We start from the raw sequence: 57386 nt of genomic DNA, 5'->3' as shown, positions 1-57386 counted from the left end.
CGGGGTGGGGAAGCGGTGCGGACAGCGGGTGGTGGAAATGCTGTACGGCGTGTGCCGGCGGCGCGGGTGTGGGGAGCAAAGGCGTGGGGGCGCGGGTGGTGAGGGTCCCGTGCGGCTGGTGCCGGTGGAGCGAGCGGCTCGTGCCAGTGGAGCGAGCGGGGGGAGTCGTGAGAGGGAGCGGGTGGCGGAAGCGGCGTACGGCGTGTGCCGGTGGAGCGAGCGGGCGGTGGGGAAGGTGTGCGGGGAGCGCCGAGGAGCTGGGCCTGACGGGGCTGATCGCGACGGATCGCCGTACTGGTGGTGGTCCGATTGGTGGTGGCGCGGGTGGCGGGAGGGGGCGGGGTTATGCCGTTAGGGCGAGGGTTAGGAGGGTGACCGGGAGGGTTAGTTCGATGGTGGCGCCGAGGACGTCGCCGGTGGTTCCGCCGAGGGCAGTTCGGGCGCGGCGGGTGGTGGCGAAGCTGGTGGCTACGGCTAGCAAGACGGCGGCCGCGGTGCCGGCGAGCAGGAGCACGTCGGGGGAGTGGCGGCTGACGACCTGGTCTGCCGTGAGCGGGGCACCTGAGGGCGTGGCGAGTGGTGCGCTGAGCCAGGCTAGGAGCAGGGCGGCGCCTAGTGCGGCGGCTGTGGTGAGGGTGGCTGTGAGGGGGCGGACTGTGCCGGCGACCAGGGCGCCGAGACCGTCTGGGCGGGCTCCAGGGATGGCCGTGCGGCAGGACCAGGGGAGGGTCAGACGGCTCGCGGTCGTGGCGATCAGGACGGCCTGCCAACCGAAGCCGGCCTGGATGCAGGCGGTCAGGGCGGCGACGTCCACGAGCAGTACGCCGACGATGGCCACGACGCCGAACGGGCCGATGTCGCTCTGCTTCATGATCCGGAGCATGGTCTCGCGGTCCCGCCGGCTGCCGAGGGCGTCCGCGAAGTCGGCGAGCCCGTCGAGGTGCAGCGCCCCGGACAGCCCTGCCACGACCAGTACGCCGAGCACCGCGGCCAGCAACTCCGCGTCCGGTTGCACGACCTGAGCCAACGCCAGAACCCCAGCCGCGATCCCGCCAAGCAGCACCCCGACAGCCGGCGCCAGCACCATCGCCCGCCCACCAACCACCCGATCAACCCGCGACGGCATCCCCGCCGGCAGCACGCTCAGCATCCCCACCGCCAGCCGCAACCCATCCGCCCACGCACCGCGACGGCTCTCAGGAGGCGTCATGTGAGGGGGAGGGTTCGGCCGGCGATGGTCCAGAGGACTTGGTCGGAGGTGAGGGAGATGGTGGTGTTGAGGCGGCCCATCAGGTCGCGGAAGAGGCGGGTGCCGGCGTCGGCGGGGACGACGCCGGAGCCGATGTCGTTGCTCACGGCAATCACCATCCGCGGCGTCCGGGACCACGCGTCGGCGAGGTCCTCGATGCGCTGCTCGATCAGCCCGGCCCGGCTCAGATCGGACCAGATCTCCAAGGTGTCCATGGTGCGCGACAGCCACAGCGTCAAGCAGTCGATCAGCAGCGGCGGACCGGCGGACTCGAGCAACGGGACCAGGTCGATCGTCTCCACCAGACCCCAGCTGGCCGGGCGACGAGCTTGGTGCTTGGCGACCCGCTCGGCCCACTCCGCGTCACCGGAGTCGTCTCCGCCGGTTGCGACGTACAGGACGTCCGGTTCCGCGGCAAGGCGGCGCTCGGCAGCGATCGACTTACCCGATCGCGCACCGCCGAGGATGAGGATTCGTTCAGACATCTGAGCTCCTGTTTTCGAAGCGCACCGGTGCGTCGAAGGCAGCCTTGCGGGCCGTCCGGCGGAAGGCGTTGAGGATCGGGCGACCGAGCGTCAGCACGAGTACGGCGCACAGCACCCCGCGCGGGATGTCCCACCCCAGCGACGTCGCGACCACGAACAGCAAGTACCGGTGCAGGTTGGCGGCCAGCTCGTCACCCGGGATGAAGGAGAAGTCGCTGCCGAAGGTCGCGTACGGCCAGAACCACAGGTTCATCACCACGCCGTACATCACCCCGGCCACCAGCGAGTACGCCGCCAGCACCATCAACTCCAACCGCCCGCCCACCCGAGGCAGCAGCCCGGCCAGGCACCCCACCCACGCGCAGGCGAACATCTGGAACGGCATCCACGGTCCGACCCCACCGGTGATCAGCGCACCACCCAGCAACGACACCGCCCCCAGCACGAACCCGAACCCGGCTCCGAACGCCCGCCCCGCCAGCACGAGCAGGAAGAACCCGGGCTCCAGCCCAGCCGTACCAGGGCCGAGCGCCCGGAGCGCAGTCCCCACGGCCGCGAGCATGCCGAGCAGCGAGATCACCTTCGCGTCGATGCCCGACTCGGACAGCTCCGCGAGTACGACGGCCACCAGCAGCGGCAGCAGCAACACGAACAGCCAGGGCGCATCCGTGGTGTGCCCGATCGCGGACGCACCCACCTGGTCGGTGTGGAGGAACAGCGGCCACCCGAACGCCAGCAGCCCGACCAACGACGCAACCACGAGGGTGGCTGTGCTGCGAGGCTTGAGCCGGACCAGCCGAAGCGAAGGGACGCGGAGCACACTCATGACGCACGCTCGAGTGCGGTCGCGACCTCGCCGACGGTCAGGAACGGTAGTGGGGCAAGGATCTTGGCCACTTGCGGAGCGAACGCCGGAGACCCCGCGATCACGGCGGCCGTCTCGCCGTCGCTCACCAGCTCACCTTCGGCCAGAACCATCACGCGGGTGGCGACCTCAGCCACCAGCTCCACGTCGTGCGTCGACAGCACGACCGCATGCCCGGCCGCAGCCAGCTCGCGCAAGATCGCCACCAGCCGCCGCTTGGCGCCGTAGTCCAGCCCGCGCGTGGGCTCGTCCAGCAGCACCAGCGGCGGAGCGCCACACAGTACGACGGCCAGCGCCAGACACAACCGTTGTCCCTCGGAGAGGTCCCGTGGGTGCATCGCGAAGTCGATCTCGGGCGACAGCCGATTCAGCAGGGCACGGCAACTGCCCGCCTGCACGCCGAAATCGGAGTCGGCGGCCGCACACTCCTCGGCGACCGTGGGGGCGTACAGCAGGTCAGCGGGCTCCTGCGGCACCAGTCCGACCGCCTTGACCAGCTCCGCAGGCTTGGTACGACGTGGGTCGGCTCCGGCGGCGACCGCCGTACCGGAGCGGACCGGCGCGAGGCCCACCAGAGCGTTGAGCAGTGTGGACTTGCCGGCGCCGTTGCGGCCCATGAGTGCGACGATTTCACCGGCCTTGATGCTGACCGACACTCCACGCAACGCCATCACGTCGCCGTAGGCAACGACCAGATCAGTGGACCGCGCGAGCTCCGGACCGTGCACAGCAACCGACCTCTGGGGCGCAGTGGAGTCGAGCCGGCTCCGCAACGCCACAGCAGCCCGCCGGGCGTCGCGCACCGACAGCGGCAGGGGAGACCAACCGGCCAGCCGTCCCAGCTCCACCACAGGCGGTGCGACCGGTGCCGTGATCATCCGATCCGCCGGAAGTCCAGTGGACACGGCAGCCGCTCCGCCCGGTACCTCGATCACGCGATCGGCGTACTGGATCACTCGCTCGAGACGGTGCTCCGCCATGACCACCGTGACGCTCAGGTCGTGCACGAGCCGCTGTAGTGCGGCCAGCACCTCCTCAGCCGCCTGTGGGTCCAAGGCAGACGTCGGCTCGTCCAGCACGAGCACGGCAGGATGCGAGGTGAGCGCGGCACCGATAGCGGTCCGCTGCCGCTGTCCGCCGGACAGCGAGGTCAACGCCCGATCCCGTACGTCGGCCAACCCGAGCAGATCCAGAGTCTCCTCGACCCGTCGCCGCATCACATCCGGCGCGACACCGAGCGACTCCATGCTGTACGCGAGCTCGTCCTCGACCGTGTCGGTGACGAACCCCGCCATCGGGTCCTGCCCGACCAGACCGACCACATCGGCCAGGTCGCGCGGCCGGTACTCGCGGGTGTCCCGCCCGTTCACCAGCACCCGGCCGGACAGCGTGCCGCCGGTGAAGTGCGGCACCAGTCCGTTGATTGCCCGCAGCAACGTGGACTTGCCGGAACCGGTCCGGCCGATCACGAGCGCCAGCTCGCCCTCGGGCACGGAGAAGCTCACGTCCCGCAGCGCCGGCTCCGCGGCACCGTCGTACGTGACTGTCACCCGGTCGAACTCGATCATGTGACCGCCCGCCTGACCAGCGGCGGTGCGACGAGCGCCGGCGCCAGTCCGATCAGTACGCCGACAACCGGCAGCACCGGAACCGGTGGCACCACCAACGGGCCAGCCAGCAGCAGACCGTAAACACCGCGCGCCGCCGCAGTGACCATGGCTCCGGCTGCGACTGCTCCGGAGGCGACGACCAACCACTCGGGCAGCGCCCATGGGTCAGGCCGGTACCGCGTCCGCGTGACCCGCTGCCGCCCGATCGCCATGGCTCCCACGGAAAGCAGCAGTCCCACGACCAGTGTGGCCGCGGCGATCGGGAACGACATGGCGTCGGTCAGCAACGCATAGACCCCGAGCAGAATGCCCAGCAACCCCAGCAGGACGGAGACCGCAGTCGTACGGCGCTGCGCCCGGGGGACCTGCGCCGTACGCCCGTAGCCGCGAGAGTCCATCGCGGCGGCGAGCTCCACCGACCTGTCCAAGGCACCCTCCAGCACCGGCATGGCTGTCGTACGGAAGGAGCCGCGAGTGCGGCCGCGGAGGCGACGGGCGGCGCGGATCCGGCGGGCGTCCGTCACCAACTGTGGTGCGAACGTCAGCGCGACCACGCAAGCCACGCCCATCTCGTAGAGGGCCCCGGGCAACGACTTGAGCAGCCGCCGCGGACTGGCCAGTGAGTTGGCCGCACCGATGCAGCAGAGCATGACCGCCAGCTGAAAGCCGTCGTACAGCGCGGTCAGCAGTGCCTCGAGGGTGACCTCGCCGCCGAGCTTGACCCCGTTTGCCCAGTCAGGCAAGGGGATCTGCGGCAGGATGAACAGCACCGTGTTCCCCTGCGAACGGGTGGAGAGCAGTGCCTGCAGCACCACGCGGACGCCGATGACCACCAGACCCAGTTTGAGGAACGCGGTGTAGCTGCTGGCCCAGGCAGCGTCGGAGCGGCGGGCGGCCACCACGAATCCGGTGACTGCGAGGATCAGCACGAGCAGCACCGGGTTCCGCGTACGGCTGGCCGCCACGGCCATGCCGAGCGCCCACAGCCACCAGGCCCCCGGGTGGAGTGCCCGGGGCAGCGTCAGTTGATGGACAGTACGCACTTACTTGGCGGTGCGCCGGCGGTTGAGGGCCAGACCACCGCCGGCCAGGGCGAGCACGACCACAGCGGCGATGATGATCCCGCTCCACGGCGCACCATCACCGCCGTCGTCAGAGGAGGAGGAGGCCGGAGAGGTCACCGCGGTCGAGCCGACCGCGGCACCGATCTGCAGCGTCACGGGGGCGTCGGTGGCCGGGACCTGGATGCTTTTCACCTGATCCCCGCAGCCCTTGGCCGGATAGCCCGCGATGCCGCAGGTCAGGCCCTTCTCGATCCGCACCGGCGCGACCGCCGCGAGGATCTTGGCGCCGTTCGCCTGGGTGTCCGTGACCACGCAGGTGCCGGTGGCCTGTCCCGGAGTCTCACCGCTGACCGCGTCCTCCGGCGTACCGGGGTCGACGACCAGAGCCACGCGCTTCTTGCCGGTCTCCGCCGGTGTCTTGCCACAGATGGCTTCGAAGTCGCCGGCTGCGCGCGGCACGCGGGGCTTCGCACCGCCGACGGCGTACCGCCAGCCCTCCACCGCCCCGTCGGCTGGGACGACGGCGTCAGCGCCCTTCTGGGAGAAGGCCCACTGGCCTGAGCTCCACTGGTAGTAGCCCCAGAAGCGATAGCCGTCCTCGGCCTGGGCGGTGGTGGCGACGGTCCCAGCCAGCAGGAGACCCGCCAGCGTGGCGAGGACCAGTCGTACGGTCCGGTGTGCAGTCATCTCGTGTCCTCTATCGGGCTCATGGCCCGGTGGAGGAGGTCCCGCCTGCTCCGGCAGGGTAGGGGCTCCACCCGCGGACCACGGCGGGTAGTTGAGCCTGTCTCCCTGCGGCACAGTGTTCCGGCTCGCCACCTGAGGTGGCCTACGGTTGCGGGTCAGCGCCGGACTCGGACCGGCTTCCCTGTGCACGCAGGAGTGGTTCGACCGAAGCCTACTCTGCGGAGGACAGACTCATCGGGCCGTAGACTTCCCGGCCGTCCTCCAGCAGGTACACCTGGCCGACGCCACGCTCGGCCAGGTCCCGCCAGCTCTCACCGAGCCAGCTCTCCGCGTCACCCTGAGCGGAGAACTCCGCCCCGCCGACCTCACCCGGGTCGACCAGGGCGCCGCTCGCGGTCTCGAACCGCCAGCTCCAGCTCATGAGCCGGGCCGGGTCTGCGGCGAGTTCTGCGCGGTCTTGGCCGGGTCGCGCTCGACGATCCCGCCGAGGACCTCGTCGATCCGCTTGAGCAGGGCTTCCTCGAGCTTCACACCGGAGGCCTTCACGTTCTCCACGACCTGCTCGGGGCGGGACGCGCCGATGATGGCCGACGAGACGTTCGGGTTCTGCAGCACCCAGGCGATGGCGAGCTGAGACAGCGCCAGGCCGGCCTCGTCCGCGAGCGGCTTCAGCTCCTGCACGCGGCTCAGCACGTCGTCGTTGAGGAACCGCTTGATCATGTTGGCGCCGTTCGCGTCGGTGGCCCGCGAACCTTCCGGTGGCTGCTGACCGGGCAGGTACTTGCCGGTGAGCACGCCCTGCGCGATCGGTGAGAACACCACCTGGCCGATGCCGAGCTCCTCCGAGGCCGGCACCACCTCGGCCTCGATCACCCGCCAGAGCATGCTGTACTGCGGCTGGTTCGAGACGAACGGGATGCGCAGCTCCCGGGCCAGCCGGTGGCCCTCCTGCAGCTGCTCGGCGGTCCACTCGGACACGCCGATGTACAGCGCCTTGCCGGACCGGACGACGTCGGCGAAGGCCTCCATCGTCTCCTCCAGCGGCGTCTCGGTGTCGAACCGGTGCGCCTGGTAGAGGTCGACGTAGTCGGTCTTCAGCCGCTTCAGGGAGGCGTTGATCGACTCGTGGATGTGCTTGCGGGACAGGCCGGTGTCGTTCGGTCCGAACGGACCGGTCGGCCAGTAGACCTTGGTGAAGATCTCCAGCGACTCGCGCCGCTCACCCTCCAGCGCCTCGCCGAGGACCGACTCGGCCTTGGTGTTGGCGTAGGTGTCGGCGATGTCGAACGTGGTGATGCCGGCCTCCAGGGCCGCCCGCACACAGGCCTTGGCCTGTTCGTTCTCCACCTGGGACCCGTGCGTGAGCCAGTTCCCGTACGAGATCTCGCTGACCTTCAAACCACTGTTGCCGAGATAGCGGAAGTCCATACCCCTGACCCTACTGTCCCCGGGCGGTGGGCACCGTCCCGGCGCCCGTCGTACCGAGGATCAGGACGGCTTCTCGCCGCGCTTGACCATGGGCTTGGGCAGTCGCCAGCGGCGCATCTGCATGGTCCGGCGGACCGCGTAGAACCCGAGGCCCTTGGTGGACTCCTTCGGGAACTTCACCGTCACCGCCCGGCGCAGCCCGGCCGAGAGCAGGAACCAGTCCAGCGCGATCAGCAGGATCATCGCCAGGAAGAGCAGGTTGACCACGCCGGCCAGCCAGAGGAACTGCCGGGAGAAGACCACGCCGATCAGGGACACCACCAGCAGGATCGGCAGCGCGAACTCCATCACCGAGTAGCGGGCGTCCACGTAGTCGCGGGCGAACCGCCGGACCGGGCCTTTGTCGGCGGCCGGCAGGTACCGGTCGTCGCCGGTGCGCATGGCGTCCTGCATCTTGGACCGCTCGGTCCGGACCTTCTCCCGCCGGTACGCCGAGGCCTCCCTGCGGTTGCGCGGCTTCTTCAGCGCGGCCTTGCGGGCGGCCTCCGCCTCCTTGCGGGTCGGCGTGGGGCGTCCCTTACCGCCCGGCTTGCCCTGGGGGTCGGCGGGTACGGTGGTAGCTGTCTCAGACTTGGTACGACGGAACACGGGGTCTGAACCTCATTCGGCAGGGCAGGTCGACTCGGGGTGGTCCCCGGACCTGGGTACCACTTTATCGGGGCCGGTCCTGATGGTGTGGTGACCCATAGGGACATAGGGTGGTTGACGCACGCCGGGTCGTCACGCCGGCACAGAAGGGGTACGGATATCGATGAGCATCTTCAGGCGGATGTCGACGATCTTCAAGGCCAAGGCGAACTCCGCCCTGGACAAGGCCGAGGATCCTCGCGAAACCCTTGACTACTCGTATCAGAAGCAGCTGGAGCTGCTGCAGAAGGTACGGCGGGGCGTGGCCGACGTGGCCACCAGCCGCAAGCGGGTGGAGCTGCAAGCCTCCCAACTGCAGTCCCAGTCGTCGAAGCTCCAGGAGCAGGCGCAGAAGGCGCTCTCGATGGGCCGTGAGGACCTGGCCCGGGAGGCCCTGACCCGCAAGTCCGGGCTGCAGGGCCAGATCGACGACCTGCAGACCCAGCACGCCCAGTTGCAGGGCGAGGAGGAGAAGCTGACGCTGGCCTCCCAGCGGTTGCAGGCCAAGGTCGAGTCCTTCCGGACGCGCAAGGAGACCATCAAGGCCACCTACACCGCGGCCGAGGCGCAGACCCGGATCAACGAGGCCTTCTCCGGCATCTCCGAGGAGATGAGCGACGTCGGCCTGGCGGTCCAGCGGGCCGAGGACAAGACCCAGCAGATGCAGGCCCGGGCCGGCGCGATCGACGAGCTGCTCGCCTCCGGCGCGCTCGACGACGCCAGCGGCAGCAGCAAGGACAGCATCACCCTGGAGCTGGACCGGATGTCGTCCAACTCCGACGTGGAGAACGAGCTGGCGGCGATGAAGGCCCAGCTCTCCGGCGGCAGTGCGCCGAAGGAGATCTCCGGTGAGGCACAGCAGCCCGCTCAGTCCGCCCAGCAGCCAGTGCAGCAGCCGGCCGCCGAGCCGGTGCGACCTCAGGACGGAGACGTTCGATGATCGTTCGCATCATGGGTGAAGGCCAGTACCGGCTGGCGGACGAGAAGCTGGACGCGCTCAACGCGGTCGACGGCGACCTGGAGAAGGCCGTCTCGTCGGGCGACGAGTCGGCGTTCCAGACCGCGTTCGCCGCGCTGCTGGAGTTCGTCCGCTCCGGTGCCAAGGTCCCGGACGACGAGCTGCACGACTCCGACGCCATCCTGCCGCCGGGCGACAGCTCGCTGGCCGAGATGCGCGAGCTGATCAGCGGCGACGGCCTGATCGCCGGCTGAGCAGACCCGGCGCCCGGTCGACCCGGCCGGGCGTCACCGATCATCCGTCCCCGACCCGGCGGCTGGTCACCACTGGTAGTCATCTGAAGACCCTCGGGCCCGTTCAGCGGGCCCGAGGGTCTTTGCACACCCGGCGGGTTGCGCAGCGGTAAACACTCGCGATCAGTGCTGTTGTACGCCGCATCCACGTAGTACTCTCTGGATCACGTCGTTGTGGGGGCGACGTTCAACGAGGTCCGTGACGGGGAGTGGGTTGGTCGCGGGCATCGCTTTTCACCTGTGGGGGGTGACTGTGCGTGACTGAATTTGTCATGTCCGAGGGGTTGGCCGATTCGGCTGACCTACGGCCGACGCCGTCGGGGGAACGACGTCGGCCGGTCTGGCTGGTTCCGGACGAGATCCCGGCGATCCTGCCGCGATCGGCCCGCTATACCGAGGCGCGCTGGGTGGCGAAGTACCGCCGGTACTCGCTGGCGGCCGACGTCGGCGCGGCGCTGATCGGCGGCTCGCTGGCGCTGGTGGCGCGGTTCGGGGCCCAGATCAACCTCGGCTATTTCGTGCTGACCGCGTTGCTGCCGATCGCCTGGCTGGCCTGTGTGGCGCTGCAGCGGGGCTATGAGACCCGCTACTTCGGCACCGGGCCGGAGGAGTTCCGGGCGATCATCCGGGCCGCGGTGGCGCTGACCGCGCTGCTCGCCATCACGTCGTACGCGACCAAGAGCGAGGTCGCTCGTGGTTTCGTCGTGCTGGCGGTGCCGATGACGTGCTTGGCGGCGATGGTCGGCCGCTGGCTGCTGCACCGCAGCATCTCCTGGCGGCGGTTCGCCGGGCGGTGCATGCGCCGGGTGCTCGTTGTCGGGCGCACCGACCAGGTGAGCACGCTGCGGAGGCACCTGGAGGAGCGACCGGCCGACGGCTACATCGTGGTGGCGAGCTGCCTGCCGCGCGGTGACGCCCTGGAGGGGCCGGAGCTCGAGCGGCTCGGCCGGACCGAGATGGACATCCTGGCCGCGGTCGACCAGTACGACGTGGAAGTCGTCGCGGTCGCTGCCGACCCGGAGCTGGCCGGCTACACGCTGCGCAAGCTGTCCTGGGCGCTCGAGCAGCGCGGTGTCGAACTGATCGTCTCGCCGGGCATCGTCGAGGTCGCCGGTCCGCGGATCTCGATCCGCCCGGTCGCCGGTCTGTCGCTGCTGCACCTGGAGCGACCGTCGGTCTCCGGCGGGCCGCACCTGCTGAAGAGCATCTTCGACCGGGTCGTCGGCTGCCTGCTGCTGCTCGGCGTCGCGCCGATCCTGCTCGTCACCGCGGCCCTGGTGAAGCTGACCAGCCGCGGGCCGGTGCTGTTCCGGCAGACCCGGGTGGGGCGCAGCGGTGAGCAGTTCTCGATGCTGAAGTTCCGGACGATGGTCGCCGATGCCGAGGCCCGCAAGGCCGAGCTCGTCGCGCTGAACGAGGGCAACGGAGTGCTGTTCAAGATGCGCGACGACCCGCGGATCACCAAGGTCGGCAGGTACCTGCGCCGGTTCTCGATCGACGAGCTGCCGCAGCTGGTGAACGTGCTCCGCGGCGACATGTCGCTGGTCGGTCCTCGGCCGCCGCTGCCGGCCGAGGTCGCGCAGTACGCGATCGACGACGCGCGACGGATGCTCGTGAAGCCGGGCCTGACGGGTCTGTGGCAGGTCAGCGGACGGAGCGACCTGACGTGGGAGGAGTCCATGCGGCTCGACCTGCGCTACGCCGACAACTGGTCGATCGCTCTGGACCTGCTGATCCTCTGGAAGACCGCTCGCGCCGTGCTCGGTAGCGACGGCGCCTACTGAGGAACTCGCCCCGGCCATCTGCCGGCCGGCGCGATGAAGGCACCAAACGTCGGGGGACGTCAATTACGCGGTGCATTCCCGAGGGGGGAATTCATGATGCAACACCTCAGTGCCGAGCCCGGTACTGATCAAAACACGACCGAAGACACCACGGTCCGGTCCGAAGCCGCGACCCTGGTGATCCAGGCCGCGTCGGGGGACCAGGGCGCGTGGAGCCGGCTGGTCGACCACTATGCGCGGCTCGTCTGGGCCGTGACCCGCAGCTTCCGGCTCAGCGACAGCGATGCCGCGGACGTCTCTCAGATGGTCTGGCTGCGGTTGCTCGAGCACATTCACCGGGTCGACCCCGAGCGGGTCGGCGCCTGGCTGGTCGTCACGACCCGCCGGGAATGCCTGCGGGTACTGGCGTTCCGCAAGCGCGTCCTGCTCACCTACGAGTCGGCCGCGTTCGAAGGGGTGGCGGGGGACCAGCCCGAGCTGGACGCGCACCTGCTCGCCGGCGAGCGGGCGGACGACGTACGCCGGGCTCTGGAAAGCCTCCCGGACCGGTGGCAGCGGCTGCTCGGCATGCTGATGGCCGACCCGCCCGCGCCGTACGCCGAAATCTCCGCCACCATCGGTATCCCGATCGGGAGCATCGGCCCGATCCGCGGTCGGTGCCTGGAGAAACTCAGGCTGCTGCTTGCCTCCTGAAGCAGCACTTGTACCGGTCCGGACGGCCTGCGATCAGAGAATGATCCAGGCGGTCCGGACCGGTCGCTGCGTGCTGCCGGGCCAGCGGAGCAGGAAGCTCACCAGCCGCGCCGCGGTCGGGCCCTCGGTGTCGCCGCCGCGGGACTCGACCATGACCGGACCGGACGGCGAGACCCGCAACTCGATGGTCAGGTCGGCCTGTCCGCGGACGTCGACGTCCAGGGTGATGCCGTGGCCGGCGAACCGCAGTCTGCGGATGTCGCCAGTACCGGGTGCGTCGACGATGCTGTCGAAGACCAGATCCAGGACGTCGAGATCCCGCTCGTGCCGCCCGAAGGCGGCATAGCCGACCGAGCGGAGCAGCGCGATCTGCTCACCGGCGGCACGCTCAGGAGGCCCGATCATGCTGCTCAGCGCTCCCCTTGGACCTTGATCACGCTGTCCTGGTCCTGGCCGTACGGCGCGCCCTGCCAGGCTGCCCAGTTCACCCGGTTGCCCTGCTCGTGCACGATGAAGTTCCACGGCCCGGCGTAGGTGTTGTCGTAGAACCGGTTGCCCTGGTGGAGCGTGATCGCGTCCTGCACGGTGGCCTTCTGGTACGGCGACCAGGTCGGGAACGTCCCCCAGTTGGAGAACAACCCGTTGTAGCCGCAGCCGGTCCGGAACGCACAGGTCGCCCCGATCTTGTCCGGCTCGAGGGTGAAGACGTTGTCGTGCACCCGCACGTTCTGCGTCTTCCACCGGCAGTCGCTCAGGTACGGCTGCTTGTTGATGGTGGTCGCGTTGCAGGTCTTGGCGTTGACCACCGAGGGATTGACCAGGGTTCCCGAACCGGTGCTGGTGTTGGCCGCGGACCCGGCGAACCGGTCGGCGTTCTCCCACAGGATCACGCCGGCCCAGTTGTCGGTGAAGACGTTCCCGCTCACCTCGAAGGTCTGGTTGAAGACGCCGGTCACCCGCGGGTCGCTGCCGGACTCGGAGATGTACAGCGCGGGCGTCGGGAAGCCGCTGTTCTCCGGTCCCTTGCCGAGACCGTTGCGGAGGAAGGTGTTGCCCCGGATGCCCGCGTTGTAGCTGGTCTCGTAGAGGATGCCCTCGGCCAGGTTGCCGGAGATGTAGTTCTCCTCGATCACGAACCCGGTGTTGTTGGTGTCCGCCCACAGCCCGACGCTGAGGTTGTCGTGGATCCAGTTGCGGCGCACGATCGCACCGGTGACCTCCCAGAACTTGCCGCCGCCGGTGCAGCCGCAGCCGCCCTTGAGCTTCTCCCAGTCGTCGGTGTTGTTGCCGGTGATCTCGTTGCCCTCGATCGTGATGCCGGCCACCTTGCCCGGGTTGTAGGCGTTGAAGCCGTACTGCCCGTTGTCCTGCAGGCAGTTGCCGCGCAGCACGTTGTGGTCGCCGACCATCACCCCGGCGCCGGCGTTGTCCTTGATGGTGTTGCCCGCGATCGTCCACCGGCCGGCGGCGTCGTGGTTCACCACGCCCTCGTCGTTGTTGCTCCGGACCGGACCGAAGTTCTGGATGGTCAGGTTCTTCACCGTGACCCCGGTCGCGTAGCCGGTGAAGGCGTAGCGGTTCTTCCGGCCGCCGTCGAGGATCGCCCCGGGCGCGCCGATGTAGATGTTGCCGTCCTTGGGGATGACCTGGGCGTACGGCCCGGTGCCGAGTCTGTGCGTTCCGGCGGTCACATAGAAGGTCGTGCCGGCCGGGTTCGACTGGGTGAGCGCGTCGAGCTTCTCGTTCGGGCCGACCACGACCGCGCCGGCCGGGGCATTGGCCGGGCCGAACAGCGCCCTGGCATTGCCGCAGATCTTTGCCGGCGGCTTTGTCGGCGCGGTGACCTGGGACAAGGTGGCCGCGGGCGAGGTGGAGCCGGGACCCGCCTTCTGAGTCGGCGAATCCCCGGTGAACACAGCGATTCCGGTCACCACCAGGGCGGCGACGAGGACCACCGCGGTCGCGACGATCGTGCGCGGGCGCCGGTACCACGCGGGTCCGTCGCCGGACGCCGGCGGTCGCGGGTCACGCTGTTCCATGGGGCTTCCTTCGGGGGGCATCTGGTCCTCGAAACTCAGCGTCGGGCGGTTACCGGGTGCTCGATCGCGTACCGGTAGATATCGAGCAGTTGCTCGATGCTCTGGTGTGGTTGGTGCAACTTCTCGTACGTCGTCCGGGCCTGCCGGCCGAGGTCGTCGTACCGGTCCGGCGAGGCGTCGACGTCGAGCAGGAGCTTGGCGAGCGCGTCCGGACGGCCCGGCTCGAACAGCGCGCCGTCGACGCCGTCGGTGATCAGGTCCGGGAACGACCCGTGCCCCGACGCCAGCGGCGGTACGCCGACCGCCATCGCCTCGACGACCACCAGGCCGAACGTCTCCTCCCACTCCGAGGGCAGGACGACGCCCCGGGAGCGGCCGATCAGCTCGAACACCTGCTGCTTGCTCATCATCCCGCGCAGCTCGACCGACGGCCTGGTGGCCGCCCACGCGGTCACCTCGTCCAGCATCGGGCCGCCGCCGGCGATCACGAGCCGGAGCGCGTCGTCACCCGCGATCGCCCGGTACGCGTCCCAGCCCTTCATCAGCAGGGGTGCGCCCTTGGCCGCGTCGAGCCGCCCGACGTACGTCACCTGCCGCTCCCGCGGTCCGCCGACGGGACCGTCGTACGGAACGACGTTGTGCTTGACGAAGGACCGGTCCGGATCGAAGTCCATCGCGGCCATCAGGCGACGCTGGGACTCGGAGATGAAGATGTACGCCGAGACCAGCCGGCGCCAGGTGCGGCGATGGCTGCGTGCGTTCAGCACCGTGGTCGAGGTCGCCAGCGCCGATCCCCGGTAGCAGCGGTGGATCACCGCGGCGGCCGGGTTGCCGCCGGCACAGTCGTGACACACCTCGCCGTTGCGGAAGAAGTCACCGCTGGCGCACAGCAGTTTGTAGTTGTGCAAGGTGATCACGGCCGGGACGCCGGCCTTGCGGCACGCGTACAGGACGGACGGGCTCAGCAGCGGGAACGTGTTGTGGATGTGGACGACGTCCGGGCGGTCCTGTTCCAGCACCGCGGCGAGATCCCGCCGGCTCGCGGGGTTCCAGACCACGCGGGCGGGCAGCGTCGCCTTCTGCCAGGCGGGCCAGTCCTCGATGTCGTCACTGTGCCGTTCGAAGTGCCGGACGTCGTGGCCGAGTGCGGCCAGCGCGTCGCTCTCTTGATCGACCACCCGGTTCTCGCCGCTCGGCGCGGTCGACCGGTATCGGTTGTGAACCAGCAGGATCTTCATCGCATCCCCTCGCGGGTGGATGTGGAATAGACGAGTGACGCGGCCAGCGTCAGTTCGAGCAGGTACGGCGACGCCTCGCTGAGTCCGCTCTCGGTGAATGAGGCGATCACGCAGTAGGCGACGAGGAAGAGCGCGAGCGCCCGGTGCGGGCCCTGCGGCCGGAACCACGCGGCGGTCAGGACGAAGAGCACGAGCATGATCGTGAGCGCGACCCCGACCAGCCCGACGTCGTAGTACGTGCCGAGCCAGTTGCTGTCGATCGGCAGGCCGTTGAAGGACTTGTTGGACAGGCCGAAACCGAAGAAGGTCTCGAAGGTCGTTCGCGGCTGGGCCAGGATCGAGTCCCACACCGCCTTCCGGCCGGTCAGTGCGCCGAGCTCCTGGGTGTCCTGTCCGCGGGCCAGCCAGGTCGCCACCACCGAGCTGAGGGTGAGTGCCCCGACGGAGAAGACGACGATGCCGATCGCGAACGCCTTGCGGACCCGCGACCGCGCGGTGAACAGGCTCAGCCCGGCGATCAGTACGCCGGCCAGCAGCGCGATCAACGCGGTCCGGGTGTGGGTCAGGAGCAGGACCGGAATGGCCACCAGCACACTGGTGAACGCGACCGCGCGCCGGAGGTGGCCGGACATCCACAGCACGATCGTGAGGCCGGCGGCCACCGCGGCGTAGTGCCCGACCTGGGTCGGTGGGATCGGCCAGATGATGCCGCCGAGCCGGTCCTCGGTCAGCGCCAGTCCCGGCGCGACGAACAGACCGAGGACGACCGAGGCGAGGATCGCCCACAGGACCATGAGGTGCGTGCGCACCAGCAGCAGGTCGCGGCGGGTCCACCACGGCGTCAGCAGCCACAGCACCAGGGCGAACCCGCACAGGCGGCCGGCCCGGAACAGCGCGCCGAACAGGAACTCGGCGCGGACGCTGGCCAGCAGTCCCTCCGCGGCCAGGGTCAGCAGCAGGAAGATGAAGACACTCGGCCGGATCCGGACCGGCCGGTTCACCATCAGCGCCACTGTCAAGGCGCCGATCAGCGCCAGCTGCGCGATGAGCTTGCCGACCGATCCCGGAATCGGCAACAGGTGCGGGGCGCCGGGGAAGAACGTCATCACGTTCAGCACCAGCAGCGCCCAGGCCAGCTGGACGCGCCGCCGCCGGCGGACCTCGGGCGCGACGACCCGCCGGGTCGGGCGGTGCCCCAGCCGGGTGGCCAGCTGGGTACTGAGGCGGGCGGCGACCGTGGTCATCGGCGGAACATCTCGACGTCCACGGTCCTGGGCCGCCCGGCCTCGGCCTCGGCGACGCCGACACCCTCGTCGGTACGGTCCGGACGCAGGACCACAGCGGTCTCCATCTCGAGGCCGGCCAGCCGCAACATCTCGCCGGTGGCCTGGATCCTGGTCGCGGTCGACTCGCCCGCGGTGACGACGACCGCGGCGTGCGACGCCCAGGTGCCGAGGTGGTCGGCGCCGAGCTCCGGCCGCAGGGTGGTCAGGGTCAGCACGAGATCGGCGACCTCCCAGGCCGCGTCGAGCTGGATGTCACCCGAGTTCGACGGCCGGCTGGTGTCGCTCAGGTGCAGGTAGCACCCCAGTGCCGGGCCGGCGGCCGGGTCGGGGCGGTGGACGTCGATGCGCTGCCCCGGCGCGCTGAAGCGGGACTCGTGCGTACCGTGCGTCTTCACCCCGAGCATCCCCGCGAGCCGGCCGGACTCGGTCAGGTCGGCCACCAGGACGTGTTTGCCGTCCTCGGCCTGCGCCACCGCCAGCGCCGCCACCACGAGCGCGCAGGTCTTGACGTCGTCGACGCTGACCACGGCCATCGCCGGCGTGGGCCGCTCGCCCCAGAAGATGCGCTGGTCGAGGTGCTGCACCATCAGCCGCACCTCCGGCTGCTGGCGTTGCGACTGGCGCAGGTAGCGCGGCCGCGGCAGCAGTTGGAAGCGCGATGGTCGTGGGCTGCTCAGCCGGATCCTGGCGCCCAGGGCCTGGGCGATATCCTGGCGCTTCCACAGCCGGTCGGAGATCAGCGCGCGCACGATGACGAAGCCGAGACCGATGAACAGTCCCGCGATCAGCCCGGTGCCGGCGTTGATCACGAGCGTCCGCTTGGCCGAGACCGGTACCGGAGACGCCGCGTCGAGCATCCGGCTGCTGTTCATCCGCAACGCCTGCGTCGACTGGTCGAGCAGCTGCTGCTGGACATACGTGAGCCGGTCGCGGGCGGCGCCGAGCCGGACCCCCTCCGGGCTGTTCGGACGCTTCATCTCCTCCGGATTGTCACCGGCGGCGGTGACGGCTTGTTCCGCCACGTCCACATCGTTCTGGGCCGAGATCAGGTCGCGGCGCAGCGGCGCGTCCTGCAACGCGATCTGCTCCTTCCGGTAGACCAGGAAGACCTGGGCGACCGCCGTGGCCAGCTTGGTCGCCTCGTCGCTGGTCTTCGCCCCCGCGGTGATCTCCATCACCCGGTCGGTCTTGGCGCCTACGGAGTACTCCTTGAGCATGTCGTCCTGGGTCACCGGCAGCTTGAGCAGGTCGATCACCCGCTGCGCCACGGTGTGCGTGGTGGCCAGGCTGACGTCCGTGGCCATCGCCTTGGCCGGGTCCTCACCGTCGCGGTGGGTGAGCAGCAGCCGGGTCGACGACACGTTCGGCGACGGCATGACGACCGTCGACGCCAGCCCGCCGGCCAAACCGATCAGCGCGGCGATGAGCCAGATGCGCAGGTGCCGGCGGACGGCGTCGCGGAGGAAGCGGAAGGTGACCAGTGCGTCCGGCGGGTACGCCTTCGACGGCTGGTCGTCGAACAAGCCGTCGTCGTCGGCCCAGGCCGGGTCGCTCACGACGGGTTCGTTGGAGGGCTGGTTACTCATTTAGTCCTCCTCGCGGTGCCGGTGAGGAGGGTGGGCAGCCGCGAGCTGGACCTGCGGGCGGACTGCGAGACGCGCCCGATGGTGCGGTCCGTCGGGTCCGGATCGGTGACGACCAGGCCGTCGATGTTGCGGTCGTCGGCCGCGGCCGCGACCGCGAGCCGGGCCAGTTCCTCGGCGGTCACGGTGCCGGCCGACAGGGCCACGATCGTGTTGGTGGTCGGCTCGGCGCCGGCCACGTGCGGCGCCTCCCGGTCGACGACGACCAGATGGATGCTCAAGGCGGCGTCATCGGACCCTTCCTGGTGCGAGTCGACCACGATCGAGGTGGAGATGCCGATCGAATTGGCCAGCGTCGCGAGCTGCGGACCGAGCGGCAGCGCCTTGTCGTCGCCGGCGAACGAGATGACGGTCAGCGAGAGCGGCCCGCGGCCCTTCACGTCCAGGCCGAGGTGGTGCAGCGTCTTGCGCAGGCTCCAGGCCTCGACCGCCGTCGGTGAGTAGTGCTCGAGCAGATAGGCCCAGTCGGAGGCGTCGTTCGCCCGGTACGACGAGACCGATGCCAGCACCGGTAGTCCGACCGCGTCGGCGAACTCGTCGCGCAGCCGCAGCCTACGGTCGCCACGCACCTTGGCGAGGACGCCGATCGATCCGGCCACCGCGCCGATGAGCGCACCGAGCAGGCCGAAGATCCCCAGATGAATTGCCATGTTGCCGCCGCGTGCGGTTGTCGCCTGTTCCAAGACCCGTGCCCCCGTTTTCTTCCCCAGGTCGCCGGGCAGCTTCTGGTCGGTGGTGACGAAGACCAGGTAGACCTCGGCGACGGCATTCGCCAGTCGCATCGACTGGGCGGCCGTCGTGCCCTTGGCGTCGATCTTGATGACGTCCTCGGTGACGGCGGTGACCTTGACCCGGCCGCGGACCACTTCGGTCGGCAGCGGCGGGGTCAGGTTCTGTCCGGCGCTCTTCAGCACCGGCTCGCTCTCCGCGATGAAGACCTGCGTGTCGATGCTCTGCGTGCCGGTGGCCTTCTCCGGATCGGCCGCCGGCGGTGGCGGCAGCACCACGAGCGAGGTGGCCGTGTGCAGGGGCGGCACCAGGAACCCGGCGGCCACGCCGCCGAGCAGGCCGACCGCTGCCACGGCAGCCACGATCAGGCGATGCCGACGGATGGCCCGCCAGGACTTCTTGACGTCGAGCTGCTGTGTGCTCACAGTCCCCTCCAGTCGAACGCCACGGTGTTGTCTGTTAATAGAGGGCGGCGAGCGGAGGCTGATACAGCGGAAGTGCGGTCAAGACCGGAATCGGAAGGTGCTGACCACCGGGGAGTCCGCCGACAGGGTCCCGGCGCCGATCAAGGTGGTGATCGGGACCTTGTGGCCGAACCGCGGTGAGTACCAGCCCAGGAACGGATCGTCGCCCCCGCGGTGCGCGGTCCAGGTCAGGCCTGCCGGCAGTTCGACGACCGCCGAGCCGGTCGGCCACTCCAGCCGTCCGATCGCGCGGTCCAGCTCTACGGTCACCTCAGGTCCGAGGTGCCAGGCGATGCGTACGTCGGCCGTTGCGTCGAGGTGGTCCTCGACCCGCAGCACGCGATGATCCAGTACGGCGGTCCGCCGGTGAGTGACCGGTGTTTCGCCGGCCTGGTAGCCGTCGTGCTCGGCGTCCCAGGTGATCACGTCACCGTCGGCGGCGTACCGGCGTACGCGGGAGGTTGCTCCGCGCAGCCAGAGGAACGGGCCGCCCTGGACGGACTGCTCGGCGCCGGCGACCTCGACGGTGTTGTGGGCGATGGTGGAGCGGAAGTAGTTCCGCCACTCCTCCTCGCCGTGGTAGCAGTACGTGCCCGGGTCGGCCAGGATGTCGACGCCGCCGACCCGGACCTCCAGGGACAGCGCGTCGCAGTGCGCGTGCGCGGCGATGGACAGGAAGCCGTGCGGACCGGCGTCGGCGCGGCACCAGATCTCCGGACCCGCGTCGCGGCTGCGGAGGATCGTCAGGCCGGCATCCTCGAAGTGCTCCGGCCGGTCGGCGGGCCGGTTGCGTTGAGTGCCCTCGACGAGCGAGCCCACGATGACCGACGTCGCGGTCGCCGGGGTCTCCGGCCACCACGGCGCGCGGCCGACGACGGCGGCGCCGAGCGACAGGAATGCCGACCAGTTGTGGACATTCGGCGGATCGAGAACGAGCACCATGCCCTCGTCGTCGTCGCCCTGGCGGGGCGGCCGCAGCGTGTCGTCGACAATCGACGCGGCCACGTCGACGGTGCGCGTGAGCAGGGACCAGGTGTCCAGGCTGAGCGGATGACCGGCCTTGTCCGCCTCGAGAGCGGCGTACAGGCCGAGCTCGGAGACGAAGCGGTGGTAGTCCGTCGCGAGTTCGCGGTTCACGCCGGACGGGAAGGTGTTGGCGTCGAGCTCCTTCTCCAGCAGGGCTGCCGCGTCGGCCCGCCAGCGCGCGCTCTTGCCGAACCAGGGGAACGCGCAGGCGCCGACGAGCTGCCCGGCCGCCTCGGCGATCACGTGGTTGTTCGCCGACGAGCCGCGGCTCTGGAACGCCGCGAGGTAGCACTGGTGCCAGTAGATCTGCCGGAGGGCGAGCTCGTTGTGCTCGAACAGATCGGTGATCTCGGGCCAGTCGTTCAGCAGCCGGCGGATCCAGGTCCAGCTGATCAACCGGGTGCCGAGCTCGATCCCGCTGGCCCAGTGCACGCCGGACAGGAACGGGTTCGACCGCCACCAGTCGGTCAGGTGGTCGGCGACGCGCTCGGCGTAGGTGTCGTCGTGGGTCAGGTACCAGGCCGCGGCGAGCTGGGTGAGGTGGTGGTGGCGGGACAGCTCCCAGACCTGCTTGATGTTCCCGACCACCTCCTCGTTGCGGTGGTTCAGCTTGAAGACGTACTGCGCCGGGTCCGACCGCCTGCCGGTGGTCGGGTCCCGGAACCAGTCCGGAGCCTTCAGATCCGTCCGGTCGACGCCGAGCACCTCGAGCTTGCCGGCCATGATCGCGTCCGCGGTCGTGATGACGGCCTTGCGGACCTCCTCCGGTACGGCGCACGCGGTGTGCGGCGGGAGCGTCGTACCGAAGGTCAGCTCCTTGCGCAGCGGGAGGTGAACCTGCGCGTCCTGCCCGGGCCGGACCTGTTGGTAGGCCCAGGCGGTCCGGCGCGCGTGGTCGCGGGTGCGCCACACCAGCTCGGTGGGGGACATCCGGCGCAGGCGGCGGACGTACCAGCCCAGGGGCTGGCGGCTCACACTTTCTCCGGCTTTCCGCTGGCGAGGCTCTTGTCGACGGCGATGGTGGCGCGGGTGGTGGCGACCAGCGAGTCGAACGGGATCGGCATCGGGCCGCCGGACTTGACCGCGGCGACGAAGCGTTCGAGCTCGGTCCGCTGGCCCTTGTCGGTGCCGCGGGCCTTGCGGGTGGCCGGTTTGCGGCCGGTCCACACCGAGGCGCTCTGGAAGTTGTCCAGCCGGCCGTTGCGGCCGCCGCCGGTGATGTCCAGCGTCTCCTTCGGGAACCGCGCGTTGCCGCCGCCGACGTAGCTGATCGTGCCGACCGAGCCGTTCGCAAACCGGAGGGTGACGATCACGTCGCCGGTGTCGGGACCGGGTACGGCGTACACCTCGGTGGGCGCGCTGTTCAGCCACCAGCTCAGGGTGTCGATGAAGTGCCCGCCCTCACCGGCGAACCGGCTGCCTTCCTTGCCGGCGTCGAGGTACCAGCTGGTGGAGTCGAGCTTGCCGGCGTTCACCAGGTACCGCAGCGAGAAGTTGCCGCCCGGGTCGCCGAAGCGGTCCTTCAAGTCGGTCAGCAGCGGCGCGAACCGGCGGTTGAACCCGACCATCAGCCGGTCGTTGCCGGTGGCATCAACCGTTGCGACGATCCGGTCCAGGTCCTCGTCCGTCAGCGCCAGCGGCTTCTCGACGAACACCGCCTTGCCGGTCTCCAGCGCCCGGCAGGCAAGCTCCGCATGACTGCTGTGCCGCGTCACCACGAACACCGCGTCCAGCGACTCGTCCGCAAGCACGGCCTGCGACTCCGTGGCGATCTGCTCGAACCCGAACTTCTTCTGCGCGTTCGCAGCCGACAGCGACTTGTTCGTCGCCACATGCGCGAGCGCGGCGTCCTCGTTCTTCTGCAGATGAGGCAGCAGCATGCTGGACGCATAGTTCCCGGCTCCAATAAACCCAAGCCTGACGGATCCAGTTGTGGCGCTTGCAGGTCGCGCAACGGTTGCTGTTTGTGGCGCGCTCTCCTGCTGTGGAACATCCGGGTACTCGAACAGGAAGCCGACTCCGGGGAGGGCGCCCGAGCTCAACTGCTGGTAGGCCTCGGTGGCGTCTGCGATGGGGAAGGTGTTGGCGATCAGGGAGCCTACGTCGATCTGTTCGCGGGCGATCAGGTCGATGAAGCATTCCAGGTTGCGGCGTTCGGTCCAGCGGACGTAGCCGGCCGGGTAGTCGATGCCCTGGAGCTCGTAGCGGTCGTCGTACCGGCCGGGGCCGTAGGACCGCGAGAACCGGACGTCGAGCTCCTTGTCGTAGTACGCGTTCCACGGCAGGTCGAGCTTGGTCTTGCCGATGTCGACGACCCGGGCCCGGTCGCGGGCCAGCCGGGCGGCCGTCTCGACCGGACCGTTGGAGTGACCGCCGGCGGCCAGCAGGATGTGGTCCGCGCCCAGCCCGTTCGAAGCCTCCAGCAACGACCGCTCGAGCGACGCGACCCCGGCCTCGTCGGGCGACGAGCAGTGCAGCGCACCGGCCTTCTCCGCCATCCGGCAGCGGTCCTCGACCGTGTCGATCCCGAACACCCGCACCCCGGCCGCGACCAGCAACCGGACCACGAGCTGACCGACCAGCCCGAGCCCGATCACCACCGCGGTGTCGCCGAGCTGCACCTCCGCCTGCCGGACACCCTGCATCGCGATCGCACCGACCGTCGAGAACGCGGCTTGTTCCGGCTGCACCCCGTCCGGCACCGGCACACACAGGTTCAGCGGCACCCAGTTGTACTCCGCGTGCAGCGCGAACTCGTTGCCCGCGGCAGCGACCAGCTGCCCGACGCTGAACTCTTCCGCCCCGGCGCCGACCTCGACCACCACACCGCACAGCGAGTAGCCCAGCGGCGTGTACGAGTCGAGCTTGTTCATCACCTTCTTGTAGGTGTTGAGTGCGCCCTGCTGGGCGACGGAGTCCAGCACCTTCCGCACCTGGTCCGGACGTGCTTTCGCCTTGCCGACCAGCGACAGCTTCGCCTCGCCGACCTTCATCAGCTCGGTCCCGGTGGAGATCAGCGAGTACAGCGAACGGATCAGCACGCCGCCGGGCGCACAGGTGGGCGGAGGCACGTCCAGGACCGCCAGCTCACCGGACTTGTAGTTCTGTGCAACCTGCTTCATGTCCGTCCTTCAGAGAGAGGTAATGGTCACGCCGAGGGACCGCATGTGCCGGGTCCAGGTCTCCAACGTCAGCAACTGCCAGATCTGCTTCGAGTAGTCCTCGCGCCCGGCCCGCTCGTCGTCGACCAGTCGCTGTACGGCGGCCCGCTGCAGGAACCCACTCCCGACGAGCTCACCGCGCAGCAACGTGTCGTCGACCAGTTCGCGCAGGTCGTTGCGGACCCAGGCCCGCAGCGGCGCGCTGAACGACGCCTTCGGCCGGTAGATGATCTCCTTCGGCAGCCACGCCTCGGCCGCCTTCTTCAGCGCGAGCTTGCTCACCCGCCGGTGGATCTTCTCGCTGCCCGGGATCGAGAAGGCCGCCCGCGCCACGATCGGGTCCACGAACGGTGTCCGGACCTCGGTCGACGCGGCCATGCTGGACCGGTCGGTGTAGGCCAGGTTGAGCCCGGGCAGGAACATCCGCGAGTCGGCCAGGCACATCCGGTTCACGTGATCGTCGAGGGTGGTGTCGTGGTAGATGTCGCTGTGCTCGGCGAGCAGCTTCCCGACGTACGGCTCCAGGTCCGGGCTGATCAGGCCGGCCAGCTGGTCCCCGTCGTACATCGTGTAGCTGCGCCGGAACGCGGTCTCCTCGGACAGGTTCGCGAACGTCTCGAACCGCTTCGCCCACCGCGCGTACCGGAGTCCGCGACCGTTGACGGTGACCGGCAGCCGTCGTACGGCGGGCCCGATCAGACCGTTGCGCAGTACGCCGGGAAGCCGCTGGTACTGCGCTCCCATCACACAGGCGAGGTGCTTGCGGTAGCCACCGAACATTTCGTCGGCGCCCATCCCGGACAGCAGCACCTTCACCCCGGCGTCACGCGCGGTGTCGCACATCAGCAGCGTGTTGATCGCGGCCGGGTCGCCGATCGGTTCGTCCAGGATGTCGACGATCCGCGGCAGCAGCTCGACCACGTCCGGGGCGATCTCGATCTCGTGCAGGTCGATGCCGAACTGCTGGGCCACCTTGCGGGCGTAGATCGCGTCGTCGGGCATCGCCTCGAGCTTCTGGTCCTGCGCCCGGAACGTGATCGTGTACGAGTCGACGCTCGGATCCATCCGCTTCGCCAGCACGGTCACCAGGCTGGAATCCAGACCGCCGCTGAGGAAGGTGGACACCGGGACATCGGCGACCATGTGCGCGGCGACCGACTCTTCGATGATCGTGCGCAGATCGGCGCGCGGGCCGGCCGCCGCCTCGGTCGCGACGTCGGTCACGCGCCAGTACGTCTCGTGCCGCATGCTGCCGTCCGGCCGGAACTCCGCCCACGACCCCGGCGGCAACTTGTCCACGCCGTCGATCGCGCAGCGCTGCTCGGGAAGCCAGTAATAGAGCATCGACGCGATCAGCGCGCCGGGCTCGGTGCGGAGCTCGGGGCCGACCGCGGCGACCAGTGCCTTGAGCTCGGACGCGAAGATCACGCCGCCCTGCCGGCGGAGGAAGTACAGCGGCTTGATGCCGAGCGGGTCGCGGGCCAGGTACATGCTGCCGCTGTCCTCGTCGAGCATCGCGAACGCGAACATGCCGCGGAACCGCTTGAGGGAATCCGGGCCCCACCGTCGCCAGGCCTCCAGAACCACCTCGGTGTCGCCGTTGGTGCGGAACGCGACGCCGGCCTTGGACAGCTCGGCGCGGAGTTCCTTGTAGTTGTAGAGCTCGCCGTTGTAGCAGATCGTCAGGCCGCGCTTGGTGAACGGCTGGTCTGCCTCCGACGAGAGGTCGATGATCGACAGCCGGCGGTGCGCCAGGAAAGCCCGGACATCACCCTCGTCGAACGCGTACACGCGGTCGGCGTCCGGACCGCGGTGCGCGATCCGGTCGCTCATCGTCTCGGCGAGCGCGTAACCGTCGTGCTGCTGGTAGCAGCCGGCGATGCCGCACACCTCAGGATCCCGTCGCCCGGGCGACGTCGCCGACGTGGCTGACGTGACCGGTGAGCTGGTCGAACACCCCGACGTAGGCCTTCTGCTGATGCTTCCAGGCGAGCACCTGCTCGACCCGTTCGCGGCCGAACCGGCCCATCCGGCGGCGGCGGACCTCGTCGTCCAGCAGTTCGACGATCGCCTCGCCGTACAGCTCGACGTCGTTGGGCTCGACGTACACGGCGGCGTCCTCGGCGGAGACCTTGGTCTCGACCAGGTCGAAGGCGACGACCGGAAGCTCGAAGGCCATGTACTCCATCGTCTTGTTCATCGTCGACACGTCGTTGAGCGGATTCTTCGGGTCCGGCGACAGGCCGATGTCGGCGGTCGACATCACCGCGCGGACCGTCTCGTCCGGCACCCGGCCGGTGAACTCGACGTGCTCCTCGAGCCCGAGCTCGTCGCGCAGGGCGACGACGTCGTCGAAGGAGTCACCGCCACCCATCAGCGTGAACGCGATATCGGTCCGGCCGAGCTTGTTGACGATGTGATCCGCCGCGCGGACCACGATGTCGACGCCGTCCTGCGGACCCATCACGCCGATGTAGGTGACTAGGTAGCGGTGGCCGCGCCTCAACATCTGGCGCGACTCGTCCGTACCAGACGAGTCGCGGCGCAACTTGTCCGGGTCCGGCCCGGTGCGGACCACGGTCACGTCGTGGTTCGCCTTGCCGCTGCGGGTGATCGCGATCCGCCGGTACGAGTCGTTCGTCGACGTGACGTGATCGGCCTTGCGGTGCGTCATCCGCTCGAGGAACCGCAGTCCCTTGTACGGCAGGCTCGTCGTACCGCCGAAGCGGGACTGGAACAGCTCCGGACACAGGTCGTGGTGATCGAACACGAAGCGGGTCTTGTCCAGCCGGCGCAGCAGCATCGCGATCGGCCAGAAGATGTCCGGCGGGTTGCACGCCTGCAGTACCTGGAACTTGCCGGCCTTGCGGGCCCGCAGCACCAGCCGCAGCGTCATCAGGAACGAGTAGGCGTACTCCGCGACGAAGCCGATCTTGCTGCCGCCGGGCGAGTAGGCCTTGTACTGGTGCACGGTCACCTCGTCGATGACCTGGTACGACGGGTCGCCCGGACCCTTCGGGCACACGACGGTCACGTCGTACCCGGCCGCCACCAGGGCCTTGCACTCCAGCCAGACCCGGCGGTCGAACGGCACCCAGAGGTTCTGGATGATGATCAGGATGCGCGGACCGCTCACCAGCCCACTCCTTCGTATCCGGGCAGCGCCTCGACGGCTTCGCCGAGCCGGCCGACCAGGTCGATGGTCCGGGCCGGCGGCGCGCTGAGCAGGGCGTCGATGGCCGCGGTGTCGGTGGCCGAGACGATGGCCAGGTCCGCACCGTCCAGGGCGGCGGCCGGGTCGTCGGTGAGGACTCGCTGCAGGTGCGGGAGCTTCGACGTCACGTGCCGCAGGTTCGCGCCGACCAGGCGGCTCGGGTTCACGATCGCGTCGTAGATCCGCAGGTTGTAGCCCTTGCCGATCAGCCGTTCGGCCAGCTCGACGTTCGGGCTCTCGCGCAGGTCGTCGGTCGCGTGCTTGAAGCTCAGGCCGAGCAGTGCGATCTCGCGGCCCGGGCCGGCGATCACGCGGTCGACCACGTCGCGGACGGACCGCTCGTTGGTGGTCAGCGCGCCGGCCAGCAGCGGCAGGTCGGTGTTGTTCATCCGGGCCAGGTGCAGGACCGAGCGCAGGTCCTTCGGCAGGCACGAGCCGCCGAACGCGAAGCCGGGCTTCAGGTAGTACGGCGAGATGTTCAGGCTGGTGTCCTGGACGAAGATCCGCATCACCTCGCGGGAGTCCACGTCGTAGTGGCGGAAGATCCGGCCCATCTCGTTGGCGAACGAGACCTTGGTGGCGTGGAACGCGTTGCAGGCGTACTTGAGTGCTTCCGCTGTACGAACGTCGACAATCTGAACGTCGACATCCATGTCGCGCTTCTCGAAGATGAAGCCGAACAGGTCGGTCAGAGCGGTACCGACCTTCGGGTTACGCGTCCCGACCACGACGAACGGCGGGTCGTAGAAGTCGGCCAGGCCGGACCCTTCCCGCAGGAACTCCGGGGTCATCGCGGTCCCGAAGGTGACGTCCTCGGGTGCCGGCACCTCATTCAGCACCTGCTCGACCACCTCGTCGACCGTGCCCGGCGGGACCGTGCTGCGGACGACGACGCTGTGGAAGCCGGACGACGGCGGCACGACCACCTGCATGGCCTCGGCGATGTCGCGGACCGCGCGCCGGATGTAGGTGAGATCAGTGCTACCGGCCGGTGTCGACGGCGTTCCCACACAGATCAGTGAGACGTCGGCACCGTCCAGCGCGAGGCGTGGATCGGTGGTCGCGTGCAGTCTGCCCGCGGTGACCCCGTCCGCCACCAACTCGTCCAGGCCGGGCTCGACCACCGGGCTGTGTCCCTCGGTGATCGGACCTACCTTGGCGGTATCGACATCGACGCCCCAGACGTCGTGGCCGTTGGCGGCCAGGCACGCGGCCGTCACCGACCCCACATAACCCAAGCCGAATACGGCAACCTTCATAACGCCCCCCACAGGCTCAATCGCACGAATCCCCCACGTACCACAGCGCACAGGAGAGCAGCCTGCGAGCCGCCCTGATACACACCGGCAGAAATTGGCTCTCCAAATTGCCTGTATCAAGCGGCGTGCCCGGTGATCTGTATTGGTCGACAGGGCTGTGCCGGGGTGAGGGGAAGCGGATGAGGGTTCTGGTCACCGGGGATCGGGGTTACATCGGGGCCGTGATGGTGCCGTACCTGCGGGATGCGGGGCATCAGGTGGACGGGCTGGACACCGGGTTGTACGAGGGGTGTGACCTGCTGGGCGGGCCGGACCCGATCGGGAACCGGAAGCCGCGGGACATGCGGGACGTCACCGCGCGGGAGCTCGAGAACTACGACGCGGTGGTGTGTCTGGCCGCGTTGTCGAACGATCCACTGGGGCACCTGAACCGTGACTCGACGTACTCGGTCAACCTCGACGGGACACTGAACGTCGCGCGGGCGGCCAAGGAAGCCGGCATCGAGCGGTTCCTGTTCGCCTCCTCCTGCAGCCTGTACGGCGCAGCCGGTTCGGAAGCGGTCGCCGAGGACGCCGAGATGTTCCCGGTCACGCCGTACGGCGAGACCAAGGCGCTCGCCGAGCAGGAGCTGGCGAAACTCGCCGACGACACCTTCAGCCCGACGTACCTGCGCAACGCCACCGCGTACGGCGCCTCGACGCGCCTGCGCCTCGACATCGTGGTGAACAACCTGACCGCGATCGCGATGACGAGCGGCCAGGTCCGGCTGGAGAGCGACGGTACGCCGTGGCGCCCGCTGGTCCACATCGAGGACATCAGCCGCGCGTTCCTGACGGTGCTCGAGTCGCCACGCGAAGTCATCCACGACCAGGCGTTCAACGTCGGCCGGTCCGAGGACGTGGTCCAGGTCCGCGACATCGCCGAGATGGTCCGCGAGGCGGTGTCCGGCTCGACTCTGTCGATCGCCGACGGCGCCGGCCCGGACCTGCGCAACTACAAGGTCGACTTCAGCAAGCTCAACGACACCTTCCCGCACCTGAAGCTGGAGTGGACGGTCCGCAAGGGCGTCGACGAGCTGTACGCCGCGTACCAGCGGCACGGCCTCACCCTCGACGACTTCAACTCGGCCCAGTTCGTCCGGCTGCGCCGGATCCAGCAGCTGCTGGCCGCGGGCCTGGTCGACGACCAGCTGCGCCGGCAGACCGACGAGCAGTTCCCCGGTCCCGGGGACGCACTCTTCAAGGAGAAGCACTGACATGGGGGATTCAGTCGCCTGCCGCCTCTGCGGCGAGAAGCTGACACGCACCTTCGTCGACCTGGGCATGTCGCCGCCGTGTGAGAGCTACCTGCGCGCCGACCAGCTCGACAGCGGTGAGACCTTCTACCCGCTGCACGTCCGGATCTGCGACAACTGCCTGCTCGTCCAGCTGCCGGCGTACGTCGCGGCCGACGACGTGTTCAGCGACTACCTGTACTTCTCGTCGTACTCGACCAGCTGGGTGGAGCACGCCCGCCGGTTCGTCGTCGACATGCAGGAGCGGCTGGACCTCGGCGCGGAGAGCCTGATCGTCGAGGCGGCCAGCAACGACGGCTACCTGCTGCAGCACGCGGTGGCGCTCGGCATCCCGGTGCTCGGCATCGAGCCGGCCGCGAACATCGCCGAGATCGCCAACGAGAAGGGCATCCTGACCGAGAGCTACTTCCTCGGCGAGGAGACCGGCACGGACGCGGCGTCCCGGCACGGCCGGGCGGACCTTGTCGTCGGCAACAACGTGTTCGCGCACGTGCCGGACATCGTCGACTTCGCCAAGGGCCTGCGCGCGCTGGTGAAGGACGACGGCCTGGTCTCGCTGGAGTTCCCGCACCTGCTCCGGCTGATCGAGCGTCGTCAGTACGACACGATCTACCACGAGCACTACCAGTACCTGACCCTCAAGACCGCCGCGCTCGCGCTGGAGAAGGCCGGCCTGAAGGTGGTCGACGTCCAGGAGCTCGCCAGCCACGGCGGATCGCTGCGGGTCTTCTCGACACCGATCGAGACGGCGGGGGAGCCGTCGGAGCTGGTGCTGAAGGTCCTGCAGGACGAGGCGGATGCCGGCCTGCACACGGTCGAGGGACACGAAGGCTTCGCCAAGGACGTGTTCGCGATCAAGGCCGACCTGGTCACCTTCCTGGTGCAGGCCGCCCGGGCCGGCAAGACGGTCGCCGGGTACGGCGCTCCCGGCAAGGGCAACACGTTGCTCAACCACTGCGGTATCCGCGAGGACCTGCTGCCGTACACGGTCGACCGGAGCCCGCACAAGCACGGCATGTTCCTGCCGGGCACGCACATCCCGATCCACGCCCCGGAGCGCCTCGCCGAGACGCGCCCCGACTACATCGTGATCCTCCCGTGGAATCTGCGCGAGGAGATCGTCCACCAGCTCGGTTACGCACGCGAGTGGGGCGCCAAGTTCGTCGTACCCATTCCACGCCTCGAAGTGATCTGAAACGTGTTGGGGGGAAGGGAAGTCAGATGAAGGTCGTGATCTTCTGTGGGGGCTTCGGGCTGCGGATGCGCAGCGGGGTGGACTCCGCACCGAAACCGATGATGACGATCGGCGACCGGCCGGTCCTGTGGCACGTGATGCGGTACTACGCACACTTCGGCCACACCGAGTTCATCCTGTGCCTGGGCTTCGGGGGGTCCGCGGTCAAGGAGTACTTCCTGCGGTACGAGGAGACGGTCTCCAACGACTTCGTGATGTCGAAGGGCGGACAGCGGATCCAGCTGCTCGACTCCGACATCAGCGAGTGGAAGATCACCTTCGTCGACACCGGGATCGACACCAGCATCGGCGAGCGGCTGCGCCGGGTCCGTCCGTACCTGGAGGACGACGACGCGTTCCTGGCCAACTACGGCGACGTCCTGACCGACGCACCGATGGACAAGATCGTCGATCACGTGATGACCAGCGACATCACCGCCAGCCTGCTCGCGGTCCCGCCGCAGGCGTCCTTCCATGTGGTCGAGTTCGACAACGACTCCCGGATCACCGGGCTGCGGTCGGCCGCGGACCTGAACGTGTGGATCAACGGCGGGTACTTCGTGATCAAGAAGGAGATCTTCGACGTCCTGCACGAGGACGAGGATCTGGTCGGCGACGCGTTCCCGCGGCTGTCCGCGATGCGCAAGCTGGAGGCGATCCCGCACCACGGGTTCTGGGCACCGATGGACACCCTCAAGGAGCGCAGTCAGCTGGAGGAGCTGTACCGGTCCGGCAAGAAGCCGTGGGCGCTGTGGAGCCACGAGTCCCGCGAGCAACAGGCCCAGGTCCTGGACAAGGCACCCTTCAGCACCCCCGGTGACCCGGTAGTGGTGGCGATCTGATGCTGCCGTTCCAGCTCGGCCTGATCGACGGACCGGTCCATCTGGTTGCCCTCGGCGCCCATCCGGACGACATCGAGATCGGCTGCGGCGGCACGCTGCTCAAGCTGGCCGAGTCGGTACCGGAGCTGACCGCCGAGTTCGTGATCGCGACCGGGACGTCGCTGCGGCTGGAGGAGGCCCGCCGGGCGGCGGAGCTGTTCCTGCCCGAGTGCGAGGTGACGGTGACCTCCGCCGAGCTGCCGGACGGCCGGCTGCCGTCGTACTGGAACGAGACCAAGGAGTTGCTGGAGGCAACGGCTCGGGGGAGCCGGCGCCCCGATTTGGTGCTGGCGCCGAGCCGTACCGACGCGCACCAGGATCACCGTCTGATCGCCGAACTGGCGCCGACGGTGTGGCGCGACCACCTGGTCCTGCACTACGAGATCCCCAAGTGGGACGGCGACATCAGCCGGCCGTGGCTGTACGTCGAACTGACCGAGGAGCAGTTGCGGGAGAAGGTCGCCCGGCTGCACAAGGCCTATCCGTCCCAGGTCCCGCACGACTGGTTCGACGAAGAGGTCTTCGCCGGGCTGGCCCGGCTGCGCGGGATGGAGTGCCGGGCGAAGTACGCCGAAGCGTTCACCACGGCCAAAGCGACGTTGTCATGGTGACCGGAGGGGGACAAGTGAGCGTCAAGTGTCGTGGGTGCGCGGGGGAGAACGTCGTACCCGTGGTCGATCTGGGGCCGCAGCCGTGTGCGGACTACTTCCCGCCGGCCGAGACCCCTGGTCCCGATCCACGCTGGCCGCTCGAGCTCTGGCTGTGCCGGGACTGCACGCTGGTCCAGCTCGGTCCGGTCGAGCCGCAGCTGCCGGAGGAGCCGCTGGCGGTCGAGTCGGCGACGAGCATCGCGCACGCGGAGAAGTCGGTGAAGGAGATCCTCACCGAGTACCCGGAGCTGAACGGCGGAGTCGTGTTCGAGTTCGCCAGCCACCACGGTGGTTCGTGGCTCGAGCACCTGTACGCCGCTGGGTCGCGGCTGGCCGGTGACGGCGAGAAGGCCGGTCTCGTGATCGACGTGCACGGCATCGTGCACGAGCCCCAGTACGGCGAGATGCTGAAGCTGCGGGCGGAGCGGCTCGCGCCGGGCGGCCTGTTGGTGATGGAGTTCCACCACCTGCTGCCGTTGTTCATCGGCAACCAGTTCGACACCATCCGGCACGGCCACTGGGCCTACGTCTCGCTGCGCGCGCTGCAGAACGTCGCGGCGCTGCACGGCCTGACGGTCGAGTCGGTGAAGCAGGTCGACATGTTCGGCGGCAGCCTGATGGTGATGCTCCGGCACACCGCGGACGCGAAGCCGGACGCCTCGGTCGACGTACTGCTCGAGGACGAGGACGCCGCCGGGATCGCCGACGAGGTGCAGCTGTCCAGCCTGCAAGAGGCTGCGTGGCACGCGGCTGGCGCACTGCACGACGAGCTGGCCCGTCACAAGGCCGCCGGCCGGACAGTCCTCGGGTACGGCGCTCCTTCGAAAGCGCCCGTGCTCCTGGACCTCAGCAAGGTGACCACGGACCTGCTGGAGTTCACGGTCGACATGGCGCCGGGTAAGCACGGACGCCGGATCCCCGGCGGTTGCGGCGTACCGATCCGGCCCATCGACGAACTGCGGGCCGCACGGCCGGAGGTCGTCCTGGTGCTGACCTGGGACATCGCCGACGAAGTGATCTCGCAGTTGGAGGCCGGTGGCGGCTGGGGTGCGACGTACCTCGTCCCGCTGCCCGAACCCCACGAAGTCGTGGGCTGACGCATGAAAGGGGTTCTGCGCCGCCTCACCTGGGGACTCGCCGATCAGGCTGTGACCAGCCTGGTCAGCTTCGTGGTCGGCATCGTCGTCGCGCGGTCGCTGGGCGCTGTGGAGTTCGGCGCCTTCAGCCTCGCATGGGTGACGTACGGAGTCGTGGTGAACATCTCCCGCGGCCTCGCCACCGACCCGCTGGCGGTGCGGTTCAGTGGAGTACGGCGGTCGCAGTGGCGGACCGCCGTGGCGAGCTCGACCGGGATGGCGATCGCGGTCGGGCTGATCCTCGGCGCGATCTGCGTCGTCGTCGGTTTGTTGCTCCCCGGCCGGACCGGTCCGGCGTTCCTCGCGCTGGGCATCGTGCTGCCCGGGCTGATGCTGCAGGACAGTTGGCGGTTCGCGTTCTTCGCGTCCGGTCAGGGTGGCAAGGCGTTCATCGCCGACATCACCTGGGCGGTGGGACTGGTCCCGCTGCTCTACCTGGCGTCCCGGGATCCGAGCGTCACCCGGTTCGTGCTGGCCTGGGGCGCCGCCGCGGCGTTCGCCGCGCTGGTCAGTGCATTGCAGGCCGGCGTCGTACCGCGGTTGTTCCGGGCGCTCGACTGGCTGCGGACGCACCGCGACCTGGGGCTGCGCTACCTGGCGGAGAACCTGACCATCAGCGGTGCGTACCAGTTCAAGATGTACGGTCTCGGCGCGTTCGCCGGGGTCGCCGCGGTCGGAACCGTCCGCGGCGCCGAGATGATGCTCGGCCCGTTCTTCATCGTGCTGTCCGGTATCGGTCTGGTGGCGGTCCCGGAAGCGGCCAGGGTGCTGCGGCGCCGGCCGAAGTCGTTGCCACTGTTCTGCCTGCTGCTCGGTGGGGCGCAGGCCTTCGCCGCCCTGATGTGGGGCCTGGCGCTGCTGTTCCTGCTGCCGGACAAGTGGGGGCACGCGCTGCTCGGCGAGGTGTGGCTAACCGCCTCCGCACTGTTGCTACCGGCAACTTTGTCGGTGATGTTCGCGAGCTTCTACACCGGGGCGTCGGCCGGCCTGCGGGCGCTCGGCGTGGCCCGGAGGAGCCTGCGTGCCCAGCTGTACGCGTCGACGGCATACCTGATCGGCGGTGTCGGCGGCGGTGCGATCGGCGGCGCGCTCGGGTCGTCCTGGGGTGCGGCCTGCGCGACGTTCATCGCCTCGATCGTGTGGTGGTGGACCTTTGGGGTGGGGATCCGGGAGCGGTGGGCGCAGCTGGACGCCGGCGAGGCTGTGCCTGCCGCCCCCGAGGCGGCCACCCCGCCTGTCGAGGCGGCACAGTTGCAGGACGAGATGCCAGAAATGAGGAGCATATGAACGCGGCACCACGGCTGAGCATCGGCCTCCCGGTGTACAACGGCGAGAAGTACCTCGCCGAGTCGCTGGACGCCCTGCTGGGACAGAGCTACGGCGACTACAAGCTGATCATCTCCGACAACGCCTCGACCGACGGCACCGAAGAGATCTGCCGGCAGTACCTGGCGAAGGACTCGCGGCTCAGCTACTACCGGCAGCCGGTCAACATCGGCGCCACGCCGAACCACAACTGGACCTTCGAGCACTCCAGTACCGAGCTGTTCAAGTGGGCGTCGTACGACGACCTGTACGGCCGGGACCTGCTGGCCCGCTGCATCGAGGCGCTCGACGACGACCCGCACCTGGTCCTCGCACACGCGTACCAGGCGATCATCGACGGCGCGGGCGACATCGTGCTGGAAGTGGACTATCCGCTGGACACGACCAACCCGCATGCACCGGACCGGTTCCGCAGCCTGCTGTTCGACGTGGGTGGTGACGACTTCTACGGCGTGATGCGCTCGGACATCCTGCGCCGTACGCCGTTGAACGGCAGCTACCACCACTCCGACCGGACGATCATGGCGGAGCTCGCCCTGTACGGCCGGTTCCACCAGGTGCCGGAACTGCTCTTCTTCCGCCGCGACCACCCGGACCGGGCCGAGCGGGCCAAGCCGACCATCCGGTCCCGCTCGGCGAACATGGAGCCGAGCCGGGCGAGCCGGTTGCGCAATCCCACGGTCCGGCTGATCGGTGAGTATGTCGGCGGCTTCGTCGGCGGAATCCGGCGCGCGCCGCTGTCGTCGGCCGACCGGCGGGAGTGCTACGGCCACCTGACGCGCTGGCTGGCCAGCCGTGCGGTTCGCCGATCGACGGGGCGGATCGAGGACAGCAAGCCGGACGCGGCGCCGACCGCGATCCCGGACAGCTCCGCCGTCGCCGGTCAACGGAGGGTCGCAGAGGGATGAGCACGGCCATTGCGGACAGGGCGCCGAAGATCGCCGTCTTCGGCCTGCTGGGATCGGGCAACCTGGGCAACCACGGGTCGCTGGACGCGATGCTGTGGTTCCTGCGGCGCGACCACCCGGAGGCGGAGATCAGTTGCGTGTGCTCGGGTCCCGAGACGCTGGAGCGCCAGTACGGCGTCCCGTCGGTCGCGATGACCTGGTTCCAGCAGCACGGTCCCGGCCGGTCCCGCCTCACGACCATCCTGCTCAAGATGTTCGGCAAGGTGGCCGACCTGGTCCGGATGCCGCTGCTGCTGCGCCGCTACGACCTGATCATCGTGCCGGGCATGGGCGTTTTGGAGACCACCCTCGAGCTCAACCCGTGGGGCTTCCCGTACGCGCTGTTCCTGATGTGTCTGTCGGCGCGGATCGCGGGAGCGCGGGTCGCGTTCGTCAGCGTCGGCGCGAACGTCGCGCGCGAGCGGTCGATCCGGTACCTATTCACCAACGCCATGCGGATGGCGACGTACCGCTCGTACCGCGACAGCTACTCGCGGGACGCGATGCGGCAGATGGGCCTGGACACCAGCAAGGACGCGGTCTACCCGGATCTCGCCTTCGCCCTGCCGGAACCGAAGGAGCCGGAGGAGCCGGAGTCGCGCGATCCGCGGCGGACCATCGCCCTCGGCGTGATGGAGTACCACGGCACCTCGGCCGACCGGGGCCGGTCGACGGAGATCTACAGGCAGTACGTCGGCAAGATCATCGACTTCGCCCGGCGGGTCGTCGACGAGGGCTACCGGATCCGGCTCGTCACCGGCGACCCGGCCGACGAGGCCGTGGTGTCCGCCGTCGTCGACGACCTGCGGCAGACCCGGCCGGACCTGGTCGACGCGCAGGTGGTCCGGGAACCCGCGGAGTCTCTCGGCGAGCTGATGGAGCAACTGGCCGGCGTCGACCTGGTGGTCGCGTCGCGCTACCACAACGTGCAGTCGGCGCTGAAGCTGTCGAAGCCGACCATCTCGATCAGCTACGGGGTCAAGAGCGACATCCTGATGGAGGGCATGCGGCTGGCCGAGTTCCGGCAGCCGATCCGGGACCTCGACGTGGACCGGCTGATGGACCAGCTGCACGCGCTCGAGGCGCGCGCGGGCGGGCTCGAGTCCGCGATGCGGGAGAAGAACGCCGAGTACGGCGAGCAGCTCGAGCGCCAGTTCGCCGTACTGTCCGACCGGTTCTTCGCCGGCCGGACGGCGCCCAGGGGCAGCGACCAGTAGGAGGATCGATGGACGTCATTCAGGTACCGAGGATCGCCGGCGCGCTGCTGTTCATGCCCACGCCGTACGTGGACGAGCGCGGCTTCTTCTGCCGGACCTTCGACCGCGCCGTGGTCGCCGCGGCCGGACTCGATCCCGACGCGTTCGAGCAGGACAGCGTCTCCCGCTCGGTGAAGGGCGTCATCCGTGGCATGCACGTGCGCTCCGGCGCCGGTGAGGCCAAGCTCGTGCGCTGCTCGTCCGGGGCGGTCCTCGACGTGGTCGTCGACCTCCGGCCGGACTCACCGACGTACCGCAACACCGAGTACTTCGACCTGACCGGCGAGAACCAGGTCACCGTCTACGTCCCGGCCGGCTGTGCGCACGGGTTCCAGGCGCTGACCGATCCCGCCGATGTGTCGTACCGGATCGACCGCGCCCACGACCCGCGCGAGGACGTCTCGATCCGGTTCGACGATCCCGATCTCGCCATCGCCTGGCCGCTGCCGGTCACGCTGATGTCGGAGCGGGACAAGGCGGCATCATCACTGGCACTGGCCACTGCGAGGCTGACATGACGAAATCCTTCGGTAACTCCGTCGCGGCCAACAAGCGGCTGCAGGACCTGATTCCGGGCGGCGCGCACACCTACGCCAAGGGCGAGGACCAGTACCCGGCCGACATGGCGCCGGTCATCGACTACGGCGACGGCGCGCATGTGTGGGACGTCGACGGCAACGAGTACATCGAGTACGGCTCCGGCCTGCGCGCCGTCAGCCTCGGCCACCGGCATCCGAAGGTCCTCGAGGCGGTCCGGCGCGAGATCGAGCGGGGCAGCAACTTCGTCCGGCCGAGCATCATCGAGCTCGAGGCGGCCGAGCGCTTCCTCACCTCGGTGCCGACGGCCGAGATGGTGAAGTTCGCCAAGAACGGCTCGGACGCCACTACCGCCGCGGTCAAGCTGGCCCGGGCGGTCACCGGCCGTCCGCTGATCGCGCTCTGCTCCGACCACGCGTTCTTCTCGATCGACGACTGGTTCATCGCGCGGACGCCGATGTCGGCCGGCATCCCCGAGGAGATCGGCGGCCTGACCGTCGGCTTCCCGTACGGCGACCTGGCCGCCACCGAGGAACTGCTGATCCGGCACGAGGGCCAGATCGCCTGCCTGATCCTGGAAGCGGCGACCCAGCACGATCCGCCGGCCGGCTACCTCGAAGGCCTGCGCGACCTGGCCCACCGCTACGGCGCGCTGCTGATCTTCGACGAGATGATCACCGGCTTCCGGTTCTCCGCGTCCGGAGCCCAGGGCCTGTACGGCGTGACGCCGGACCTGTCCACGTTCGGCAAGGCACTCGGCAACGGGTTCGCCGTATCCGCGCTGGCAGGCCGTCGTGAGCTGATGGAACGCGGGGGACTGCGCGACAGTCACGAGCGGGTGTTCCTGCTCAGCACCACGCACGGCGCCGAGACGCATGCTCTCGCGGCGGCGATCGCCACCATGAACGTCTATGAATCCGAGGGCATCGCGGCCCGCCTGCACGAGCTCGGCAACAAGCTCGCGGCGGGTGTCGGTGAGGTCGCCGCGGCGGCCGGTGTCCAGGACCACGTCGTCGTTCGCGGCCGGGCCAGCAACCTGGTCTTCGCGACACTCGACGAGAACCTGGCGCCGTCGCAGCCGTACCGCACGCTCTTCCTGCGCGAGCTCATCCTCGGCGGCGTGATCGGGCCGTCGTTCGTGGTGAGCAGCGCCCTCACCGACGCGGACATCGACCGCACGGTGGAGGTGGTCGCGCAGGCCTGTGCCGTCTATCGCCAGGCCTTGGACGCCGGCGACCCGACGGAGTGGCTGGGCGGCCGCCCGGTCAAGCCGGTACTCCGCCGGTACGTGTAGCGAAGTACAAGACGCGCCCTGGGGGGACGCGCCCACCGAAGAACCTCTCGTCGAGGCGGACGGCTGGGGCAAGTCACGGGGACTTGGTCATGAAGCCGGCGCCCGCCGGCCTGACGAGAGGGGCTCTCTATGCATTCCATCTATGTCGACGCCGACTTCGGCGACGACGAACGCCGGCAGAAGCTGTACGACGGCGACCTGTTCGTCTACTCGCCGCGACCGTCGACCCTGGCGCTCACCGAGTTCGCCGGACAGCTGGCCCGGGAGGCATTCGCTCCGCTGGACCCGGAGACGGCACAGTTCGACATGGCGGTCGAGGACTACGCGGCGCTGCTCGCCGAGCTGAAGCCGCGCTTCATCCACCATCCGGAGTCGAAGCGGCTGATCCAGGCGATGCTGGTCGACTTCGGCTGTGATCCGGAGCAGGTGTACTTCGACGTCCCGCGGATGCGGAGCTCGACGTCGAACGACTACCTCACCACCGGGATCGCGTTCGCCTTCCACCCGCATCGCGACACCTGGTACTCGGCACCGAGCTTTCAGCTCAACTGGTGGCTGCCGATCTTCGCGATCACCGCGGAGAACGGGCTCGCCTTCCACCCGAGGTACTGGCAGACCCCGGTCCGCAACAGCTCCCGGGTCTACAACTACGCGGAGTGGAACGCGACCAGCCGCAAGATCGCCGCGACTCAGATCGGCACCGACACCCGGGTGCAGCCGGTGCCGGAGGAAGAGGTCGAGCTGCTGCCGCAGCTCCGTCCGATCTGCAAGCCCGGCGGCATCATCTTGTTCTCGGGTGCGCAGCTGCACTCCAGCGTGCCGAACAGCTCCGGCCGGACGCGGTTCAGCATCGACCTGCGCACCGTCCACCTGGGCGACGCGCTGGACGGCCGGGCGGCGCCGAACATCGACTCGGCGTGCACGGGCACGACGATGGGCGACTACCTCCGGGTCAGCGACTTGGAGCACGTCCCGGCCGACGTGGTCGCCGCCTTCGACACCCCGAGCGTCGCGATCGCGTGACTCGTCCGGCCGGCGTCACCGCGACGTCGGCCGGACAGCTCTCATCCGGGCGAGCCGGTCCGTCAGCAGGGCTGCCGGCGGGATCACGAGCAGGCCGCAGCCGAAGCCGCCGAGCGTGTCGGTGGGATAGTGCGCGGTCAGGTGGATCTGGGCCCACGCCATCAGGCCGCCACCGACCAGGGCCGCGGCCAGCACGATCGCTGTACCCACGATCCGCCCGGCACGCAGCAGGTCCGCCAGCAGCAGCCCGAGGACCATCGCCGCTGCGGTGGCCGCCGCGGTGTGGCCGCTCGGGTACGACAGGAAGTCGTCGTGGATCCGGCGGTCCACCAGCGGCTTGAGCACGGTCGTGAGCGCGCTGGTCGCCACGATGCCCAGGACGGCCACGACGGCCAGCCGGCGGCGTCCGGCGATCAGGCAGAGCGCGGCGACGGCGACGACCAGTATGGTCCGGCCGAGTGGTTCGCCGAGCCAGTCCAGGGCGCGGATCAGGTTCCACGCGTCGGCGGGTGAGTCGTCGACGACGTTCTGGACCCGGGTGTCCAGCCGGCTCGGACCGGTGTCACCGGCGTACAAGATGGCCGGGACGATCGCCAGGACCGCTCCGAGAATTGCGAGTACGGCGACCGGCCGGCGAAGCTCCGGTGGCACCGCGGGCCGGGTGGCCGCACGCGGCTGGGCAGCCCCGCTCGCAGCATGCTCCGACAGCATTCCCCACCCCCGACGCAAATTCTATCCAAGGGTTGTCGAGTCGCCGTCGCCGACGGCCCGCGCGCGTAGTACTGTGCGATGTCGCTCCGCCGACAGGCGGGTGAACTCCTGGGGATGTGAGGCACGTAGGTTTGCCGTCACCTTTGGTGACGATCTCCGTTGACAGTTCTGACAGGGAGACTGCGGACTGCGCCGGGCACGCACCGTGTTCGGACGTTGGCAGCGCGAGACGAGGGGCCGGTGTGAGCGGAGCAGAGGCGCCGGACGCGGTCGATGGGCGCCGGCCGCTCTGGGTGGTGCCGCACGAGGTGCCCGCGATCGTCCCGCTTCCCTCGCGGTCGACCGAGCCGCGCTGGGTAGGTGTGTATCGCTGGGCCGCAGTTGGCGGCGATCTGCTGGCCGCGATGCTCGGTGTCTCGATCGCACTGCTGACCCGGTTCGGCTACCACGTCGGCAGTGGCTACCTGATCGTGAGCAGCATCCTTCCGCTGGCCTGGGTCGGCGCGGTCGCGCTGTCGAAGGGCTACGACCCGCGGTACTTCGGCGCCGGTCCGGACGAGTTCCGTTCGCTGCTGCGTTCCGGTGTCGGCCTCACGGCAGCCGTCGCGATGGCGTCGTACGTGACCAAGACGGAGATCGCCCGCGGCTTCGTCGTACTGGCGATTCCGGTGATGGTCGGATCCGCCTTGGTGCTGAGGTACGCACTGCGGAAGGACTTGCATCGGCATCGGCTCAGAGGCCGCTGTATGCACAGGGTTCTCGTGGTCGGGCGTAACGGTCCGGCCGCGACGCTGTGTGAGCACTTGGAGAGCCGCCCGACCGACGGGTACCGCGTGGTGGCGACGTGCCGGCCGCGCGGCGACGGGCAGGCGAATGGACCACTGCAGCCGGAAGAGCTGGACGAGCCGGACATTCTGGCCGCCGCCGACCGGCATGCGGTCGAGGTGGTCGCCATCGCGACCGATCCCGAGCTGGCCGGGCAGTCGCTGCGCCGGGTGTCCTGGGCGCTGGAGCAGCGTGGCATCGAGCTGATCGTCTCGCCCGGCATCATCGAGGTGGCCGGCCCGCGGATCTCGGTCCGCCCGGTTGCCGGCCTGTCGCTGCTGCACCTCGAGCGCCCGTCGGTGAGTGGCGGACCGCACCTGATGAAGGCCGTCTTCGACCGCGTCATCGCTCTGGGATTCATCATCCTGCTGGCCCCGGTGCTGATCGGGCTGGCGGTCGCCGTCCGCTTGTCGAGCCCTGGTCCGGTGCTGTTCCGGCAGCAGCGGGTCGGCCGGGCCGGTGTCGAGTTCACGATGCTGAAGTTCCGCAGCATGTACGCCGACGCCGAGCAGCGGCTCGGTGATCTGTACGCGTTGAGCGACGGCAACGGTGTGATCTTCAAGATGCGCGACGACCCGCGGATGACTCCGCTCGGCCGGTGGATCCGGCGGTTCTCGCTCGACGAGCTTCCCCAGCTGTTCAACGTGCTGCGCGGCGATATGTCCCTGGTCGGCCCGCGCCCGCCGCTGTCGGAGGAAGTCGCCCTGTACGCCGCGGACGACTCGCGGCGGATGCTGGTCAAGCCCGGGATCACCGGCCTGTGGCAGATCAGCGGCCGCAGCGACCTGTCCTGGGACGAGTCGGTCCGGCTCGACCTGCGGTACGTCGACAACTGGTCGATGACCCTTGATCTGCTGATCCTCTGGAAGACCGTGCGCGCGGTGATCTATGGCGCGGGAGCATACTGATGGACCTTCACGCACCGGTGTACATCGCCGGTCACCGCGGCCTGGTGGGCTCCGCGATCTGGCGCCGGATGGAAGCGGCCGGCTACACGTACCTGATCGGCGCCCCGTCGTCCGAGCTGGACCTGCGCGACCGCGCGGCGACGTTCAAGTTCCTGGCCGAGCACCGGCCGGCCGTGGTGATCGACGCGGCCGCTCGGGTCGGCGGCATCCTGGCGAACCGGGACCACCCGACCGAGTTCCTCAGCGACAACCTCCGCATCCAGGTCAACCTGATGGACGCGGCGCTCGAGGTCCGGACGCGGCGGCTGCTGTTCCTCGGGTCCTCGTGCATCTACCCGAAGTACGCCGAGCAGCCGATCCGCGAGTCGAGCCTGCTGACCGGTGAGCTCGAGCCGACCAACGATGCCTACGCGATCGCGAAGATCGCCGGGATCATGCAGGTCCAGGCCGTGCGGCGCCAGTACGGACTGCCCTGGATCTCGGCGATGCCGACGAACCTGTACGGCCCGAACGACAACTTCGACCCGACCAGTTCGCACGTGTTGCCGGCGCTGATCCGCCGCTTCGACGAAGCCCGGCGTACTGATGCCCCTGAGGTCGTGCTGTGGGGGAGTGGTACGCCGCGGCGCGAGTTCCTGCACGTGGACGACCTGGCCGACGCGTGCCTGCACCTGCTCGACTCCTACGACGCGCCGGAGCCGATCAACGTCGGTGTCGGTGCGGACGTGACGATCCGCGAGCTGGCCGAGCTGGTCGCTCGCGTCGTCGGTTACACCGGTGCCATCAGCAACGATCTGTCCAAGCCGGACGGCACCCCGCGCAAGCTGCTCGACGTGAGCCGGCTGCTGGCGCTGGGCTGGAAGCCGTCCGTCGACCTCGAAGACGGTGTAGCCGCCACTTACGCCTGGTATCAGGAGCATGTCTCGTGAAAAAGGCGTTCGTTACCGGGATTACCGGTCAGGACGGGTCGTACCTGGCGGAGCTGCTGCTCGCCAAGGGCTACGAGGTGCACGGTCTGATCCGGCGCGCTTCGACGTTCAACACGCGGCGGATCGACCATCTGTACGAGGATCCGCACGCCAAGGACAAGCGGCTGTTCCTGCACTACGGCGACCTGACCGACGGGTCGCGACTCGTCACGCTGCTGGCCTCGATCCAGCCGGCCGAGGTGTACCACCTGGCCGCGCAGAGCCATGTCCGGGTCTCGTTCGACGAGCCGGAGTACACCGGTGACACCACCGGGATGGGTACGACGCGACTGCTCGAGGCGATCCGGATGATCGAACTGGACTGCCGGTTCTACCAGGCATCGTCGTCGGAGATGTTCGGTGCGACGCCACCGCCGCAGAACGAGGAGACCCCGTTCCACCCGCGGTCGCCGTACGGCGCGGCGAAGCTCTACGGCTACTGGATGACCCGGAACTATCGCGAGGCGTACGACATGTTCGCGGTGAACGGGATCCTGTTCAACCACGAGAGCCCGCGCCGCGGTGAGACGTTCGTGACCCGGAAGATCACCCGCGCGGTCGCCGCGATCAAGCTCGGACGGCAGGACCGGCTGTATCTGGGCAACCTGTCCGCCTGCCGCGACTGGGGCTACGCGCCGGAGTACGTCGAGGGCATGTGGCGGATGCTGCAGCACGACACCCCGGCCGACTACGTGATCGCGACGGGAACGTCGTACTCGGTCAAGGATTTCGTCGCACTGGCCTTCGACCACGTCGGCCTGGACTGGGAGGAGTACGTCGACTACGACGCGCGGTACGAGCGTCCCACCGAAGTGGACTCACTGATCGGGGACGCGTCCAAAGCCACCTCCGAGCTCGGCTGGAAAGCCCAGGTTCACGTGCCCGAGCTCGTCCGGATCATGGTCGACGCGGATCTGGCCGCGCTGACCCCAGAGGACTGACTGATGACCGACATGCAGACGGCAGCCACCATCGCGGACCGCGTCGATGTGCTGGGTATCCATGTCAGCGTGACGAATCTGGACCACACGGTCGCCACGTTCGCTCGCTGGATCGACAACGACGACCGGCACCTGGTGTGCGTGACCGACATGAACGCGCTGCTGCACGCGCGTGCCGACGAGCGGCTCACCGAGGTCTACAACACGGCCGGCCTGACGGTTCCCGATGGCATGCCGTTGGTGTGGGCGGGTAAGAAGGCCGGGTTCGAGCGGATGGACCGGGTCGCCGGACCGGATCTGCTCGAGCGGGTGATGGCCGAGGCCGCCGAGCGTGGCTGGACGCAGTACTTCTACGGTGGTGCCGAGGGTGTGGCCGCGGAGCTGCGGGAGAACTTCCAGGAGCGTCATCCCGCGTTGAAGGTGGTCGGCACCGAATGCCCGCCGTACCGGCCGTTGACGGAGGCCGAGGACGCCGCGGTGGTCGCGCGGATGAACGAGGCGCGGCCGGACATCATCTGGGTCGGACTCGGCGCCCCCAAGCAGGAGCGCTGGATGGCCGACCACCGGGATCGGCTGAGCGCCTCGATCCTGATCGGCGTCGGCGCCGCGTTCGATTTCCACACCGGCCGGCTGGACCGGGCGCCGCTGTGGATGCAGCGCGCCGGGCTGGAGTGGAGCTACCGGCTCTACAAGGAGCCCAAGCGACTCTGGCGGCGGTATGTGCTGGGCATCCCACGTTTCGCCCTGGGCATCCTCCGCCATCCTCCGCGGTCCCTCTAGAGTGCTGGAGTGAAGTTCCGGCGGCCGAAGCTACGTCGGCTGGCCGGACCGGCCGGTCGTGCGAGCTGGGGTCTGGCCGACCAGGCGTTGTCGAGCCTGAGCAACCTCGCGGTCGGGGTGGTGGTCGCGCGGTCCAGTACGGTCGCCGACTTCGGTGTCTACGCGCTGGCGTTCGGCGGTTACACGATCGCGCTCAACGTGTCCCGTGCGATCGCGACCGAGCCGCTGGCCGTCCGCTACTCCGGTGAGCGATCGCCCGACTGGCAGCGAGCGGTTCGAGCCAGTACGGCGACCGCACTGCTGGCCGGATTCCTCGCACTCCTGGTGGGCCTGGCGATCGCGGCGTTCCCGGGGGTGCCGTCTCGTGGAGTGCTCATTGCGTTTGCGGTGACGATGCCGGGATTGCTGCTCCAGGATGCGTGGCGGTGGGCGTTCTTCGTCGTCGGCGAGGGCCGTCGGGCGTTCGTGAACGACCTGGTCTGGTTGCTCGCGATGCTGGCGATCTTCGGCGGGCTCTATCTCACCGATACGGCGTCGGCGTTCTCGCTGACGTTCGCCTGGGGGCTCGGTGCGGTGATCGCGGCAGTAGCTGGGCGGTTCCAGGCCGGCGTGGCGCCACGACGGCAGTTGATCCGCGAGTGGGTACGGCGGAACTGGGATATCACCCCGAAATACATGGGGGAGATGCTCGCGGTCTCCGGCACCATCCAGGTCTACATGGTCGGCATCACCGCCGCCGCGAGTCTCGCCGCCACCGCTGGTATCCGTGGCGCCCAGGTCCTGCTCGGCCCGGTGAACGTTCTCAACCAGGGCATCCGGATGATCTCCGTCCCCGAGGCAGCGCGGGCGCTCCGGCATTCCTACCGTCGACTGTGGCTGGTCGGCCTGGCCATCTCCTTCGGCGTCGGTGCGGGCGCGCTGGCCTGGGGTGCTGTCTTCCTGCTGCTCCCGCCGTTCGTGGGTCGTCAACTCCTCGGCCCGGGCGTCTGGACCCAGGCCCACGAGGTCCTGATCCCCGTCATCCTGCTGCAGGCCCTGGGCGCGTCCAACGCCGGCGCCTTCGCGATCCTCCGCGCCCTCACCGCCGCCACGCGCGGTCTCCGCGTCCGCCTGATCTCATCGGTCATCCTGATCACCTGCGGCATCACCGGCGCCTTCCTCTGGGGCCCCAAAGGCGCCGCCTGGGGCCTGGCCACCGCCTCCTCCATCACCCTCCTCCTCTGGTGGAACGAAGCCCACCGAGCCATAACCGCCCACCGCCGCACCCCACCCCCACCCACTCACCCAGCCCTCCCCTAACCCCTCACCCGCACGTCCGCACCCACGCGAGGGGACATCCCCTGGCGCCAGGCCCGAGGTTGGTGAAGCGGGTGAGGCCTTGCTGACCAACGCCGTTGACCTTGGTGAAGTCACCGCCGACCCACAGATCGCTTCCACCGGTCGCCGAGACGAGACCCCGACGTACAGGCTGGTCCCCTCGATCGCGAGCGCCTTGACCGGCCAGGCCGAGCACGCTGGCGTCGGTCTGCCAGGTCGAGCCGGCGACCATGGTCAGTCCCCGCCCCGGTGCTCACCGGTTGCCTACGGCAAAGGGGGTCTGCCCGAACGGGCAGACCCCCTTTGGCCGGGTATGGAGGACCGGGTTACGGGATCTTTACGGTGACTGACGGGCTCTTCACGATGTTGCGGCCGTCGTGGACCTCGATGTGGAACGTGTACGTCGACCCACGCGTCAGTCCCCGGTTCATGACGGTGTAGGACTTCCGCAGCTCCCAGAAGTACGTCGTGTACTTGGACGATGCGATGAGCGTCGATCCGCGGAACACGTTGTACGTCAGCGACAGGTTGTCCAGGTCGTACACGTCGGAGTACTTCACGTAGACGCGGCCGGCCGACGTCGCCGTCACCATCGGAGTCTTCGGTACGGCGGGAATCGCGCCGCCCGGCGTGTTCGTGAACCGGGTCAGACCGCGCTGCGGCTTGCCGTTCACGTTCAGGAAGTCGCCGCCGACCCAGAGGTCGGTGCTGGTGCCGGCCATCGCCAGCGGCCCGACCTGGGTGGTGCTGCTCTGATCGGCATCGGTGTTCGGGAACCAAGGCCCGAGGTTGCCGTTGATGGCGCTCTCGACCAGCAGATAGTGCGTCCCGGTGCCGTTGCCGAAGGCGCCGGAGGAGCGGCAGTCGTGCGCGTGCGAGCCCTTGTAGACCCAGTCGCCGATCGCCTTGATCGCCTCGGTCGCGCCCAGGCACTTGTTCTGCCAGAGCAGTTGGCCGGTGGACACCTGCGCGGCCAGGACGCCGTCGTAGCAGCCGCTTCCGTCACCGCCGTTGGAGACGAACACCTTGTCGCCGAGGGTGTCGATGTCCTTCACCCGCGTCGTGCAGGTCGCCGTCGGCTTCGGGATCGCCGCCGCGGCCGGGAACGAGTAGGCCGCGCCGGTGGTGGTGTTCAGCATCGCCAGCGAGTAGTGGTCCTGGCCGTTGATCGTGCTGAACGGGCCGCCGACGAAGACCCGGGTGCCGTTGTCGGACACGTCGATCGCGTACACGTCGTTGTTGGCGTTCGGGTTCCACGGCAGCAGGTCGCCCTGGATCAGCCGGACCGCTCCGAGCCGGTTGCGGGCGGTACCGTCGATCGTGCCGAACGCGCCACCGATGTAGACACTGTTGCCGTAGATGGCCAGCGCCTTCACCCGGGCCGCCACGACCGGGTCCCAGGCCGCCACCAGCTTCCCCGTCACGACCGAGAACATCGCGATCTTGCTGCGCTTGATGCCGTTGACGGTGGTGAAGTCACCGCCGATCACGACCCATTTGCCGTCCGCGCTGGTGGCGATGCTGTAGACCGGCCCGTTCAGCGTCGGCGCGAACGCGGTCGGAGCTCCGGTGGTCCGGTTGAATGCCGCGATGTAGGTGCGGACGGACTCTCCCTGGCCGGCCGGCTTGCCCGGCTGCCGGATCTTGGTGAACAAGCCGCCGGCGAAGACCGTGTTGCCACTGATCGCGAGCGCGTTGACGCTGTTGTTGGTCTGCCACGAGGTCTGCTTGATCGCCGAGACGGCGGAGCCGAAGCCCAGAGTCGCCGCCACCACCGGCGGTCCGGAAGGGATCAGCGCCGCGGCCAGTACAGCCGCGCCGGTGACAATGGCCAGCACTAACTTCTTCATTTATGTCCTTCGGACAGGCGGGGGTCGTACAGCGCGTGCCTCATCACGCACCAGCAGCGGACATTAGCGCTGTAGGAGGCCCACTGGAAGCGGACCTCCCACGCGCGTTATGACTTTGTGCCAGAACTCCCAGACAGGGCCGGTCAGCGGGCCACGTAGTGAGACTGCACTTGCGCCGGAGTGAGCGCGTAGGGATAGACCGCGGCCTCGTCGATCCCCATGCCGGTCTGGGTCGCTCCGCCACCCGGCCAGGTGTTGGTGTTGTCGTACCCGACCCGCCACCAGCCGTAGTACACCGAGGCCGATCCGACCAGTGCGCTCCCGGTCAGCATGCCGTCGACGTACAGCTTCATCATGCCGTTGTCGTAGCTGCCGACGACGTGGTGCCACAGCCCGTCGTTCTTGCCGGACGGGCTGGTGAGCGTGCGCTGCGTGCCGTCGTTCACACCGAAGACGATCGATCCGTTGGTGCGCATGTAGAGCATCCGGTCGCCGCCACCGCCGCTGTTGCCGGTCTTGGAGTTGCCGAAGCCGATGATCCGGCCGCCGCGGGCGACGCCGCTCTGCTTCACCCAGGCCTCGACCGTGAACTGCTGCGGCATGCTGTACGCCTTCTCGCCGACCATCCGGCCGGTGGTCGTGCTGACCGTCATCGCGGTGTTGCCCGTGATCGCGCCGGCCGCGCCCAGCGTGACCCCGGTGAACGTGCCGTTGTTGCTCTGACCCGAGGCGTCGACGGAGGTCGTGGTACCGGCTGCTTCGCCGAGCCGCCAGTAGGCCTGCGGACCGTCCGCGTTGATCAGCTGGTCGTACGCCGTCGAGGCCGTGGTGGCGACCGTGATCGGGTCGGAGTAGTTGCCGCGGACCGTCGTACTGCCGTCGGTCACCTCGACCCGGTAGTTGGTCACCTCACCCGGAACCGAGGTGGTGTCGGTGAAGTGCAGCCACGGCCGGTCCCACGGCTTGGAAGTGGCGGTCCAGGTCGCGATCGTGGTGTTGCTGAAGCCCTTCAGCAGCCGGTAGGTCAGCGTGCTGTCGTCGTTGTCGAGCACGGTCGGGAAGTAGATCTGCACCACGCCCGGCTGGACGCTGTAGGGGAGCAGCTTGGCCGGCTTCGCCGGAGCCGCACCCGGGATCGCGTTGGTGAACCGGGTCAGACCCTGCTGGGCCACGCCGTTCACGTGCAGGAAGTCGCCGCCGGCCCACAGGTCGTTGCCACCGGTCGCGAAGGCCAGCGGGCCGACGTTGGTGACGCTGCTCGGGTCGGCGTCGGTGTTCGGGTACCACGGGCCGAGCGACCCGTCGGTCAGCTTCTCGCTCAGCAGGAAGCGGTAGTCGAAGCCCTGCGGGAAACCGCCCGCGCCCTGGTTGGCGCAGTCGTGCGCGTGCGAGCCCTTGTAGAGCCAGCCGTTGACGACCTTGATCGCCTCGGTCGCGCCGAGGCACTGGTTCTTCCACTTCAGCGTGTTGGTCGCGATGTCGACCGCCCAGGTGCCGTCGAAGCAGCCGCCGCCGTCACCGCCGTTGCCGAAGTACACGGTGTCGCCGCTGGCGTCGATCGACTTGACCCGAGTGGTGCACGAGCCGTTCGGCGGCGGTACGGCGGACGCACCGGGGAACGGGAGTACGGCGCCGGACAGCGGGTCGAGGCTGGTCACGGTGTTCTGGTTGGTGCCGTTGACGGTACTGAACTGGCCACCGGCGTAGACCTTGGAGGCGTCGTCGGCGACGTCCACGGCGTACACGTCGCCGTTCGTCGCCGGTGCCCAGGGCAACAGGGTGCCGAGGTCGGCGCTGACGGCCGCGAGCCGCAGCCGGTCCACGCCGTTCACCAGGCCGAACGAGCCGCCGAAGTAGACCGTCGTACCGGACACGGCGATCGACTTGACCCGGAAGGAGACCGAGGGCTTCCAGTTCGCGACGAGGGCGCCGGTGGCGGTGTCGAAGGCGGCGATCCGGTTCCGGGTCTGGCCGTTCACCGTGGTGAAGTCACCGCCGACGAAGATCCGCGAGCCGTCCGCGGTGGCGGCCACTGCGTAGACCTGGCCGTTCAGAACCGGGTTGAACGAGCTGACCAGCGCACCGGTGGTGGCGTCGAACGCGGCCAGGTACGCCTGGGCGACCTCGCCGGTCCCGGCCGCGGCACCCGGCGGACGGACACCGGTGAACCGGCCGCCGGCGTACGCCGTCCCGGCCGCGACCGCGATGCCCTGCACGCTGCCGTTGGTCTGCCACGTCGAACTGTTGACAGCTGAGAGCGAGGCCTCGGTGCTCTGCGCGGGTGGCGCGAACACGAACACCAACGACCCGGCGATGAGAGCGCCCACGATCCCCAGCCGCGCGAACGTCCATCTCTTCTGCATCCTGCGATGTCCCCCTCGGACACGGGCGCCACCCACGGCGCCATCCCTGGTTCTCCAGAACCCCCGAGAGAACCCCCGAGGAGAGAGTAAGGCACGCGACGAGATGCCGTGTCCACAGCGCGCCCTGGTGCCTATATCCTGGGGCGCTGGCGCGAAGGAGTGAGGTAGCAAATGGAACCGGGCACCGTGGTCTGGCGGGAGACCGCCCAGTCACTGCTACGGCAGAAGTGGCTGATCATGGGCTGCATCCTGCTCGGACTGGTCGGCGCCTCGGTGTTCGCGCTCTCCCAGACGACACGCTGGACCGCCTCGAGCCAGCTGGTGATCGGTCCGGCGGTGCCGCCGGCCCTGGTGGGCAAGCTGTCCACGAGCGCCGACAAGACCGGTCCGCTGGGCATGGATCTGCCGGCCGAGACGCAGGCCCGGGTGATGGCCAGCCCGACGCTGCTGCGGGCCGTGGTGAAGTCGCTGGGGATGCCGGACAACGAGGACACCCTCCAGGACCTGGCCGCGGTGACCCGGGTCAAGGCGGTCACCGACAACGCGTACCTGATCACCACCGACGGCCCGACCGCGGAGACGGCGGTCGAGCGGGCCAACGCGATCTCCGCCATCTACCTGCAGCAGCGCAACGACGAGGCCAAGGCGCTGCTGACCAACCTGGCCGAGCAGGCGCAGGCCCGGTCGAAGACCGCCACCCAGCAGTCGCGCAGCCTGGTCAGCCAGATCGACGAGGCGATCCAGCGCGACGACAACCAGACCGCCGCCGCACTGCGCGACCAGCGGGTCGGCCTGGCCACCGAGGCCCGCCAGGCGGCTGACGACGCGGCCGCGATGCTCAAGGCGCTGACGACGGTCGGAGCCGGCAGCGAACTGGTCACCCCGGCCACGACCGACACTGCGAGCTCCTCGCCGATGGTTGCCCGCGACATCTTGGTCGGCGGCATCCTCGGCCTGGTGCTGGGCTTCGGCCTGGCGCTGCTCCGGTCCCACCTGACGCCGTACATCCTGACCCGCGACCAGTCGGCGCGGGCAGCCAGTTCTCCGGTCATCGCGGCGTCGGAGGGCCACCGTCGCAAGTTCTGGCGCCGGGCCGCTCCCGAACTTCCGCAGTACGAGATCACCGCGCTGGGCGCCGAGGCGAGTGGCGCGCTGGCTCGCCGGGAGCTGAACCCGCGGGCCTTCGCCGGCGGCGGCCCGGGCGCTTTGCTGGTCGTCTCCGCATCGCCCACGCCGAACTCGGCGGGCATCGCGCTGGCCATGGCCGAGGCGAACGCCCGTGACGGTCGCGAGACCCTGCTGGTCCTGGCCGACATCGAAGGTCCGCCGGTGCTGCCGCATCTGACCGGTCACGAGGGCCTGACCGACCTGGTGATGGAGCCGGCCGCGACGCGGGCGATCCGGGCGCGGAAGCTGTTCCGCCCGGGTACGGTCGCCGACCTCTACGTGCTGCCGCCCGGTTTGAACCACGAGGAGACCGCCGAGGCGGTTGGCCCGTCGCTGGTGCCGGGCATCGTGGCTGACCTGCCGCCTGGGTACTCCGTGGTGATCCACGGTCCGGCGTCGGTCGGGCGGCACGGCATCACGCCGCTCGCCGCTGCTGTCGATGCGTCGGTACTCGTCGTGCAGGTCGGTCTCGACAAGGAGATGGATGTCGCCCGGCTCACCGGTGCCTTGCAGTTCGCGGGCGCTCCGGTGCTGGGCGTCGTCCTGATCGGCGCCTCGCCGCAGGACGAGACGCTGGGCATCCCGCTGAACTACAAGCCGCTCGACTCGGCTGTGCCGCCGATCCGCTGACTGTGTTGTCATGATGCGGTCCACGATCGCTGCTCCTTACGGCGGTACCCGGTTGGCAACGCCGGTGCCGGGGACGGTCGCGGGGGAGATCGAGAAGCCGGCTTGGTTCTGGCTGGTGCTGTGGTGCCTGTTCGTGCTCGGCGTCCAGCCGTGGTCGTCACGAGTGGCCGCACCGCAGGGGACGACGGGGTCGACGAACAGCGTCATGAAGGGCCTGTTGCTCGGGGCCATCTTCCTGATCGCGCTGGCGGCGACCAAGCCCGGCTTCCGGACCCGGGTGAATCCGGCCGGCTCCATGTACGTGATGTACGTGCTGTTCGCGTGTGCCACCGCGTTCCTGCTGGCGGAGCCGATGGGCCCGTTGACCCGGCTGGCCCGGTTCCTGATCGGGCTGGTGCTGGTCTTCCTGCTCTGGCGGCCGCTGGTGCAGGTTCCGGAGCGGCTGATCCGGGCACACCTCTGGGCGCATCTGTTGCTGGCGGCAACGGTTGTGCTGAGCCTGGCGTACGCGCCGTCGCAGGCGTGGCGGCCGTTGCGGTCGCTCGGTGCCGGGTACCGCCTGCAGGGCGTGATCATCCCGATGCTGCCACCGCGCGTGGGTGAGGTCGGTGCGATCCTGCTCGGGCTGGCGCTGATCGGGCTGATCTGCCGGAAACTGTCGCTGTTCCCGGCCGTGGGGTTGATCGGGCTGGGCGGCGTACTGATCGCGGCGAGCCGGACCCGGACGTCGGCGGCGGCGGTCGCCCTCGGTCTGGTGATCGCGTTGATCGTCACCCGGAAGACGTGGGCCGGACGGATCGCCAGCCTGGCGGTGCCAGGGCTGCTCGGGCTCGCGTTCCTGACGATCGGATCCCTGCACACGTGGTTGCTGCGTGGGCAGGGGACGCAGCAGATCAGTTCGCTCAGCGGCCGGACCACCAGCTGGCAGGCGGTGCTGGACGAGAAGGTGTCCATCCAGACCGCGATCATCGGCCACGGGCTCGGCAACAAACGTGTGCTGCTGCGCCGCGGCGAGGGCGACATCGACGTGATGGCGATCGACAACAGCTGGCTCGGCCTCTACTGGGAGACCGGCCTGCTGGCCGTCACCATCGTCGCGATCGCCCTGATCCTCGCGTGGATCTCGGTGCTCCGCGCGCCCACGCCGTACATCCGGGCCTGCGGCGCACTCCTGCTCGGCTACGTCACCGCCGCCTCGCTCAACGAGAGCGGCCTGTCCGACCTCAGCTCCATGACCTTGCACCTGCTGGTCGCCGCCGCCGTGTGCGACGCCGACCGAATACGTTCGCGAAGTCGCGCGCTAGCCGGTCACTGAGTCCTGGTCGAAGCCCGCCTGCTGCCACTGGGACCATGTCATGGTTCTTCCGCGGAAGGCGAAGCGGTTGGCCGGACTGCCGGCGATCTGGTAGCTGTTGCGGCGGAACGTGACGGCGCCGGGCTTGGTGGGGGAGCCCTTGTTCTCGACCACGCCGGTGGTGGCGGTGGCGTCGGCCATCACGACGGTGTTGCCCTCGATCACGACGCCGGTCAGGACGTAGGTGCCGCGCGGGCCGTCGCCCCGGGTGCGGGACTGGATCGAGATGCCGTTGCGGTTGTCCTTGACCAGGTTGCCGCGGACCTGGACGTCGGCGGAGGTGTTCACGTTGATGCCGCCGCCGTCCCAGAGGCTCCCGCCGGAGCCGCGGCCGGTGCCGAAGCCGTTGTTCTCGACCACGTTCAGGTCGATCAATGCCTGGTAGCTGATCTCGTACCGGATCCCGTCGGCCGCGTTGTCCCGGATCCGGTTCCCGGTGATCCGGCGGTCGTACTCGGCGATGTCGCTCCACATCCCGATGCCGCGGTTCGCCACGATGTCGTTGCCGCTCACCTCACCCGACGACCGGGTCGACTTGATCCCGCCGGACTCCCAGTCCGCGATCCAGAACCCGTCGGTGTTGTTCCGGGTGACCAGGTTCGCGGTGATGCGTACGCCGGCCGACTTGTACTGCCCGATCCCGAGCTGACCGTTGTCCGCGACCGTGTTCCGGCTCAGCGTGGCGCCGTCGCCCTCGATCACCATGATCCCGACCGCGTGGTTCCAGCGGACCTCGTTCCCGGTCACCTTCCACCCGCGGCCGACCTGTAGCGCACCGCCCTGCGCGCGGCTGGCGAAGTGCTCGATCGTCAACCCGGTCACAGTGACGTTGTCGGCCGACTTGTCGATCGCGGTCTGCGTCCGGGAAAGTTCGACCTGATGGCCGTCCGGGTCGTCTCCGACGTACACAGCGTCCGCGGCGTAGTCGCCGAAGAACGTTCCCGGCTTCAGGTCGCTGCGACGCATCACCCGGGTCAGGTGCTTCCCGTCGACGAACACCTGCTCGCCGCGCTGGCACGGCTTGGCCTGGTTGTCCTCACACTGGCCCTTGAGCGGGTACGCCGCCGGCAGCGCACCACGTACCACCCAGGCGTTGCCGGACCGCTTCCATCCGGTCAGCCGCACGGATCCCGTGAGTACGACGCCCGCACCGCCACCGAGCGTGTCACCGGTCCGCGGTTTGATCGTCCGGCTGATCCGGTGCACACCCTTCGCGAAGCAGAACACCGTGCTCTCGGGCGCCGCGTCGATCACCGACTGCGGGTCCTTGCCCACCGGGATCGCGGTTCCCTGGCAGGGCTTCGCGGTACCAGGTCCGGTCGGTCCCAGCGCCGCCGCGGCCGCGGGCGGCGGACCGGTCGGAACGGTCACCGTGGTCGTTGCCGGCCCAGCCGTCTGCGAAGGCTCACCGGAACCCGAGACCGAGCCCGAGTCCGCGCCCGGGGTCCCGGAGTCCGAGCACCCGGCCAGCAGCAACAGCACGACGGCACCACCCGTCGCGACAACCCGACGCCTCATCCACGCCCCTTCTCACCCCCGGCGGACAGATCTGCGTGAGACTACCCGCCCCAAGGCCGACCCCCACCAGCCAGCCCACCTCCCGCCCCACCCACCACCCCAACCCCACCACAACCACCGGCGACCCCGACCAGCCGATCCAATCCCCGGAGCCCCAGAACCTGTCCGAGGTCCCCAGGTGGTGTCCCGCGCCACCGATCACCGTCCCAGCCGATGCACAGCTGCCGGGGCCTGGCTCGGAAACTCGGGACCTCAGACAGGTTATGCATTGTCTGCGGCGCCCGGAACCTCTCCGGGGTCCCGAGAACCTGTCCGGGGTCCCGAGAACCTGTCCGGGGTCCCGAGAACCTGTCCGGGGTCCCGAGAACCTGTCCGGGGTCCCGAGAACCTGTCCGGGTCCCGGGGGTTGTCGCGGGGGGTCGGCAGCGGGGGCTACCGGGGAGGTGGGCGGGTTAGGTCAGGTAGGTATCCCGGGCCAGGTTGTAGGCCAGGTCCTTGGCGACCTGGAAGGCGTCGTCTTCGTCGAGGCGGTGCTGGACGACCAGGTTGGCCAGGTAGCCGGCGTCGATGCGGCGGGCCAGGTCGTGCCGGGCCGGGATGGACAGGAACGCTCGGGTGTCGTCGACGAAGCCGGAGGTGTTGTAGAAGCCGGCCGTCTCGGTGACGAGTTCACGGAACCGGCGCATCCCGTCCGGGCTGTCCAGGAACCACCACGGCGCCCCGAGTCGCACCGCCGGGTACACACCGGCCAGTGGCGCGAGCTCCCGTGAGTACACCGTCTCGTCGACGGTGAACAACACCATCCGGAAGCCGGAAGCGTGCCCGAACCGCTCGAGCAACGGCCGCAGCGACCGGGTGAACTCGGTCGGCACCGGGATGTCATGCCCCTGGTCCGGCCCGTACGTCGCATGGATCGCGGGATCGTGATCCCGCAGCACACCCGGGTGCAGTTGCATGACCAGCCCGTCCTCGGCCGACATCACCGCCGACTGGTAGAGCATGTGGCCCGCGAACGCCGCCGCGTCGTCGACCTGCACGTCACCCTTCAACGCACCCGCGTAGATCCGTGCCGCCTCGGCATCCGACAGCGGTACGGCGGCCGCACTCAGGTGCCCGTGGTCGGTCGCCCGCGCTCCCGCCGCGACGAACGCCTGCCGCCGCTGCCGGATCGCCTGTAGATATCCGTCGTACGTCGAGGTGTCGACGTCGGCCAACGCGCCCAGCTGCTGGGCCAGGTCGGGCCAGCCGGGACGGTCGAGGTGGACGACCGCGTCCGGACGGAAGGTCGGGACCACCCGGCCGGGCAGATCCGCCGCGACCTTCGCGTGCTGGGCGAGGTCGTCGGTCGCCGCGTCCGTGGTGGAGATCAGCTCGATCCCGAACCGGTCGAGCAGCGCCCGCGGCCGGAACTCCGGCTCGGCGATCCGCGCGGAGATCTGGTCGTACAGCTCGTCCGCGGTCTCGGCCGACGGGTGCACCGTCAGGCCGAGGATCTCGGCGAACTCGTGCTCCATCCAGTACCGGCTCGGCGTACCGAGGAAGAGGTGCCAGTTCGAGCAGAACTCCCGCCAGATCTCCCGCGGGTCCGCGTTCGTCGTGCCGTCGCGGCGTGGGAGCCCGAGGCGGTCGGGGGAGATGCCCTGGGAGATCAGCATCCGGGTGACGTAGTGGTCCGGGACGACCAGCAACTCGGCCGGGTCACCGAACGGCGCGTCGGTCGCGAACAGCCCGATGTCGACGTGACCGTGCAGGCACAGCAGCGGCAGGTCCTTGGTCGAGGCGTGGATCCGGCGGGCGACGTCGCGGGCCACGCCGGCAGGCAGGGCGCGGTCCGGATGAGGCTGCAGGGCCTTCGGCATGGGTCCTCCGGGGAGAGTGTCGACTGCAACGAACTCTGCAAAGGATTGCAGTGGTGTTCTGACCGCACAAGTGCTTGTCCACAAGGAGGATATGGCACGCTGTTCCGTGAGCTTGACACTAGACTGCAACCGATTGCAGACTCAGGGGCCCGAGGAGGTGACCATGCCTGCGACGATTCGTGATGTGGCGCGGCTTGCGGGCGTGTCGCCGTCCACCGTGTCCCGGGCGCTCTCGCTGCCGGAGATGGTCAACGCCGCCACCCGCGCCCGGGTGGCCGCCGCGGTCGAGCAGCTCGGCTACCAGCCGAACCGCGCCGCTCGCGGCCTGATCACCGGACGGACCGGCACCATCGGCCTGGTCGTGCCCGACCTGGCCAACCCGTTCTTCGCCAGCGTCACCAAAGGCGTGCAGGCCCGCGCCCGCCGGTCCGACGTCGCCGTGTTCGTCGCCGACACCGACGAGGACGCGGTGGCCGAGGTCGGCCTGGTCCGCGCACTGTCCAAGCAGGTCGACGGAATCATCCTGTGTTCACCCCGCGCCAGTGACGCCGACCTGACCGCGATCGCCCAGGACACGAACGTCGTCCTGGTCAACCGTGCGGCCGAGAACCTCCCCGGCGTCACCTTCGACAACGAGGAGGGCATGCGGCGCGCCGTCGCCCACCTCGTCGCGCTCGGCCATCGACGGATCGCCTGGGTCGGCGGACCGGTCACCTCCTGGTCGACCCAGCACCGCGGCCTGGGCCTGCGCAAC

At 69.2% G+C, this 57386-nt stretch carries 49 protein-coding genes and 1 riboswitch (1 of these 50 only partly in view); of the genes, 23 read left to right on the top strand and 26 right to left on the bottom strand.

Translation table 11 applies throughout. The features are described from left to right. Positions 1-343 precede the first annotated feature (343 nt). The 9 genes from AB0E63_RS06025 to AB0E63_RS05985 all read right to left on the bottom strand — a co-directional run bounded on the left by AB0E63_RS06025 (position 344) and on the right by AB0E63_RS05985 (position 8036). Complete coding sequence (locus AB0E63_RS06025; RefSeq protein WP_360362071.1) at positions 344-1210, bottom strand: adenosylcobinamide-GDP ribazoletransferase; 867 nt, start codon at positions 1208-1210, stop codon at positions 344-346. After that, on the bottom strand, positions 1207-1734 hold the full coding sequence (locus AB0E63_RS06020; RefSeq protein ID WP_360362068.1) for a bifunctional adenosylcobinamide kinase/adenosylcobinamide-phosphate guanylyltransferase: 528 nt from the start codon (positions 1732-1734) through the stop codon (positions 1207-1209). The genes AB0E63_RS06025 and AB0E63_RS06020 overlap by 4 nt, the downstream gene beginning before the upstream one ends. Continuing rightward, a complete protein-coding gene (locus tag AB0E63_RS06015; protein WP_360362065.1) occupies positions 1727-2560 on the bottom strand; it encodes an ECF transporter S component in 834 nt (277 codons plus the stop codon). The genes AB0E63_RS06020 and AB0E63_RS06015 overlap by 8 nt, the downstream gene beginning before the upstream one ends. Further along, positions 2557-4167, bottom strand: coding sequence for an ATP-binding cassette domain-containing protein (locus tag AB0E63_RS06010; protein ID WP_360362062.1), 1611 nt, complete (start codon positions 4165-4167; stop codon positions 2557-2559). The genes AB0E63_RS06015 and AB0E63_RS06010 overlap by 4 nt, the downstream gene beginning before the upstream one ends. After that, on the bottom strand, positions 4164-5252 hold the full coding sequence (locus AB0E63_RS06005; protein WP_360362059.1) for a CbiQ family ECF transporter T component: 1089 nt from the start codon (positions 5250-5252) through the stop codon (positions 4164-4166). The genes AB0E63_RS06010 and AB0E63_RS06005 overlap by 4 nt, the downstream gene beginning before the upstream one ends. Then, positions 5253-5960 carry an SCO2322 family protein gene (locus AB0E63_RS06000; protein WP_360362056.1) on the bottom strand — a complete coding sequence of 236 codons (708 nt, stop codon included), beginning with the start codon at positions 5958-5960 and terminating at the stop codon, positions 5253-5255. A 91-nt stretch (positions 5961-6051) separates the two neighbouring features. Beyond that, a riboswitch (cobalamin riboswitch) is annotated at positions 6052-6184 on the bottom strand. Continuing rightward, positions 6172-6381 (bottom strand): hypothetical protein, encoded by a 210-nt coding sequence (locus tag AB0E63_RS05995; protein ID WP_360362053.1) that lies wholly within the window; start codon positions 6379-6381, stop codon positions 6172-6174. It overlaps the preceding riboswitch by 13 nt. Then, a complete protein-coding gene (locus AB0E63_RS05990; protein WP_360362050.1) occupies positions 6378-7388 on the bottom strand; it encodes an aldo/keto reductase family protein in 1011 nt (336 codons plus the stop codon). The genes AB0E63_RS05995 and AB0E63_RS05990 overlap by 4 nt, the downstream gene beginning before the upstream one ends. 60 nt (positions 7389-7448) lie before the next feature. Further along, positions 7449-8036, bottom strand: a complete 588-nt coding sequence (locus tag AB0E63_RS05985) for a DUF3043 domain-containing protein (protein WP_360362047.1) — start codon at positions 8034-8036, stop codon at positions 7449-7451. A gap of 163 nt (positions 8037-8199) precedes the next feature. Between AB0E63_RS05985 and AB0E63_RS05980 the strand changes: the two genes are divergently transcribed. The 4 genes from AB0E63_RS05980 (at position 8200) to AB0E63_RS05965 (ending at position 11803) form a co-directional block, all read left to right on the top strand. Continuing rightward, on the top strand, positions 8200-9015 hold the full coding sequence (locus tag AB0E63_RS05980) for a PspA/IM30 family protein (RefSeq protein WP_360362044.1): 816 nt from the start codon (positions 8200-8202) through the stop codon (positions 9013-9015). Further along, positions 9012-9287, top strand: a complete 276-nt coding sequence (locus tag AB0E63_RS05975; protein WP_360362041.1) for a hypothetical protein — start codon at positions 9012-9014, stop codon at positions 9285-9287. Before AB0E63_RS05980 ends, AB0E63_RS05975 begins: the two co-directional genes overlap by 4 nt. A gap of 296 nt (positions 9288-9583) precedes the next feature. Continuing rightward, a complete protein-coding gene (locus AB0E63_RS05970; protein ID WP_360362038.1) occupies positions 9584-11110 on the top strand; it encodes a sugar transferase in 1527 nt (508 codons plus the stop codon). Between the two features lie 93 nt (positions 11111-11203). Next, positions 11204-11803, top strand: a complete 600-nt coding sequence (locus AB0E63_RS05965; RefSeq protein WP_360362036.1) for a sigma-70 family RNA polymerase sigma factor — start codon at positions 11204-11206, stop codon at positions 11801-11803. A gap of 33 nt (positions 11804-11836) precedes the next feature. Here AB0E63_RS05965 and AB0E63_RS05960 read toward each other — a convergent pair whose 3' ends face one another. The 11 genes from AB0E63_RS05960 to AB0E63_RS05910 all read right to left on the bottom strand — a co-directional run bounded on the left by AB0E63_RS05960 (position 11837) and on the right by AB0E63_RS05910 (position 27862). Further along, positions 11837-12208: a hypothetical protein gene (locus AB0E63_RS05960; RefSeq protein WP_360362034.1), complete on the bottom strand. Its 372-nt coding sequence runs from the start codon at positions 12206-12208 to the stop codon at positions 11837-11839. A gap of 5 nt (positions 12209-12213) precedes the next feature. Beyond that, positions 12214-13842: a right-handed parallel beta-helix repeat-containing protein gene (locus AB0E63_RS05955; protein ID WP_360362031.1), complete on the bottom strand. Its 1629-nt coding sequence runs from the start codon at positions 13840-13842 to the stop codon at positions 12214-12216. A gap of 35 nt (positions 13843-13877) precedes the next feature. Continuing rightward, positions 13878-15080: a glycosyltransferase gene (locus AB0E63_RS05950; protein WP_360362028.1), complete on the bottom strand. Its 1203-nt coding sequence runs from the start codon at positions 15078-15080 to the stop codon at positions 13878-13880. After that, complete coding sequence (locus AB0E63_RS05945) at positions 15077-16324, bottom strand: hypothetical protein (protein ID WP_360362025.1); 1248 nt, start codon at positions 16322-16324, stop codon at positions 15077-15079. Before AB0E63_RS05945 ends, AB0E63_RS05950 begins: the two co-directional genes overlap by 4 nt. Further along, a complete protein-coding gene (locus AB0E63_RS05940; RefSeq protein WP_360362022.1) occupies positions 16321-17952 on the bottom strand; it encodes a hypothetical protein in 1632 nt (543 codons plus the stop codon). Before AB0E63_RS05940 ends, AB0E63_RS05945 begins: the two co-directional genes overlap by 4 nt. After that, on the bottom strand, positions 17949-19163 hold the full coding sequence (locus AB0E63_RS05935; RefSeq protein ID WP_360362019.1) for a Wzz/FepE/Etk N-terminal domain-containing protein: 1215 nt from the start codon (positions 19161-19163) through the stop codon (positions 17949-17951). The genes AB0E63_RS05940 and AB0E63_RS05935 overlap by 4 nt, the downstream gene beginning before the upstream one ends. 78 nt (positions 19164-19241) lie before the next feature. Then, the gene (locus AB0E63_RS05930) at positions 19242-21203 is read right to left on the bottom strand and encodes an alginate lyase family protein (RefSeq protein ID WP_360362016.1); all 1962 of its coding nucleotides are present in this window, start codon (positions 21201-21203) and stop codon (positions 19242-19244) included. Next, positions 21200-23350 carry a bi-domain-containing oxidoreductase gene (locus tag AB0E63_RS05925; RefSeq protein ID WP_360362013.1) on the bottom strand — a complete coding sequence of 717 codons (2151 nt, stop codon included), beginning with the start codon at positions 23348-23350 and terminating at the stop codon, positions 21200-21202. Before AB0E63_RS05925 ends, AB0E63_RS05930 begins: the two co-directional genes overlap by 4 nt. A gap of 9 nt (positions 23351-23359) precedes the next feature. Further along, the gene (asnB, locus tag AB0E63_RS05920) at positions 23360-25279 is read right to left on the bottom strand and encodes an asparagine synthase (glutamine-hydrolyzing) (protein ID WP_360362010.1); all 1920 of its coding nucleotides are present in this window, start codon (positions 25277-25279) and stop codon (positions 23360-23362) included. A gap of 1 nt (position 25280) precedes the next feature. Beyond that, positions 25281-26525: a glycosyltransferase family 4 protein gene (locus AB0E63_RS05915; RefSeq protein WP_360362007.1), complete on the bottom strand. Its 1245-nt coding sequence runs from the start codon at positions 26523-26525 to the stop codon at positions 25281-25283. Then, a complete protein-coding gene (locus AB0E63_RS05910; RefSeq protein ID WP_360362004.1) occupies positions 26522-27862 on the bottom strand; it encodes a nucleotide sugar dehydrogenase in 1341 nt (446 codons plus the stop codon). The genes AB0E63_RS05915 and AB0E63_RS05910 overlap by 4 nt, the downstream gene beginning before the upstream one ends. Positions 27863-28041: 179 nt before the next feature. Between AB0E63_RS05910 and AB0E63_RS05905 the strand changes: the two genes are divergently transcribed. From AB0E63_RS05905 to AB0E63_RS05855, 11 genes are all read left to right on the top strand, one after another. Next, the gene (locus AB0E63_RS05905; RefSeq protein ID WP_360362001.1) at positions 28042-29118 is read left to right on the top strand and encodes an SDR family oxidoreductase; all 1077 of its coding nucleotides are present in this window, start codon (positions 28042-28044) and stop codon (positions 29116-29118) included. Between the two features lies 1 nt (position 29119). Further along, positions 29120-30352 (top strand): class I SAM-dependent methyltransferase, encoded by a 1233-nt coding sequence (locus tag AB0E63_RS05900; protein WP_360361998.1) that lies wholly within the window; start codon positions 29120-29122, stop codon positions 30350-30352. A gap of 26 nt (positions 30353-30378) precedes the next feature. Then, complete coding sequence (locus AB0E63_RS05895) at positions 30379-31233, top strand: sugar phosphate nucleotidyltransferase (RefSeq protein WP_360361995.1); 855 nt, start codon at positions 30379-30381, stop codon at positions 31231-31233. Further along, entirely contained in the window at positions 31233-31883 is a 651-nt protein-coding gene (locus tag AB0E63_RS05890) for a PIG-L family deacetylase (RefSeq protein ID WP_360361992.1), read from the top strand. Before AB0E63_RS05895 ends, AB0E63_RS05890 begins: the two co-directional genes overlap by 1 nt. A 14-nt stretch (positions 31884-31897) precedes the next feature. Next, positions 31898-33019: a methyltransferase C-terminal domain-containing protein gene (locus AB0E63_RS05885; RefSeq protein ID WP_360361989.1), complete on the top strand. Its 1122-nt coding sequence runs from the start codon at positions 31898-31900 to the stop codon at positions 33017-33019. Positions 33020-33022: 3 nt separating this feature from the next. Then, positions 33023-34345 (top strand): hypothetical protein, encoded by a 1323-nt coding sequence (locus AB0E63_RS05880; protein WP_360361986.1) that lies wholly within the window; start codon positions 33023-33025, stop codon positions 34343-34345. Next, a complete protein-coding gene (locus tag AB0E63_RS05875) occupies positions 34342-35292 on the top strand; it encodes a glycosyltransferase (protein WP_360361984.1) in 951 nt (316 codons plus the stop codon). Before AB0E63_RS05880 ends, AB0E63_RS05875 begins: the two co-directional genes overlap by 4 nt. After that, a complete protein-coding gene (locus tag AB0E63_RS05870) occupies positions 35289-36548 on the top strand; it encodes a polysaccharide pyruvyl transferase family protein (RefSeq protein ID WP_360361981.1) in 1260 nt (419 codons plus the stop codon). Before AB0E63_RS05875 ends, AB0E63_RS05870 begins: the two co-directional genes overlap by 4 nt. An 8-nt stretch (positions 36549-36556) precedes the next feature. Beyond that, complete coding sequence (locus AB0E63_RS05865; RefSeq protein WP_360361978.1) at positions 36557-37105, top strand: dTDP-4-dehydrorhamnose 3,5-epimerase family protein; 549 nt, start codon at positions 36557-36559, stop codon at positions 37103-37105. Further along, a complete protein-coding gene (locus tag AB0E63_RS05860; RefSeq protein ID WP_360361975.1) occupies positions 37102-38418 on the top strand; it encodes a glutamate-1-semialdehyde 2,1-aminomutase in 1317 nt (438 codons plus the stop codon). Before AB0E63_RS05865 ends, AB0E63_RS05860 begins: the two co-directional genes overlap by 4 nt. A gap of 129 nt (positions 38419-38547) precedes the next feature. After that, positions 38548-39441: a phytanoyl-CoA dioxygenase family protein gene (locus AB0E63_RS05855; RefSeq protein WP_360361972.1), complete on the top strand. Its 894-nt coding sequence runs from the start codon at positions 38548-38550 to the stop codon at positions 39439-39441. Between the two features lie 15 nt (positions 39442-39456). Here AB0E63_RS05855 and AB0E63_RS05850 read toward each other — a convergent pair whose 3' ends face one another. Beyond that, a complete protein-coding gene (locus AB0E63_RS05850; RefSeq protein ID WP_360361969.1) occupies positions 39457-40152 on the bottom strand; it encodes a phosphatase PAP2 family protein in 696 nt (231 codons plus the stop codon). Between the two features lie 242 nt (positions 40153-40394). On the opposite strand from AB0E63_RS05850, the gene AB0E63_RS05845 reads away from it, so the two are divergent. The 5 genes from AB0E63_RS05845 to AB0E63_RS05825 are packed head-to-tail and all read left to right on the top strand — an operon-like array spanning position 40395 to position 45873. Continuing rightward, a complete protein-coding gene (locus AB0E63_RS05845) occupies positions 40395-41885 on the top strand; it encodes a sugar transferase (protein ID WP_360361966.1) in 1491 nt (496 codons plus the stop codon). Further along, positions 41885-42814, top strand: a complete 930-nt coding sequence (locus tag AB0E63_RS05840; protein ID WP_360361963.1) for a GDP-L-fucose synthase — start codon at positions 41885-41887, stop codon at positions 42812-42814. Before AB0E63_RS05845 ends, AB0E63_RS05840 begins: the two co-directional genes overlap by 1 nt. Continuing rightward, the gene (gene gmd / locus AB0E63_RS05835) at positions 42811-43794 is read left to right on the top strand and encodes a GDP-mannose 4,6-dehydratase (RefSeq protein WP_360361960.1); all 984 of its coding nucleotides are present in this window, start codon (positions 42811-42813) and stop codon (positions 43792-43794) included. Before AB0E63_RS05840 ends, gmd begins: the two co-directional genes overlap by 4 nt. Before the next feature lie 3 nt (positions 43795-43797). After that, positions 43798-44574 (top strand): WecB/TagA/CpsF family glycosyltransferase, encoded by a 777-nt coding sequence (locus AB0E63_RS05830; protein WP_360361957.1) that lies wholly within the window; start codon positions 43798-43800, stop codon positions 44572-44574. Positions 44575-44583: 9 nt separating this feature from the next. Continuing rightward, positions 44584-45873 carry a hypothetical protein gene (locus AB0E63_RS05825; RefSeq protein WP_360361954.1) on the top strand — a complete coding sequence of 430 codons (1290 nt, stop codon included), beginning with the start codon at positions 44584-44586 and terminating at the stop codon, positions 45871-45873. Between the two features lie 4 nt (positions 45874-45877). Here the strand turns inward: AB0E63_RS05825 and AB0E63_RS05820 are convergent, their stop codons facing one another. The 3 genes from AB0E63_RS05820 to AB0E63_RS05810 form a co-directional block, all read right to left on the bottom strand. Further along, the gene (locus tag AB0E63_RS05820) at positions 45878-46123 is read right to left on the bottom strand and encodes a hypothetical protein (protein WP_360361952.1); all 246 of its coding nucleotides are present in this window, start codon (positions 46121-46123) and stop codon (positions 45878-45880) included. A gap of 94 nt (positions 46124-46217) precedes the next feature. After that, complete coding sequence (locus AB0E63_RS05815) at positions 46218-47741, bottom strand: fibronectin type III domain-containing protein (RefSeq protein WP_360361949.1); 1524 nt, start codon at positions 47739-47741, stop codon at positions 46218-46220. Between the two features lie 143 nt (positions 47742-47884). Next, entirely contained in the window at positions 47885-50104 is a 2220-nt protein-coding gene (locus AB0E63_RS05810; RefSeq protein WP_360361946.1) for a LamG-like jellyroll fold domain-containing protein, read from the bottom strand. A 171-nt stretch (positions 50105-50275) separates the two neighbouring features. Between AB0E63_RS05810 and AB0E63_RS05805 the strand changes: the two genes are divergently transcribed. Further along, on the top strand, positions 50276-51901 hold the full coding sequence (locus AB0E63_RS05805) for a Wzz/FepE/Etk N-terminal domain-containing protein (protein ID WP_360361943.1): 1626 nt from the start codon (positions 50276-50278) through the stop codon (positions 51899-51901). A 10-nt stretch (positions 51902-51911) separates the two neighbouring features. Continuing rightward, entirely contained in the window at positions 51912-53216 is a 1305-nt protein-coding gene (locus AB0E63_RS05800; RefSeq protein WP_360361940.1) for a hypothetical protein, read from the top strand. Here the strand turns inward: AB0E63_RS05800 and AB0E63_RS05795 are convergent. Continuing rightward, positions 53202-54773 (bottom strand): right-handed parallel beta-helix repeat-containing protein, encoded by a 1572-nt coding sequence (locus tag AB0E63_RS05795; protein WP_360361937.1) that lies wholly within the window; start codon positions 54771-54773, stop codon positions 53202-53204. The two genes, AB0E63_RS05800 and AB0E63_RS05795, sit on opposite strands and share 15 nt — an antisense overlap. A gap of 452 nt (positions 54774-55225) precedes the next feature. After that, positions 55226-56632: a glucuronate isomerase gene (gene uxaC / locus AB0E63_RS05790; RefSeq protein WP_360361934.1), complete on the bottom strand. Its 1407-nt coding sequence runs from the start codon at positions 56630-56632 to the stop codon at positions 55226-55228. 163 nt (positions 56633-56795) lie between these two features. On the opposite strand from uxaC, the gene AB0E63_RS05785 reads away from it, so the two are divergent. Continuing rightward, positions 56796-57386, top strand: the 5' portion of a protein-coding gene (locus AB0E63_RS05785) for a LacI family DNA-binding transcriptional regulator (protein ID WP_360361932.1). Its footprint extends 417 nt past the window's final position; 591 of the gene's 1008 nt are visible here — the first part of the coding sequence; it begins with the start codon at positions 56796-56798; the stop codon falls past the right edge of the window.

This window comes from Kribbella sp. NPDC026596 (assembly GCF_040638415.1).
GTDB lineage: Bacteria > Actinomycetota > Actinomycetes > Propionibacteriales > Kribbellaceae > Kribbella.
This window is presented reverse-complemented; position numbering and strand designations above follow the sequence as displayed.

What these genes read in the sequence shown, in the direction of transcription:
- AB0E63_RS06010 (WP_360362062.1), bottom strand. Translation starts at nt 4,167, where the DNA reads ATGATCGAGTTCGACCGGGTGACAGTCACGTACGACGGTGCCGCGGAG.
- AB0E63_RS06025 (WP_360362071.1), bottom strand. Translation starts at nt 1,210, where the DNA reads ATGACGCCTCCTGAGAGCCGTCGCGGTGCGTGGGCGGATGGGTTGCGG.
- uxaC (WP_360361934.1), bottom strand. Translation starts at nt 56,632, where the DNA reads ATGCCGAAGGCCCTGCAGCCTCATCCGGACCGCGCCCTGCCTGCCGGC.
- AB0E63_RS05900 (WP_360361998.1), top strand. Translation starts at nt 29,120, where the DNA reads ATGGGGGATTCAGTCGCCTGCCGCCTCTGCGGCGAGAAGCTGACACGC.
- AB0E63_RS05995 (WP_360362053.1), bottom strand. Translation starts at nt 6,381, where the DNA reads ATGAGCTGGAGCTGGCGGTTCGAGACCGCGAGCGGCGCCCTGGTCGAC.
- AB0E63_RS05810 (WP_360361946.1), bottom strand. Translation starts at nt 50,104, where the DNA reads ATGCAGAAGAGATGGACGTTCGCGCGGCTGGGGATCGTGGGCGCTCTC.
- AB0E63_RS05840 (WP_360361963.1), top strand. Translation starts at nt 41,885, where the DNA reads ATGGACCTTCACGCACCGGTGTACATCGCCGGTCACCGCGGCCTGGTG.
- AB0E63_RS05830 (WP_360361957.1), top strand. Translation starts at nt 43,798, where the DNA reads ATGACCGACATGCAGACGGCAGCCACCATCGCGGACCGCGTCGATGTG.
- AB0E63_RS05895 (WP_360361995.1), top strand. Translation starts at nt 30,379, where the DNA reads ATGAAGGTCGTGATCTTCTGTGGGGGCTTCGGGCTGCGGATGCGCAGC.
- AB0E63_RS05865 (WP_360361978.1), top strand. Translation starts at nt 36,557, where the DNA reads ATGGACGTCATTCAGGTACCGAGGATCGCCGGCGCGCTGCTGTTCATG.
- AB0E63_RS05870 (WP_360361981.1), top strand. Translation starts at nt 35,289, where the DNA reads ATGAGCACGGCCATTGCGGACAGGGCGCCGAAGATCGCCGTCTTCGGC.
- AB0E63_RS05880 (WP_360361986.1), top strand. Translation starts at nt 33,023, where the DNA reads ATGAAAGGGGTTCTGCGCCGCCTCACCTGGGGACTCGCCGATCAGGCT.
- AB0E63_RS05905 (WP_360362001.1), top strand. Translation starts at nt 28,042, where the DNA reads ATGAGGGTTCTGGTCACCGGGGATCGGGGTTACATCGGGGCCGTGATG.
- AB0E63_RS05940 (WP_360362022.1), bottom strand. Translation starts at nt 17,952, where the DNA reads ATGAGTAACCAGCCCTCCAACGAACCCGTCGTGAGCGACCCGGCCTGG.
- AB0E63_RS05945 (WP_360362025.1), bottom strand. Translation starts at nt 16,324, where the DNA reads ATGACCACGGTCGCCGCCCGCCTCAGTACCCAGCTGGCCACCCGGCTG.
- AB0E63_RS05950 (WP_360362028.1), bottom strand. Translation starts at nt 15,080, where the DNA reads ATGAAGATCCTGCTGGTTCACAACCGATACCGGTCGACCGCGCCGAGC.
- AB0E63_RS05960 (WP_360362034.1), bottom strand. Translation starts at nt 12,208, where the DNA reads ATGATCGGGCCTCCTGAGCGTGCCGCCGGTGAGCAGATCGCGCTGCTC.
- AB0E63_RS06020 (WP_360362068.1), bottom strand. Translation starts at nt 1,734, where the DNA reads ATGTCTGAACGAATCCTCATCCTCGGCGGTGCGCGATCGGGTAAGTCG.
- AB0E63_RS05910 (WP_360362004.1), bottom strand. Translation starts at nt 27,862, where the DNA reads ATGAAGGTTGCCGTATTCGGCTTGGGTTATGTGGGGTCGGTGACGGCC.
- AB0E63_RS05850 (WP_360361969.1), bottom strand. Translation starts at nt 40,152, where the DNA reads ATGCTGTCGGAGCATGCTGCGAGCGGGGCTGCCCAGCCGCGTGCGGCC.
- AB0E63_RS05980 (WP_360362044.1), top strand. Translation starts at nt 8,200, where the DNA reads ATGAGCATCTTCAGGCGGATGTCGACGATCTTCAAGGCCAAGGCGAAC.
- AB0E63_RS05855 (WP_360361972.1), top strand. Translation starts at nt 38,548, where the DNA reads ATGCATTCCATCTATGTCGACGCCGACTTCGGCGACGACGAACGCCGG.
- AB0E63_RS05875 (WP_360361984.1), top strand. Translation starts at nt 34,342, where the DNA reads ATGAACGCGGCACCACGGCTGAGCATCGGCCTCCCGGTGTACAACGGC.
- AB0E63_RS05805 (WP_360361943.1), top strand. Translation starts at nt 50,276, where the DNA reads ATGGAACCGGGCACCGTGGTCTGGCGGGAGACCGCCCAGTCACTGCTA.
- AB0E63_RS06000 (WP_360362056.1), bottom strand. Translation starts at nt 5,960, where the DNA reads ATGACTGCACACCGGACCGTACGACTGGTCCTCGCCACGCTGGCGGGT.
- AB0E63_RS05990 (WP_360362050.1), bottom strand. Translation starts at nt 7,388, where the DNA reads ATGGACTTCCGCTATCTCGGCAACAGTGGTTTGAAGGTCAGCGAGATC.
- AB0E63_RS05820 (WP_360361952.1), bottom strand. Translation starts at nt 46,123, where the DNA reads ATGGTCGCCGGCTCGACCTGGCAGACCGACGCCAGCGTGCTCGGCCTG.
- AB0E63_RS05860 (WP_360361975.1), top strand. Translation starts at nt 37,102, where the DNA reads ATGACGAAATCCTTCGGTAACTCCGTCGCGGCCAACAAGCGGCTGCAG.
- AB0E63_RS05925 (WP_360362013.1), bottom strand. Translation starts at nt 23,350, where the DNA reads ATGAAGCAGGTTGCACAGAACTACAAGTCCGGTGAGCTGGCGGTCCTG.
- AB0E63_RS05955 (WP_360362031.1), bottom strand. Translation starts at nt 13,842, where the DNA reads ATGGAACAGCGTGACCCGCGACCGCCGGCGTCCGGCGACGGACCCGCG.
- AB0E63_RS05815 (WP_360361949.1), bottom strand. Translation starts at nt 47,741, where the DNA reads ATGAAGAAGTTAGTGCTGGCCATTGTCACCGGCGCGGCTGTACTGGCC.
- AB0E63_RS05975 (WP_360362041.1), top strand. Translation starts at nt 9,012, where the DNA reads ATGATCGTTCGCATCATGGGTGAAGGCCAGTACCGGCTGGCGGACGAG.
- AB0E63_RS05890 (WP_360361992.1), top strand. Translation starts at nt 31,233, where the DNA reads ATGCTGCCGTTCCAGCTCGGCCTGATCGACGGACCGGTCCATCTGGTT.
- AB0E63_RS05795 (WP_360361937.1), bottom strand. Translation starts at nt 54,773, where the DNA reads ATGAGGCGTCGGGTTGTCGCGACGGGTGGTGCCGTCGTGCTGTTGCTG.
- AB0E63_RS06015 (WP_360362065.1), bottom strand. Translation starts at nt 2,560, where the DNA reads ATGAGTGTGCTCCGCGTCCCTTCGCTTCGGCTGGTCCGGCTCAAGCCT.
- AB0E63_RS05965 (WP_360362036.1), top strand. Translation starts at nt 11,204, where the DNA reads ATGATGCAACACCTCAGTGCCGAGCCCGGTACTGATCAAAACACGACC.
- AB0E63_RS05800 (WP_360361940.1), top strand. Translation starts at nt 51,912, where the DNA reads ATGATGCGGTCCACGATCGCTGCTCCTTACGGCGGTACCCGGTTGGCA.